Annotated in this window: 53 protein-coding genes and 1 tRNA gene (1 of these 54 cut by a window edge); 43 read left to right on the top strand and 11 right to left on the bottom strand. The window is 65.0% G+C overall.

Annotated elements, in window-relative coordinates:
• Nucleotides 1-159: the 5' end (the start) of a YggS family pyridoxal phosphate-dependent enzyme gene (locus tag ABID26_RS29725; protein ID WP_292368567.1), read on the bottom strand. Its footprint begins 507 nt before the window's first position; 159 of the gene's 666 nt are visible here — the first part of the coding sequence; its start codon is at nt 157-159; the stop codon falls past the left edge of the window.
• A 146-nt stretch (nt 160-305) separates the two neighbouring features.
• Between ABID26_RS29725 and leuS the strand changes: the two genes are divergently transcribed.
• The 4 genes from leuS to ABID26_RS29745 all read left to right on the top strand — a co-directional run bounded on the left by leuS (nt 306) and on the right by ABID26_RS29745 (nt 4,851).
• Complete coding sequence (leuS, locus tag ABID26_RS29730) at nt 306-2,933, top strand: leucine--tRNA ligase (protein ID WP_292373958.1); 2,628 nt, start codon at nt 306-308, stop codon at nt 2,931-2,933.
• Nucleotides 2,920-3,498: an LPS assembly lipoprotein LptE gene (gene lptE, locus ABID26_RS29735; RefSeq protein WP_292340480.1), complete on the top strand. Its 579-nt coding sequence runs from the start codon at nt 2,920-2,922 to the stop codon at nt 3,496-3,498. The genes leuS and lptE overlap by 14 nt, the downstream gene beginning before the upstream one ends.
• Nucleotides 3,499-4,067: 569 nt before the next feature.
• Nucleotides 4,068-4,496, top strand: coding sequence for a MerR family transcriptional regulator (locus tag ABID26_RS29740; RefSeq protein ID WP_126097288.1), 429 nt, complete (start codon nt 4,068-4,070; stop codon nt 4,494-4,496).
• Nucleotides 4,432-4,851, top strand: a complete 420-nt coding sequence (locus ABID26_RS29745) for a carboxymuconolactone decarboxylase family protein (protein ID WP_126097289.1) — start codon at nt 4,432-4,434, stop codon at nt 4,849-4,851. Before ABID26_RS29740 ends, ABID26_RS29745 begins: the two co-directional genes overlap by 65 nt.
• Before the next feature lie 161 nt (nt 4,852-5,012).
• On the opposite strand, the gene fsa is transcribed toward ABID26_RS29745, so the two are convergent.
• Nucleotides 5,013-5,669, bottom strand: coding sequence for a fructose-6-phosphate aldolase (gene fsa / locus ABID26_RS29750; protein WP_126097290.1), 657 nt, complete (start codon nt 5,667-5,669; stop codon nt 5,013-5,015).
• A 91-nt stretch (nt 5,670-5,760) separates the two neighbouring features.
• Here fsa and ABID26_RS29755 point away from each other — a divergent pair, with 91 nt between their 5' ends.
• From ABID26_RS29755 to ABID26_RS29790, 8 genes are all read left to right on the top strand, one after another.
• Complete coding sequence (locus ABID26_RS29755; RefSeq protein WP_126097291.1) at nt 5,761-7,944, top strand: primosomal protein N'; 2,184 nt, start codon at nt 5,761-5,763, stop codon at nt 7,942-7,944.
• Nucleotides 7,945-7,971: 27 nt separating this feature from the next.
• Complete coding sequence (locus ABID26_RS29760; protein ID WP_126097292.1) at nt 7,972-8,667, top strand: aspartate/glutamate racemase family protein; 696 nt, start codon at nt 7,972-7,974, stop codon at nt 8,665-8,667.
• Nucleotides 8,668-8,786: 119 nt separating this feature from the next.
• Nucleotides 8,787-9,185, top strand: a complete 399-nt coding sequence (locus ABID26_RS29765; protein WP_126097293.1) for an AGROH133_08824 family phage infection protein — start codon at nt 8,787-8,789, stop codon at nt 9,183-9,185.
• Nucleotides 9,186-9,536: 351 nt separating this feature from the next.
• The gene (locus tag ABID26_RS29770) at nt 9,537-10,097 is read left to right on the top strand and encodes a F0F1 ATP synthase subunit delta (protein WP_126097294.1); all 561 of its coding nucleotides are present in this window, start codon (nt 9,537-9,539) and stop codon (nt 10,095-10,097) included.
• Nucleotides 10,097-11,626, top strand: a complete 1,530-nt coding sequence (gene atpA, locus ABID26_RS29775) for a F0F1 ATP synthase subunit alpha (RefSeq protein WP_126097295.1) — start codon at nt 10,097-10,099, stop codon at nt 11,624-11,626. The genes ABID26_RS29770 and atpA overlap by 1 nt, the downstream gene beginning before the upstream one ends.
• Nucleotides 11,627-11,661: 35 nt before the next feature.
• A complete protein-coding gene (locus ABID26_RS29780) occupies nt 11,662-12,543 on the top strand; it encodes a F0F1 ATP synthase subunit gamma (protein ID WP_126097296.1) in 882 nt (293 codons plus the stop codon).
• Between the two features lie 77 nt (nt 12,544-12,620).
• Nucleotides 12,621-14,201 carry a F0F1 ATP synthase subunit beta gene (atpD, locus tag ABID26_RS29785; protein ID WP_126097297.1) on the top strand — a complete coding sequence of 527 codons (1,581 nt, stop codon included), beginning with the start codon at nt 12,621-12,623 and terminating at the stop codon, nt 14,199-14,201.
• A gap of 99 nt (nt 14,202-14,300) precedes the next feature.
• Entirely contained in the window at nt 14,301-14,708 is a 408-nt protein-coding gene (locus tag ABID26_RS29790) for a F0F1 ATP synthase subunit epsilon (RefSeq protein ID WP_126097298.1), read from the top strand.
• 130 nt (nt 14,709-14,838) lie between these two features.
• Here ABID26_RS29790 and ABID26_RS29795 read toward each other — a convergent pair whose 3' ends face one another.
• Complete coding sequence (locus ABID26_RS29795; protein WP_126097299.1) at nt 14,839-16,335, bottom strand: mannitol dehydrogenase family protein; 1,497 nt, start codon at nt 16,333-16,335, stop codon at nt 14,839-14,841.
• A 193-nt stretch (nt 16,336-16,528) separates the two neighbouring features.
• Here ABID26_RS29795 and uxaC point away from each other — a divergent pair, with 193 nt between their 5' ends.
• Genes uxaC through ABID26_RS29835 form a run of 8 tightly spaced genes read left to right on the top strand, consistent with a single transcriptional unit; the run spans nt 16,529 to nt 23,610 of the window.
• Nucleotides 16,529-17,932: a glucuronate isomerase gene (uxaC, locus tag ABID26_RS29800; RefSeq protein WP_126097300.1), complete on the top strand. Its 1,404-nt coding sequence runs from the start codon at nt 16,529-16,531 to the stop codon at nt 17,930-17,932.
• Between the two features lie 32 nt (nt 17,933-17,964).
• Nucleotides 17,965-18,942 carry a TRAP transporter substrate-binding protein gene (locus ABID26_RS29805; protein ID WP_126097301.1) on the top strand — a complete coding sequence of 326 codons (978 nt, stop codon included), beginning with the start codon at nt 17,965-17,967 and terminating at the stop codon, nt 18,940-18,942.
• Complete coding sequence (locus ABID26_RS29810; protein ID WP_245460173.1) at nt 18,939-19,529, top strand: TRAP transporter small permease; 591 nt, start codon at nt 18,939-18,941, stop codon at nt 19,527-19,529. Before ABID26_RS29805 ends, ABID26_RS29810 begins: the two co-directional genes overlap by 4 nt.
• Before the next feature lie 3 nt (nt 19,530-19,532).
• On the top strand, nt 19,533-20,813 hold the full coding sequence (locus tag ABID26_RS29815) for a TRAP transporter large permease (protein ID WP_126097302.1): 1,281 nt from the start codon (nt 19,533-19,535) through the stop codon (nt 20,811-20,813).
• A 28-nt stretch (nt 20,814-20,841) separates the two neighbouring features.
• On the top strand, nt 20,842-21,615 hold the full coding sequence (locus ABID26_RS29820) for a FadR/GntR family transcriptional regulator (protein WP_126097303.1): 774 nt from the start codon (nt 20,842-20,844) through the stop codon (nt 21,613-21,615).
• Between the two features lie 17 nt (nt 21,616-21,632).
• Nucleotides 21,633-22,484, top strand: coding sequence for a 5-dehydro-4-deoxy-D-glucuronate isomerase (gene kduI / locus ABID26_RS29825; protein ID WP_126097304.1), 852 nt, complete (start codon nt 21,633-21,635; stop codon nt 22,482-22,484).
• Nucleotides 22,481-23,248 (top strand): 2-dehydro-3-deoxy-D-gluconate 5-dehydrogenase KduD, encoded by a 768-nt coding sequence (gene kduD, locus ABID26_RS29830; protein WP_292302403.1) that lies wholly within the window; start codon nt 22,481-22,483, stop codon nt 23,246-23,248. The genes kduI and kduD overlap by 4 nt, the downstream gene beginning before the upstream one ends.
• 29 nt (nt 23,249-23,277) lie before the next feature.
• Complete coding sequence (locus ABID26_RS29835) at nt 23,278-23,610, top strand: cupin domain-containing protein (RefSeq protein WP_126097306.1); 333 nt, start codon at nt 23,278-23,280, stop codon at nt 23,608-23,610.
• A 269-nt stretch (nt 23,611-23,879) separates the two neighbouring features.
• Here the strand turns inward: ABID26_RS29835 and ABID26_RS29840 are convergent, their stop codons facing one another.
• Complete coding sequence (locus ABID26_RS29840; protein WP_292344797.1) at nt 23,880-24,506, bottom strand: LysE family translocator; 627 nt, start codon at nt 24,504-24,506, stop codon at nt 23,880-23,882.
• Between the two features lie 165 nt (nt 24,507-24,671).
• Here ABID26_RS29840 and recQ point away from each other — a divergent pair, with 165 nt between their 5' ends.
• Nucleotides 24,672-26,537, top strand: a complete 1,866-nt coding sequence (gene recQ, locus ABID26_RS29845) for a DNA helicase RecQ (protein ID WP_354417321.1) — start codon at nt 24,672-24,674, stop codon at nt 26,535-26,537.
• A 128-nt stretch (nt 26,538-26,665) separates the two neighbouring features.
• Here recQ and ABID26_RS29850 read toward each other — a convergent pair whose 3' ends face one another.
• Both ABID26_RS29850 and ABID26_RS29855 read right to left on the bottom strand, forming a co-directional pair.
• The gene (locus tag ABID26_RS29850; protein ID WP_126097308.1) at nt 26,666-27,118 is read right to left on the bottom strand and encodes a cupin domain-containing protein; all 453 of its coding nucleotides are present in this window, start codon (nt 27,116-27,118) and stop codon (nt 26,666-26,668) included.
• Nucleotides 27,115-27,744: a TetR/AcrR family transcriptional regulator gene (locus tag ABID26_RS29855; RefSeq protein ID WP_126097309.1), complete on the bottom strand. Its 630-nt coding sequence runs from the start codon at nt 27,742-27,744 to the stop codon at nt 27,115-27,117. Before ABID26_RS29855 ends, ABID26_RS29850 begins: the two co-directional genes overlap by 4 nt.
• 301 nt (nt 27,745-28,045) lie before the next feature.
• Between ABID26_RS29855 and ABID26_RS29860 the strand changes: the two genes are divergently transcribed.
• Complete coding sequence (locus tag ABID26_RS29860; protein WP_126097310.1) at nt 28,046-29,173, top strand: hypothetical protein; 1,128 nt, start codon at nt 28,046-28,048, stop codon at nt 29,171-29,173.
• Between the two features lie 22 nt (nt 29,174-29,195).
• Here ABID26_RS29860 and ABID26_RS29865 read toward each other — a convergent pair whose 3' ends face one another.
• Complete coding sequence (locus ABID26_RS29865; RefSeq protein WP_126097311.1) at nt 29,196-30,809, bottom strand: caspase family protein; 1,614 nt, start codon at nt 30,807-30,809, stop codon at nt 29,196-29,198.
• Nucleotides 30,810-31,098: 289 nt separating this feature from the next.
• On the opposite strand from ABID26_RS29865, the gene ABID26_RS29870 reads away from it, so the two are divergent.
• A complete protein-coding gene (locus ABID26_RS29870; RefSeq protein WP_126097312.1) occupies nt 31,099-31,821 on the top strand; it encodes a sulfotransferase family protein in 723 nt (240 codons plus the stop codon).
• Between the two features lie 117 nt (nt 31,822-31,938).
• On the opposite strand, the gene ABID26_RS29875 is transcribed toward ABID26_RS29870, so the two are convergent.
• Nucleotides 31,939-32,028: transfer RNA gene (locus ABID26_RS29875), tRNA-Ser, on the bottom strand.
• Nucleotides 32,029-32,354: 326 nt separating this feature from the next.
• Here ABID26_RS29875 and rplU point away from each other — a divergent pair.
• From rplU to ABID26_RS29890, 3 genes are all read left to right on the top strand, one after another.
• On the top strand, nt 32,355-33,065 hold the full coding sequence (gene rplU, locus ABID26_RS29880; protein ID WP_126097379.1) for a 50S ribosomal protein L21: 711 nt from the start codon (nt 32,355-32,357) through the stop codon (nt 33,063-33,065).
• Nucleotides 33,066-33,167: 102 nt separating this feature from the next.
• A complete protein-coding gene (gene rpmA / locus ABID26_RS29885; RefSeq protein WP_126097380.1) occupies nt 33,168-33,437 on the top strand; it encodes a 50S ribosomal protein L27 in 270 nt (89 codons plus the stop codon).
• Between the two features lie 123 nt (nt 33,438-33,560).
• Nucleotides 33,561-34,148 (top strand): GNAT family N-acetyltransferase, encoded by a 588-nt coding sequence (locus ABID26_RS29890; RefSeq protein WP_189521423.1) that lies wholly within the window; start codon nt 33,561-33,563, stop codon nt 34,146-34,148.
• A gap of 191 nt (nt 34,149-34,339) precedes the next feature.
• On the opposite strand, the gene ABID26_RS29895 is transcribed toward ABID26_RS29890, so the two are convergent.
• A complete protein-coding gene (locus tag ABID26_RS29895; protein ID WP_126097382.1) occupies nt 34,340-35,203 on the bottom strand; it encodes an endonuclease/exonuclease/phosphatase family protein in 864 nt (287 codons plus the stop codon).
• A 203-nt stretch (nt 35,204-35,406) separates the two neighbouring features.
• On the opposite strand from ABID26_RS29895, the gene obgE reads away from it, so the two are divergent.
• The 5 genes from obgE to ABID26_RS29920 all read left to right on the top strand — a co-directional run bounded on the left by obgE (nt 35,407) and on the right by ABID26_RS29920 (nt 41,449).
• On the top strand, nt 35,407-36,444 hold the full coding sequence (gene obgE / locus ABID26_RS29900; protein WP_126097383.1) for a GTPase ObgE: 1,038 nt from the start codon (nt 35,407-35,409) through the stop codon (nt 36,442-36,444).
• A complete protein-coding gene (gene proB / locus ABID26_RS29905) occupies nt 36,441-37,580 on the top strand; it encodes a glutamate 5-kinase (RefSeq protein ID WP_126097384.1) in 1,140 nt (379 codons plus the stop codon). Before obgE ends, proB begins: the two co-directional genes overlap by 4 nt.
• Nucleotides 37,581-37,656: 76 nt before the next feature.
• Entirely contained in the window at nt 37,657-38,943 is a 1,287-nt protein-coding gene (locus ABID26_RS29910; protein WP_126097385.1) for a glutamate-5-semialdehyde dehydrogenase, read from the top strand.
• Nucleotides 38,944-39,485: 542 nt separating this feature from the next.
• Entirely contained in the window at nt 39,486-40,073 is a 588-nt protein-coding gene (locus ABID26_RS29915; RefSeq protein WP_126097386.1) for a nicotinate-nucleotide adenylyltransferase, read from the top strand.
• Between the two features lie 95 nt (nt 40,074-40,168).
• Entirely contained in the window at nt 40,169-41,449 is a 1,281-nt protein-coding gene (locus ABID26_RS29920; RefSeq protein ID WP_126097387.1) for an MFS transporter, read from the top strand.
• A gap of 5 nt (nt 41,450-41,454) precedes the next feature.
• On the opposite strand, the gene ABID26_RS29925 is transcribed toward ABID26_RS29920, so the two are convergent.
• Nucleotides 41,455-42,306 (bottom strand): mechanosensitive ion channel family protein, encoded by an 852-nt coding sequence (locus ABID26_RS29925; protein WP_126097388.1) that lies wholly within the window; start codon nt 42,304-42,306, stop codon nt 41,455-41,457.
• A 242-nt stretch (nt 42,307-42,548) separates the two neighbouring features.
• Between ABID26_RS29925 and rsfS the strand changes: the two genes are divergently transcribed.
• From rsfS to ABID26_RS29980, 11 genes are all read left to right on the top strand, one after another.
• Nucleotides 42,549-42,926: a ribosome silencing factor gene (gene rsfS, locus ABID26_RS29930; RefSeq protein ID WP_126091382.1), complete on the top strand. Its 378-nt coding sequence runs from the start codon at nt 42,549-42,551 to the stop codon at nt 42,924-42,926.
• A 61-nt stretch (nt 42,927-42,987) separates the two neighbouring features.
• The gene (gene rlmH, locus ABID26_RS29935; RefSeq protein WP_126097389.1) at nt 42,988-43,470 is read left to right on the top strand and encodes a 23S rRNA (pseudouridine(1915)-N(3))-methyltransferase RlmH; all 483 of its coding nucleotides are present in this window, start codon (nt 42,988-42,990) and stop codon (nt 43,468-43,470) included.
• Between the two features lie 501 nt (nt 43,471-43,971).
• Nucleotides 43,972-45,306: a murein hydrolase activator EnvC family protein gene (locus ABID26_RS29940; RefSeq protein ID WP_126097390.1), complete on the top strand. Its 1,335-nt coding sequence runs from the start codon at nt 43,972-43,974 to the stop codon at nt 45,304-45,306.
• A gap of 1 nt (nt 45,307) precedes the next feature.
• Nucleotides 45,308-46,639: a S41 family peptidase gene (locus ABID26_RS29945; RefSeq protein WP_189521424.1), complete on the top strand. Its 1,332-nt coding sequence runs from the start codon at nt 45,308-45,310 to the stop codon at nt 46,637-46,639.
• A 177-nt stretch (nt 46,640-46,816) separates the two neighbouring features.
• On the top strand, nt 46,817-48,016 hold the full coding sequence (locus ABID26_RS29950) for a divergent polysaccharide deacetylase family protein (RefSeq protein ID WP_126097391.1): 1,200 nt from the start codon (nt 46,817-46,819) through the stop codon (nt 48,014-48,016).
• A 136-nt stretch (nt 48,017-48,152) separates the two neighbouring features.
• The gene (locus ABID26_RS29955; protein WP_292345057.1) at nt 48,153-48,671 is read left to right on the top strand and encodes an RNA pyrophosphohydrolase; all 519 of its coding nucleotides are present in this window, start codon (nt 48,153-48,155) and stop codon (nt 48,669-48,671) included.
• A gap of 391 nt (nt 48,672-49,062) precedes the next feature.
• A complete protein-coding gene (alr, locus tag ABID26_RS29960; RefSeq protein WP_126097393.1) occupies nt 49,063-50,205 on the top strand; it encodes an alanine racemase in 1,143 nt (380 codons plus the stop codon).
• 275 nt (nt 50,206-50,480) lie between these two features.
• Nucleotides 50,481-50,900 (top strand): nucleoside diphosphate kinase regulator, encoded by a 420-nt coding sequence (rnk, locus tag ABID26_RS29965; RefSeq protein WP_126097394.1) that lies wholly within the window; start codon nt 50,481-50,483, stop codon nt 50,898-50,900.
• Nucleotides 50,897-51,424 (top strand): nucleoside-diphosphate kinase, encoded by a 528-nt coding sequence (locus ABID26_RS29970; protein WP_126097395.1) that lies wholly within the window; start codon nt 50,897-50,899, stop codon nt 51,422-51,424. Before rnk ends, ABID26_RS29970 begins: the two co-directional genes overlap by 4 nt.
• Before the next feature lie 21 nt (nt 51,425-51,445).
• The gene (locus tag ABID26_RS29975) at nt 51,446-52,705 is read left to right on the top strand and encodes a D-amino acid dehydrogenase (protein ID WP_126097396.1); all 1,260 of its coding nucleotides are present in this window, start codon (nt 51,446-51,448) and stop codon (nt 52,703-52,705) included.
• A 129-nt stretch (nt 52,706-52,834) separates the two neighbouring features.
• Nucleotides 52,835-53,407 (top strand): hypothetical protein, encoded by a 573-nt coding sequence (locus tag ABID26_RS29980; RefSeq protein ID WP_126097397.1) that lies wholly within the window; start codon nt 52,835-52,837, stop codon nt 53,405-53,407.
• Between the two features lie 7 nt (nt 53,408-53,414).
• On the opposite strand, the gene ABID26_RS29985 is transcribed toward ABID26_RS29980, so the two are convergent.
• Complete coding sequence (locus ABID26_RS29985) at nt 53,415-54,296, bottom strand: LysR family transcriptional regulator (protein WP_126097398.1); 882 nt, start codon at nt 54,294-54,296, stop codon at nt 53,415-53,417.
• 375 nt (nt 54,297-54,671) lie between these two features.
• Here ABID26_RS29985 and ABID26_RS29990 point away from each other — a divergent pair, with 375 nt between their 5' ends.
• On the top strand, nt 54,672-56,168 hold the full coding sequence (locus ABID26_RS29990; RefSeq protein ID WP_126097399.1) for a CoA-acylating methylmalonate-semialdehyde dehydrogenase: 1,497 nt from the start codon (nt 54,672-54,674) through the stop codon (nt 56,166-56,168).
• The last annotated feature ends 4 nt before the right edge of the window (nt 56,169-56,172 follow it).

Raw genomic sequence — 56,172 nt, forward strand, 5'->3', positions numbered from 1 at the left:
GACGCGCTGACCCGCCTCGATCACAGGGCGAATATCTTCCGCCGCAAAGGTCTTCGACACCGCGACCAGCGTGACGACGCCTGGCCCGCGCTTTGCCTCGCGCTCGGCATTTGCGATCCTCGCCTTGACCGCGAGAAGCTGTTCGACGGCACTCGTCATGCCCATATCCTGCCCATAGTTTAACGCCAACGCCGGATCGCCACAGTTGACGGGTCCGGCAATCCATGGTGAACACCGCGACGACATTTTATCGGCTGCCGGCCTTGTCCGGCGCCGCGCACCCGCTTTTAAGTGAAAAACATCCGATGGCAACCGAACGATACAATCCGCGCACCTCAGAGCCCAAATGGCAGAAGGCCTGGGCCGAAAAGAAGCTGTTCGAAGCCCGGAACGACGACCCGAAGCCGAAATACTACGTGCTCGAGATGTTTCCCTATCCGTCGGGCAAGATCCATATCGGCCACACCCGCAACTACACGATGGGCGACGTCGTGGCTCGCTACAAGCGCGCCAGGGGTTTCAACGTGCTGCATCCGATGGGCTGGGACGCCTTCGGCATGCCGGCCGAGAACGCGGCAATGCAGAACAAGGTCCACCCCAAGGACTGGACTTATGAGAACATCGCCGTCATGCGCGAGCAGCTCAAGATGATGGGCCTGTCGCTCGATTGGGCGCGCGAGTTCGCCACCTGCGACGTCGACTATTACCACCGCCAGCAGATGCTGTTCCTCGACTTCGTCGAGAAGGGCCTGGTGACGCGCAAATCCTCCAAGGTCAACTGGGACCCGGAGGACATGACGGTGCTTGCCAACGAGCAGGTCATCGACGGCCGCGGCTGGCGTTCGGGCGCGCTGGTCGAGCAGCGCGAGCTGACGCAGTGGTTTTTCAAGATCACCGACTTCGCGCAGGACCTGCTGGAGTCGCTCGAGCGCCTCGACGAATGGCCTGAAAAGGTCAAGCTGATGCAGCACAACTGGATCGGCCGCTCGGACGGCTTGCTCATCCGCTGGCCGCTGGCGGCTTCGGTCGGCGACATGCATGAGCTGGAAGTCTACACGACAAGGCCGGACACGATCTTCGGCGCCTCCTTCATGGCGGTCGCCGCCGATCATCCGCTGGCGAGGAAGGCCGCCGAAAGCAATCCCGCGCTGGCCAAGTTCATCGACGAGGTCCGCCACATGGGCACCTCGGTGGCGGCGCTCGAGACGGCCGAGAAGAAGGGTTTCGACACCGGCATCCGCGTCGTCCATCCGTTCGACGAGAACTGGACGCTGCCGATCTATGTCGCCAATTTCGTGCTGATGGAATACGGCACCGGCGCGATCTTCGGCTGCCCGTCGGGCGACCAGCGCGACCTCGACTTCGCCAACAAATACGGCCTGCCGGTGATCCCGGTGGTCATGCCGGAAGGCGAAAATCAAGGAAGCTTCCAGATCATCGAGGAAGCCTATGACGGCGACGGCGTGATGATCAATTCGCGCTTCCTCGACGGCATGAAGCCCGAGCGGGCGTTCGACGAGGTGGCGAAGCTGCTCGAGCAGAAGACGATCGGCGGCCGGCCGATGGCGGAGCGCAAGGTGAATTTCCGCCTGCGCGACTGGGGCATCTCGCGCCAGCGCTACTGGGGCTGCCCGATTCCGATGATCCATTGCGAGGCCTGCGGGGTGGTGCCGGTGCCGAAGGCCGACCTGCCGGTCCGGCTGCCCGACGACATCGAGTTCGACCGTCCGGGCAATCCGCTCGACCGCCATCCGACTTGGCGGCATGTGAGGTGCCCGCAATGCGGCCGCGACGCGCGGCGCGAGACCGACACGATGGACACCTTCGTCGACTCGTCCTGGTATTTCGCCCGCTTCACCGCGCCCTGGGCCAACGAGCCGACCGAGCCGAAGGCGGCCGACGAATGGCTGGCGGTCGACCAGTATATCGGCGGCATCGAGCATGCGATCCTGCATTTGCTCTATTCGCGCTTCTTCACCCGCGCCATGCGCGAGACCGGCCATCTCAATCTCGCCGAGCCGTTCAAGGGCCTGTTCACGCAAGGCATGGTGGTGCACGAGACCTACCGGGTCGGCGGCCCGTCGACCAACGGGCGCTGGCTGTCGCCGGGCGAGGTCAGGATCGAGGATGCGGGCGGCAAGCGCCGGGCCATAGAGATCGCCACCGGCGAAGAGGCGACGATCGGCGCGCTCGAGAAAATGTCGAAGTCGAAGAAGAACACGGTGAGCCCGGAAGAGATCACCGACGGCTACGGCGCCGACACCGCGCGCTGGTTCATGCTGTCGGACTCGCCGCCCGAACGCGACGTCGAATGGACGGACGAGGGTGCTGCCGGCGCGCATCGCTTCGTCCAGCGCGTCTGGCGCCTGGTGCAGATCGCGGCCGAGCAGCTTACCGGCGTCAACCCGGCTGCGGCGAAGGAAGGCGATGCCGGAGCCGTCTCCAAGGCCGCGCACAAGATCCTGAAGGCGATCGGCGAGGACATCGAGAAGCTCGGCTTCAACCGGGCGATCGCGCGCATCTACGAGCTTGCCAATGCGCTGACCGCGCCGCTCAACGATGTCGCCGAAGGCAAGGCGGACGCGGCGCTGAAGGGCGCCTGCCGCGAGGCCGTCGAGATCCTGGTGCATGTGATCGCGCCGGTGATGCCGCATCTGGCCGAGGAATGCTGGCAGGAGCTGGGCGGCACCGAGATGGTCGCGGAACGGCCGTGGCCGGTCTACGATCCGGCGCTCGTCGTCGACAACGAGATCGTGCTGCCGGTGCAGGTCAACGGCAAGAAGCGCGGGGATTTGACAATTGCCCGCGACGCGGATCAAGGTGCCGTCGAAAAAGCGGTGCTGGCCCTCGACTTCGTGCAAAAAGCGCTCGATGGTAAGGCTCCCCGCAAGGTGATCATCGTCCCGCAGAGGATCGTCAATGTCGTTGCCTGATCCGGAAAAGTCACAGGCGGCGCATTTGCTGCGCCGCGCGGCTGTCTTCGGGCTGGTCGCCTCGCTGGCGCTGGTCTCGGCCTGCACGGTGCGGCCGCTCTATTCCAGCCAGCCGCTGACAGCCGGCTCGCAGGTCGGCGCCGCCGCCGAGCTGGCATCGATCTCGATCAAGCCGGTCGGCACGCGCTACGGCCAGCAGGTGCGCAACAATCTGATCTTCGCTTTCGGCCAGGGCTCGGGCGAACCGGCCTCGCCGGCCTACACGCTCGACCTCGGCGTCAGCGAGCTGGTCGAATCGGCGGCCATCGTCCAGGTGCAGACCGAAGAGGACGAGCCGACGGCCGGCACCGTGACGCTTACCGCCAATTATGTGCTGCGGGATGCGACCGGCGCGGTGGTAGCGGTCGGCAAGCGGTCGATCCCATCGTCCTTCGACCGGCCGCGCCAGGAGTTCGCGGCCTACCGGGCGCAGATCGACGCCGAGAACCGCGCCGCCCGCGAGCTTGCCGATATGCTGCGCCTGGCGATCGCCCAGGATCTGGCCAAGCACGGCAAGAAGGCCTGAGGTGTGTTGAGATTCAGGTGAGGCCGGCCTGCGAAGGGCGGCTTCCTGCGCTTCCGGCCTTCGCCGACCGAAGCGCTCATGAATGGCGTGGCAGTTAAATTAAGGCTAGGGCCGGCGTGGGCCAGCCTTCGCCGACCGAAGCGCTCATAAGTGTGTCCGTCCTATGAAGGCTACGGCCGGTTCCCGGAAACCGTCCAGTTTAGTCGCTTCGCGCCCGTCTTCGACTCCGGCTCGGCCTGACCAGATTGTCGGATGCAGAAGCTCCAACCGATCCAGTCATGAATGGTGGTTGCTCTCCGGCGTTCAGGCATCATCTCGCAAGCGGAAGCGGCGAACCTTTATGGCTCTCATGTCATGGAACAGGTCGCTACCGTGTAGGAGCCGGAGTTGCGCGACTAGACCGTGATGGCGTTTCGTTGAATCGCCATCCCGATCTAACTCTTTGCTGGAGCATGATCTTTCTCCGAAAACCGGTTCCCACTTTTCGGGATCATGCTCTAGTTACCCCTTGACTTAGAGCGCACTCTAACCGGTAGCTTCCCGTGCGTCGTGACGAAAGAAGGGCGTTCATGAAGATTGGTGAACTGGCGAAGCGTTCGGGATTATCGACCCACACCATCCGTTACTATGAGCGGATCGGGCTGCTTCCCTATGCCGACAGGGACCAATCGGGCCAACGTGACTACGACGCATCAATCCTCAGCTGGATAGAATTTCTCGACCGTCTCAAAGCGACCGGGATGCCTATCCGGGAAATGCTGCGCTACGAGGCCTTGCGGGAACGTGGCGTCGGCACGGAAGCGGAGCGCGGCGCGTTGCTTGAACGGCACCGCGAGCGTGTCCGAGCGCATGTGGCCGAATTGCAAGCCTGCCTTCTCGTCCTCGACACCAAGATTGCCGGATATGCAGGCAAAGAACAGAGGATGAAAGAATATGACGCAACAATCCCCGAACGCCGGCGAAAGCCGGCTGGAACGCGGCAAGCGGGCGCTCGCTGAAATCGACGGCGAAGCCGGCCACAATGTCATTGCCGCTCTGGCGGACATTGCCCCCGACTTCGCAAACTACGTGTTCGAGTTCTCGTTTGGCGACATTTACAGCCGCCCCGGCCTCGATCTGCGCGCTCGAGAAATCGCCACCGTCGCGGCGCTGACCGCGATGGGGACAGCGACTCCGCAATTGAAGGTTCACATCGAGGCAGGCCTGAATGTCGGGCTGACCAAGGACGAAATCGTCGAGATCATCATGCAGATGGCGGTCTATGCGGGCTTTCCTGCCGCGCTCAACGGCCTGTTCGCAGCCAAGGAAGTATTCGCCCGATTTCCCGTCCAGAAGGGGGAAGCGACCGTGTAGGAGCCCGGTTCACGGCGAGGGACCACGAGATGGCGCAGGTGGCTTAGGAGCCTTCCGATCCCGGGTTTCGTGCGTCACGCGGCCAAAGGCCATTACCTTCGCGCGCCGCTTGTATCTAAAAAAGGCCGGTTGCCCGGCCTCTTTTTGTCTGATCTCCAGCCTCAGCCGATCTTCTGGCCGGTCTTGGCCCAGTCGGCGAGGAAGGCGGCAAGGCCCTTGTCGGTCAGCGGATGGTTGACCAGCGCCCTCAGCGTTGCCGGCGGCGCGGTCACGATATCGGCGCCGATCAACGCGGCCTGCTTGACGTGGTTCACCGTGCGTACCGAAGCGGTCAGGATCTCGGTCTTGAAGTCGTAATTGTCGTAGATGGTGCGGATTTCCGAGATCACTTCCATGCCGTCAGAGCCGGTGTCGTCGATGCGGCCGACGAAGGGCGAGATGAAGGAGGCGCCGGCCTTGGCGGCGAGCAGCGCCTGGTTGGCCGAGAAGCAGAGCGTCACGTTGACCATGCGGTTCATCTGGGTGCGGATCGTCTTGCAGGCCTTCAGCCCATCCAGCGTCAGCGGTACCTTGATGGCGACATTGGGCGCGATCCTGGCCAGCACCTCGGCTTCGGCCATCATGTCCTTGAACTCGGTCGCGACAACCTCGGCCGAGACCGGGCCTTCGACGATGTCGCAGATCTGCTTCGTGACCTCGGAGATCTTGCCGCCCGATTTCAGGATCAGCGAGGGGTTGGTGGTGACGCCATCGAGCAGCCCCAAATCGTTCAGTTCCTTGATCTCTTTGATGTCGGCAGTATCGACAAAAAACTTCATGGCAGTCTCCTTGGGGATTTCCGGGTGCCGGTCAGGCACGTTCGAGGGTCACTCTTTGATCTAGAGCAAAGTCGGGGCAAGGTCACGCCTGATGATCGAAGATTCGCCCTTTGTCGCGGCCGCACCGGTGCTGGTGCCGATGCCGGCCGAACGGCCCTACACCTACGCCGTGCCGCCGGGCATGCGCGTGGTGCCGGGCTCGATCGTGCGCGTGCCGCTAGGCCCCCGGCAGGTCGCCGGCATCGTGTGGGACGGCGTCGTCGAATCCGTCGATCCGAAGAAGCTGCGGCCGATCGAGGAGGTCTTCGACTGTCCGCCGATCGACAAGGCGATGCGCCGCTTCGTCGACTGGATCGCGCAATACACGCTGTCGGCCCCCGGCATGGTGGCGCGCATGCTGCTCCGAGCCCCGGAAGCGTTCGACCCCGAGCCGTGGATCGAAGGGCTGCAGCGCACCCTTGCCGAGCCGGACCGGTTGACCGACGCGCGGCGCCGCGTGCTGGAAACGGCCGAGGGTGGGCTTGCCTGGACGCGCTCGGGGCTCGCCCATGCGGCGGGCGTGTCCTCGACCGTCATCGACGGACTGAGAGCACAGGGCGTGTTCGAGACGGTGATGATCCCGCCAAGGCCCGTGGTGGCGGCGCCCGATCCCGGCCATGCCGTGCCGGAATTGATGCCGGACCAGAAGGCGGCGGCCGAGAAGCTGCGCGGAGCTGTCGCTGCCGACGCCTTCAACGTCACCCTGCTCGACGGTGTTACCGGATCGGGCAAGACCGAGGTCTATTTCGAGGCGGTGGCGGCGGCGCTCGACAAAGGCAAGCAGGTGCTGATCCTGCTGCCGGAAATCGCGCTCACCCATGCCTTCCTCGAACGCTTCCAGGACAGGTTCGGCGCTAAGCCGGCGGAGTGGCATTCCGACTTGCCGCCGAGGATGCGCGAACGTGTCTGGCGGCAGATCGCGGAAGGCGGCGTGCGCGTCGTCGCCGGCGCGCGCTCGGCGCTGTTCCTGCCGTTCAAGGACCTCGGCCTGATCGTCGTCGACGAGGAGCATGATCCTGCCTACAAGCAGGAGGACCGCGTCTTCTACAATGCCCGCGACATGGCGGTGGTGCGCGGCCACATCGGCGCCTTTCCGGTCGTGCTCGCCTCGGCGACGCCCTCGGTCGAGAGCCGGGTCAATGCAAGCCAGGGCCGCTACGCCAGAGCGGTCCTGTCGTCGCGCTTCGCCGAGGCGGCGCTTCCGGACTTGAAGTCGATCGACATGCGGCGCGCCCCGCCGGCGCGCGGCGGCTTCCTGTCGCCTCTCCTTCTGGAGCAGATGCAGCGCACGCTGGAGAGACAAGAGCAGTCGCTGCTCTTCCTCAACCGGCGCGGCTATGCGCCGCTGACGCTCTGCCGCGTGTGCGGCCATCGCTTCGGCTGCCCGGTCTGCTCGGCCTGGCTGGTCGAGCATCGCTTTCGCGGCCAGCTCGTGTGCCATCATTGCGGCCACAACGAGCGACGGCCGGAAGCCTGCCCGGAATGCGGCACGCTCGATCATCTGGTGGCCTGCGGGCCGGGCGTCGAGCGCATTGCCGAGGAGGTGGTGGCGCATTTCCCGGACGCGCGTACCATCGTGCTGTCGTCCGACCTTCTGGGCGGCGTGCGCCGGCTGCGGCTCGAGCTCGAGGCCGTCGCCAATGGCGAGGCCGACATCGTCATCGGCACACAGCTCGTCGCCAAGGGCCACAATTTTCCCGGCATGACGCTGGTCGGCGTGGTCGACGCCGATCTCGGTCTCGCCAATGGCGACCCGCGTGCGGCCGAGCGCACCTTCCAGCTGCTCAGCCAGGTGACGGGGCGCGCCGGCCGCACCGGCAAGAAGAGCCTCGGCCTGTTGCAGACCTACCAGCCGGACCATCCGGTGATGCGGGCGATCGTCTCCGGCGATTCGGAAGCTTTTTATGAGCGCGAGATTACGGAGCGCGAGCGGGCGGCACTCCCTCCCTTTGGCCGGCTCGCCGGCATTATCGTAAGCGCGGCGACACGAGGCGAGGCCGAGGGTCATGCGCGGGGCCTGCGGCGTGCCGCGCCCAATGCGTCCGATCTCTTCGTGCTCGGGCCGGCGGAGGCGCCGCTGTCGCTGATCGGCGGCCGCCACCGTTTCCGCCTGCTGGTGCAGGGCGAGCGGCGCGCCGACATGCAGGGCTTCATCCGTGCCATGCTGGCCGACGGACCGAAGCTGAGGGGCTCGGTGCGCGTGCAGGTCGACATCGACCCGCAAAGTTTTCTGTGAGACCAATCCTGCAGCGGAGTGTCTGTCATGAAAACCCTTGGCCTGCTCGGCGGCATGAGCTGGGAATCGACGGCGATCTATTATCGTCTCCTCAACGAGATCGTGCGCGAGCGACTGGGCGGCCTGCGTTCGGCAAAGCTGTTGCTCTGGTCATTTGATTTCGCCGAGATCGCCGAACGCCAGCACGCGGGCGACTGGGAAGGCGCCGGCGCTCTTCTCGTCGAAGCGGCGCGCGGATTGGAGGCTGCCGGCGCGCAAGGCTTGGTGATCTGCACCAACACCATGCACAAGCTGGCCAACGAGGTGCAGGCGGCGGTATCGATCCCGCTCATCCACATTGCCGACGCCACGGCGCGCGCCGTCGCCGATGCAGGCGTGAAGCGCCCGGCGCTGCTCGCGACGCGCTTCACCATGGAGCAGGATTTCTACAAGGGGCGACTCGCCGACAAATTCGGTTTGCAGCCGGTGGTGCCAGACCTGGCGGGCCGCGACATGGTGCACCGGATTATCTATGACGAGCTCTGCCAGGGCGTCGTCGGCGAATCATCGAAAGCGGCCTATATCGAAGAGGTCGGCCGCATGCGGCGCGATGAACAAATCGACGGCGTCATCATGGGCTGCACCGAGATCACCATGCTGATCGGGCAGGGCGATTTCGACATCCCGGTGTTCGACACCACGCGCATCCATGCCGAGGCGGCGGTCGACTTCGCGTTGTCCTGATCGGGCGCTCTTCCGACGCGTCTTTTCCTGCGCCTTTTCTAATGTGCCGGCCGCCATCTGGCGCGCGGCTTTTCCTCAGCTAGAATGCGCCAATTCAAATAAGCATTTACGAGGGGAAGATGGGATACGCATTTCCTTGGCCGACGAGTCAGGGCGAATGGCTGGCATGGTCGAGCGCTGTCGTCACGCTGCTCATGGGCTTGCTGCTGTTCCTGGCGCCGGGGCTCGCCTTCCGCATCCTGCGCCTGCAGGTGAAGCCCGAGAAAGCCGCGGCGATCGCCGAGGGGCGCGGCCGCATGGCTGGGTTCTATCTCGGCGTCAGCCTCTGTTGCCTTTTGCTTGGACCTCAGCTCTTTCTCTACATGGCGCTTGGCTTCTCCTGGCTGTTCACCGCTTTCGGCCGGCTTTTGTCGATGATGTCGGACGGCGCCAACACCCCTTTCAACTGGGCCTCCATCGTGGTTGAATTGGCGCTGGCGGCGCTGCCGCTGGCCTTCGCCTTCGGCTTCGTGCTGTGAATTCGCGACTAAAGCGCGTCGCGCTGAAATGGATTCAAGCGACGCGCTTTAGGTCCTTGTTTCGATGCATGTCGTTTTCCCAAAACCGCTGCACACTTTTGGGCGACATGCATTAATCCGGCGCTTGAGCTTGGCCTTCGCCGCCTGATGCGACAAAAGTGCCTGAAAACCATGCCGGACGATGCATTGCGGTCTTAAAAGGCCTGTGCTAGACGGCAATCGACTTTCGGCCGGGGATAGCGGAAGCCATCCCTCCGTGCTTGGAAAAATCGCAGTAAGGTCAAAGATTTAGCCAGAGTTTTTGCTCGCGCCAACAATCTGCGGCCTGTCAGACAAGAGAAAAGACGGTCCGTGGCCCAATCGTCATCGCCAATCTCAGCTGTCGCAGAACGCTATGCAGGCTCGCTGTTCGAACTCGCGCTGCAGGAAAATTCGGTCGCCAAGGTCGAGGCCGACCTCACTGATTTCGAGGCGATGCTCAACGGCAGCGCCGACCTTGCCCGGCTGATCAACAGCCCGGTGTTCTCCAGCGAGGACCAGGCCAAGGCCATCGGCGCGATCATAAGCAAGGCCAAGATAACCGGCCTCGTCGGCAACTTCCTGCGCGTCGTCGCCAAGAACCGTCGGCTGTTCGCCGTGCCCGGCATGATCAAGGCGTTCCGCCAGATCGCCGCCGACCATCGCGGCGAGGCTTCCGCCGAGGTCACCTCGGCGCATGCGCTGACGGCCGCGCAGCAGACCGAGCTCAAGGCGACGCTGAAGAGCCTCGCCGGCAAGGACGTGGCCATCGCCATGACCGTCGACCCGTCGCTGCTCGGCGGCCTGATCGTCAAGATGGGCTCGCGCCAGATCGATACGTCGCTCAAAACCAAACTCAATTCGCTCAAGCTTGCACTGAAAGAGGTCGGCTGATGGACATCCGCGCCGCGGAAATTTCCGCAATTCTGAAAGACCAGATCAAGAATTTCGGCAAGGAGGCCGAGGTCTCCGAAGTCGGCCAGGTTCTGTCCGTCGGTGACGGCATCGCCCGCGTCTACGGCCTCGACAATGTCCAGGCCGGCGAGATGGTCGAATTCCCGGGCGGCATCCGCGGCATGGCGCTGAATCTCGAAGCCGACAATGTCGGCGTCGTCATCTTCGGCAACGACCGCGACATCAAGGAAGGCGACACCGTCAAGCGCACCGGCGCCATCGTCGACGTTCCGGTCGGCCCCGGCCTGCTCGGCCGCGTCGTCGACGCGCTCGGCAACCCGATCGACGGCAAGGGCCCGATCAAGGCGACCGAACGCAAGCGCGTCGACGTCAAGGCGCCCGGCATCATTCCGCGCAAGTCGGTGCATGAGCCGATGTCGACAGGCCTCAAGGCCATCGATGCGCTGATCCCGGTCGGCCGCGGCCAGCGCGAGCTGGTCATCGGCGACCGCCAGACCGGCAAGACCGCCATCATCCTCGACACGATGCTGAACCAGAAGTCGGTGCACGACAACGGCCCGGAGAAGGAGAAGCTCTACTGCGTCTACGTCGCCGTCGGCCAGAAGCGCTCGACCGTCGCGCAGTTCGTGAAGGTGCTGGAGGAGCGCGGCGCGCTCGACTACTCCATCATCATCGCCGCCACCGCGTCCGACCCGGCGCCGATGCAGTTCCTGGCGCCATTCGCCGGCTGCACGATGGGCGAGTATTTCCGCGACAACGGCATGCATGCCTTGATCAGCTATGACGACCTGTCGAAGCAGGCCGTCGCCTATCGCCAGATGTCGCTCTTGCTGCGCCGCCCGCCGGGCCGCGAAGCCTATCCGGGCGACGTCTTCTATCTGCATTCGCGCCTTCTCGAGCGCGCCGCCAAGCTCAACGACGACAACGGCAACGGTTCGCTGACCGCGCTGCCGATCATCGAGACGCAGGCCAACGACGTGTCGGCCTATATCCCGACCAACGTGATCTCGATCACCGACGGCCAGATCTTCCTCGAGACCAACCTGTTCTTCCAGGGCATCCGCCCGGCGGTGAACGTCGGCCTGTCGGTGTCGCGCGTCGGCTCCTCGGCGCAGGTCAAGGCGATGAAGCAGGTCGCCGGCTCGATCAAGGGCGAGCTCGCGCAGTACCGCGAAATGGCGGCCTTTGCGCAGTTCGGCTCCGACCTCGACGCCGCCACGCAGCGCCTCTTGAACCGCGGTTCGCGCCTGACGGAGCTGTTGAAGCAGCCGCAGTTCTCGCCGCTCAAGACCGAAGAGCAGGTCGCGGTGATCTTCGCCGGCGTCAACGGCTATCTCGACAAGCTGGCGCTCAACCAGGTGGGCAAGTTCGAGCATGGCCTGCTCAGCCACATGCGCTCGGCCGGCAAGGACGTGCTCGACGGGATCAGTAAGGAGAAGGCGCTGTCGGACGACCTGCGCGCGAAGCTCAAGGCCGAGATCGACGCCTTCGCCAAGACCTTCGCGTGAAGAAGCAGCCGGACGCACGGGATCGGGTTTGAGGCATGGCTTCGTTAAAAGACCTTCGTAATCGTATCGCCTCGGTCAAGGCGACGCAGAAGATCACCAAGGCGATGCAGATGGTCGCCGCGGCGAAGCTGCGTCGCGCGCAGGAAGCGGCGGAAGCCGCTCGTCCCTATTCCGAGCGGATGGGCGCGGTGCTGGCCAACATCACCCAGGCGATCGGCGGCGGCGGCGACGCCCCCGCGCTGATGAGGGGCACCGGCAGGGACGATGTGCAACTGCTCATCGTCTGCACCGCCGAGCGCGGCCTTTGCGGCGGCTTCAACTCGCAGATCGCGCGCCTTGCCCGCGATCATATCCGCCGGCTCCTCGCCGACGGCAAGCAGGTCAAGATCATCTGCGTCGGCAAGAAGGGTTTCGACATCCTGCGCCGCGAATACGGCTCGCTGATCCTCGAACGGGTCGATCTGCGCGAGGTCAAGACGCTCGGCTTCGGCAATGCCGACGCGATCGCCCGCAAGGTCATCAATCTGTTCAACCAGAACGGCTTCGACGTCTGCACGCTGTTCTATTCGCAGTTCAAGTCGGTGATCAGCCAGATCCCGACGGCGCAGCAGATCATCCCGGCGGCCCAGGCTTCGCCTGACGCAGAGTCCGCCGCCGGCGCGGCTGTCTACGAATACGAGCCGGAGCCGGGCGAAATCCTCTCCGACCTCATCCCGCGCAACATCGCGGTGCAGATCTTCCGCGCGCTGCTCGAAAACGCGGCCGGCGAGATGGGCGCCAAGATGAGCGCGATGGACAATGCGACGCGCAATGCCGGCGACATGATCAACAGGCTGTCGATCACCTACAACCGCCAGCGGCAGGCGCAGATCACCAAGGAACTGATCGAAATCATTTCGGGCGCCGAGGCGCTCTAGGCGCGCCCTGCCGGCGAGGTCCATCGACCTCGCTGCGGACGGCGTGAACAACGGATAGACGAAAAAGGGCAAAGACGATGGCGAAAGCAGCTACCCCGAAGACCGCCGCCAAGGCGGCACCGGCCCCCAAGGCGGCAAAGGCTCCGGCAGCAGCCGCGAAGGCCGCTCCGGCCAAGAAGGCGGCCGCTCCGGCCAAGGCAGCGGCCCCCGCCAAGGCGGCGAGCGTTGCGGCGAAAAGGGTCGGCGCTGCCGGCAAGGTCCGCCAGGTCATCGGCGCCGTCGTCGACGTGCAGTTCGAAGACCATCTGCCGGCCATTCTGAACGCGCTGGAAACCAACAATGTCGGCAACCGCCTGGTGCTCGAGGTCGCTCAGCATCTCGGCGAGAACACCGTGCGCTGCATCGCCATGGACTCGACCGAAGGCCTGGTCCGCGGCCAGGACGTCTTCGACACCGGCGGGCCGATCTCGGTTCCGGTCGGCCCGGGCATGCTCGGCCGCATCATCAACGTCATCGGCGAGCCGGTCGACGAAGCCGGCCCGGTCGACGCCGTCGAACTGCGCGCCATCCACCAGCCGGCTCCGGCCTATGTCGACCAGTCGACGGAAGCGCAGATCCTGGTCACCGGCATCAAGGTTCTCGACCTGCTCGCCCCTTACGCCCGCGGCGGCAAGATCGGCCTATTCGGCGGCGCCGGCGTCGGCAAGACCGTGCTGATCCAGGAGCTGATCAACAACGTCGCCAAGGCCCACGGCGGCTTCTCGGTGTTCGCCGGCGTCGGCGAGCGTACCCGCGAAGGCAACGACCTCTATCACGAGTTCATCGAATCGGGCGTCAACAAGAAGGGCGGCGGCCAGGGCTCGAAGGCAGCGCTGGTCTACGGCCAGATGAACGAGCCGCCGGGCGCGCGCGCCCGCGTCGGCCTCACCGGTCTGACGGTCGCCGAGTATTTCCGCGACCAGGGCCAGGACGTGCTGTTCTTCGTCGACAACATCTTCCGCTTCACGCAGGCGGGCTCGGAAGTGTCGGCGCTGCTCGGCCGCATTCCCTCGGCCGTGGGTTACCAGCCGACGCTGGCCACCGACATGGGCGCCCTGCAGGAGCGCATCACGACGACGACCAAGGGCTCGATCACCTCGGTGCAGGCCATCTACGTGCCGGCCGACGACTTGACCGACCCGGCGCCGGCGACCTCGTTCGCCCACCTCGACGCCACGACCGTGCTCAACCGCGCCATCTCGGAAAAGGGCATCTACCCGGCCGTCGATCCGCTGGACTCGACTTCCCGCATGCTCGACCCGATGGTCGTCGGCGAGGAACACTACCAGGTCGCGCGCCAGGTGCAGTCGATCCTGCAGCGCTACAAGTCGCTGCAGGACATCATCGCCATCCTGGGCATGGACGAGCTGTCGGAAGAGGACAAGCAGACGGTGGCCCGCGCCCGCAAGATCGAGCGCTTCCTGTCGCAGCCGTTCTTCGTCGCCGAAGTGTTCACCGGCTCGCCGGGCAAGCTGGTCGACCTCGCCGACACCATCAAGGGCTTCAAGGGCCTCTGCGCCGGCGACTACGACCACCTGCCGGAAGCCGCCTTCTACATGGTCGGCGGCATCGAGGAAGCGGTCGAGAAGGCGCAGCGCCTGGCGGCTGAAGCGGCGTAAAGAAGCGAATAGCGAATAGGGAGTAGCGAATAGGGATCAGTGGGCCGGCCGAGTTTCTTCTCTACTCGCTACTCGCTATTCCCTACTCGCTAGATTGGCATGGCTGAAGCTTTCAAGTTCGAACTGGTCTCGCCGGAGCGACTGCTCGTTTCCGAGCAGGTCGAGTTCGTCGTCATCCCGGGCGCCGAAGGTGAGATGACCGTCCTGGCGCAGCACGCGCCGGTCATGACCACGATCAAGCCGGGCGTCGTCACCGTGAAGGCCGCGTCCGGCAAGGAAGACCGCTATGTCGTGTTCGGCGGCTTCGCCGACATCCTGCCCTCCGGCTGCACGCTGCTCGCCGAATCGGCGACGCATGTGAACGACATCGACCGCGCCGACATTACCCGCCGCATCCAGGAGGCCAGGGAAGACGCCGCCGACGCCAAGGACGACGAGAGCCGCGCCAAGGCCGAGCAGTTCCTCAGCCAGCTCACCACGCTGGAAGGCGCGTTGCTGCCGGCCTGACGACGTCTCCTAACAATGGATTGAAAAGGCGGGGCTTGCCCCGCTTTTTTTGTTTGATGGACAGTCCGCCTGCTTGTCAGCAAGGTGGTCGATGTCCAGCGAAGATATGCCGTTCACCCGGCAGGCCGAATCAACGGTCGCCAATGCCGAGCGCGGCGAGTGCCAGTGCCGGACCATCCTGCTTGAAATGCACGAGGTGGGTGGCAACGAACTCTATCAATGTCTGACGCTCGGGATGGCCCTTGGCAAAGCCCGTGAGATCGAACACGGCCGTCGTCATCTCCGCCGTCGGTAGATGCCGAGCGAAAAGATCTTTGAGAGCGTAGTCGAGCGGGTCGGTGAAATGCCCTTCCGGCAAGGTCTTGCCGCGCTCGGCGCATGCGACGATCCATGCGGCGACAACCAGGGAAAGGTGCTCGGGAAGCAATTTCGCTTCCAACCTGGCAAGCGCTGAAGCGACGATGCGCTGCGGCAGCTTCTGGCTGCCGTCATTGGCGATCTGCGCCGTGCGGTGGGCCAGCGCCGTGTTGGAAAAGCGCGCGGCGAGCTCGGCCGTGTAGGCAGTCGTGTCGAGCCCGGCGTCGTCCGGCAAGGTCGGGATGGCTTCGGCCCACAACGCATCGACGAATTGACGGATCGCCGGATCGGCAAACGCGCGATCGACGGTGGCATGGCCGCTCAGCAGCCCAAGATAGGCTATGCCCGAATGGGCGCCGTTGAGCAGCCTGAGCTTCATATCCTCGAAGGGGCCGACGTCCTCGACCATGGTGACGCCGAATCTCTCCCAGGCCGGCCGTCCGGCTGGGAAACGATCCTCGATCACCCATTGGCGGAACGGCTCGGTCATCACCGGCCAGGCATCCTCGAGGCCGAGTTCGCCGGCGATGCGGGCGCGGTCGGCGTCGGTGGTCGCCGGCACGATGCGGTCGACCATGCTCGACGGAAAGGCCACTTCGTCGGCGACATAGCCGGCTAACGGCCGATGGCCGGCGCTGGCACGGGCGTCGCGCAGCTTCGCAAACTCGACCAGCAGCCGGTGCAGCGTGGCGCCGTTGGCCGGAAGATTGTCACAGCAGAGCACGGTGAAGGGGGGCGTGCCGGCGGCGCGGCGGCGCGCGAGCGCCTCGGCCAAGAAACCATGCGCCGTCTTTGGCGATCCGGGATTCGCCAGATCATGGACGATGTCGGGATGGGCTTCGTCCAGAGCGCCATCGGCGGCTCGAAGATATGCCTTTTCGGTGATGGTCAGCGTGACGATGCGGATGCGCGGGTCGGTCAGCGCGGCAAGCACCGCGCCAGGGTCCTCCGGCGCCACCAGCAGCGACAGGATCGAGCCGACGACCTGCAGCTTTTCGCCGGCACTGTCCCGCACCGCCAGCGTGTAGAGCCCGTCCTGCGGCGACAGCGCATCGCGCGTGTCGGGGCTGCGTAGCGAGACGCCGACGATGCCCCAATCCGCCTCGCCATCCGCCAGGCAGGCGTCGACATAAGCCGCCTGGTGAGCGCGGTGGAAAGCGCCGACGCCGAGATGGACGATACCGGGTGTCACGGCGCCGCGATCGTAGCGCGGTATGGCAATTGCGCCGGGCAGTTCGGCGATCGTGGCGTTGGAAAGACGGCTGTTCATTGGTGCTTGAGGTCTCCGGTCGGCGCGTCGAGCCGCTCGCACGGCAGCAATGGCGACGGCTGCGGCGTAGCACTCGCCGCCGCCCCGTACAATGGCAGCTGCTTATGCAAAAGTCATCATATAACCTGATGATTTTTGTATGTTGACATTATCTCCGGCCGATCTACCAATAAGCCAGCCTGGGAGGAGCCGAGTGGCAGCACTGAGCGATCCGGACCTGCTGTTCGCGCCGGAAACGCGGACGCTGGCTCGCGCCCTTTATGCCGCGGTGAAGGACCTGCCGATCGTCAGTCCGCACGGTCATACGGATCCGCGCTGGTATGCGCTCAACGAGCCGTTTCCCGACCCGGCGCAATTGCTGATCGTGCCGGACCATTACATTTTCCGCATGCTGTTCAGCCAGGGCGTGCGGCTGGAAGAGCTCGGCGTGCCGAGGCTCGACGGCTCCCAGGTCGAAACCGACGGTCGGGTGATCTGGCGGCGCTTCGCGGAGCATTATTATCTGTTCCGCGGCACGCCGACCCGGCTCTGGCTCGACCATGTGTTCGAGCATCTGTTCGGCATCGACGAGCCGCTTAGCGCAAGCACCGCCGACCGCCACTATGAGACGATCGCGGCGCTGCTCAGCCAAGACGACTATCGGCCGCGGGCGCTGTTCGAGCGCTTCAACATCGAGGTCATCGCGACGACCGAAGGCGCGCTCGACGACCTCAAATGGCACCGGATGATCCGCGACAGCGGCTGGAAGGGCCGCGTCGTCACCGCCTACCGGCCGGACGCCGTGGTCGATCCCGACTTCGAAGGGTTTTTGGCCAATCTCGATCGGCTCGGCGAGATCACCGGCTGCGATACCGCCACATGGGCCGGCTATCTCGACGCGCACCGCCGGCGCCGCGCCCATTTCAGGGAGTTCGGCGCCACCTCGTCGGATCACGGCCATCCGACGGCCGAGACCGCCAATCTCTCCGACGCCGCGGCGCAGCAGCTGTTCAACCGAATCCGCCGCGGCTCGGAAGATGAGCGCGAGCGAAAACTGTTCCGCGCCCAGATGCTGACCGAAATGGCCAAGATGAGCCGTGACGATGGCCTGGTGCTGCAGATCCATCCCGGATCATGGCGCAATCATTCGCCGGCTGTTTTCCAGGAATTCGGCCGCGACAAGGGCTTCGATATCCCGACGAGGACCGACTATGTGGCGGCGCTGAAGCCGCTGCTCGATTGCGTCGGGCTGGAGCGCGACCTGACGATCATTCTGTTCACCCTGGACGAGACGAGCTATGCGCGCGAGCTGGCGCCGCTCGCCGGCGTCTATCCGGCGCTGAAGCTCGGGCCGGCCTGGTGGTTCCACGACAGCCCGGAAGGCATGCGCCGCTTCCGCGAGATGACCACCGAGACGGCGGGCTTCTACAACACCGTCGGCTTCAACGACGACACGCGCGCCTTTCCGTCGATACCGGCGCGCCACGACGTCGCCCGCCGCGTCGACTGCGCCTTCCTGGCGCGGCTGGTCGCCGAGCATCGGTTGCGCGAGGAGGAGGCGCATGAGCTGGCGCGCGAGCTTGCCTACACGCTTGCCAAGAAGGCGTACCGGCTCTGAGCCGGCCGCCAGGGTTTCAAAGGGAGGAAGTCATGTCGCATTTTTCGAAATTGACGGCGGCCACATTGGCCTTCGGCTCGCTGCTGATCGGCATCGCCAACGCCGAGACGGTGCTGCGGTCGTCGGACACGCATCCGGACGGCTATCCGACCGTCGAGGCGGTCAAATATATGGGCGAGCTGATCAAGCAGCGGACCAACGGCCGCTATTCGATCGAAGTCTACCACTCGGCACAGCTCGGCGAGGAGAAGGACACGATCGAGCAGACACAATCGGGCGTCATCGACCTCGACCGCGTGTCGATGGGGCCGTTCAACGGCATCGTTCCGGAAACCGCGGTGCCGTCGCTGCCCTACATGTTCCGCTCGGTCGAGCATATGCGCCACGTCATGGACGGGCCGGTCGGCGACCAGATCCTGAAGGCTTTCGAGGCGCATGACCTCGTCGGCCTCGCCTTCTACGATTCCGGCGCACGCTCCTTCTACAACACAAAAAAGGACATCGCCTCGATCGCCGACCTGAAGGGCATGAAGTTCCGCGTCATCCAGTCGGACGTGTTCGTCGACATGGTCAACGCGCTCGGCGCCAACGCCACGCCGATGGCCTATGGCGAGGTCTATTCCGCCCTGCAGACTGGCGTCATCGACGGCGCGGAGAACAACTGGCCGAGCTTCGAATCCGCCAAGCACTACGAGGTCGCCAAGCATTACACGCTGGATCAGCACCAGATCGTGCCGGAAGTGCTGGTGATGTCGAAGGCGAGCTGGGACAAGCTGTCGCCGGAAGACCAGACGATCGTCAGGCAGGCGGCCAAGGACAGCGTCGTCAAGATGCGCGAGCTGTGGGACGCGCAGGAAAAGAAGTCGCGCGACATCGTCGAGAAGGCCGGCGTCAAGGTCAGCGAGATCGACAAGCAGCCGCTGATCGACGCCATGAAGCCGGTCTATGACAAGTACCTTTCGACGCCGGAGCTGAAAGATCTGGCCGCCCGCATCCAGGCGGCGAAATGACCAGCACCGACGATAGGCCCAGCGGCGCGGATGCTTCCGCGCCGCCGTTGGCGCGACCAGGCGGCACGGCATTCTGGCTGCGTGCCGAGCGATTGCTGTCGGGCTTGGCAACGCTGGCGCTGTGGATCAGCGGCGCCGGGCTGACCTTGATGACGATCATCATCACCTGGCAGGTCTTCTCGCGCTATGTGCTCAACCGCTCGCCAAGCTGGACCGAGGCCTCCTCGGTGCTGCTGATGGGCTGGTTCATCTTTCTCGGGGCTGCGGTCGGCGTGCGCGAACGCACGCATCTCGGTTTCGACGTGCTGCTCTATTTCCTGCCGGCTTCGGCAAAGGCGGTGCTGCGCACCATCTCCGACATCGTCGTGCTGGCGTTCGGCGGCGGCATGATCGTCTACGGCATCCAGCTTGCCAGGCTGACCTGGGGCACGGTCATGCCGTCGCTCGCCCTGCCTGGAGGCGTCGGCTTCCTGCCGGTGATTTTCGGAGGCGCGCTGGTCTGCCTGTTCTCGCTCGAGCGGCTGGCGGGGCGCTTCGCCGGGCTGCCCGTCGATGTCGACATCCATGCCACCGGCGAGGAGATGTGAGCCATGGCCTTGACCGTGCTTTTCGGCACCTTCGTCTTCCTGCTGATCATCGGCACGCCGATCGCGTTCTGCCTCGGAGTGGCGAGCTTCGCGACGATCATCGTGCTCGGCCTGCCGCCGGTGGTGGTTTTCCAGCGATTGAACTCCGGCGTCAGCGTCTTTTCGTTGATGGCCATTCCGTTCTTCATCTTCGCCGGCGACCTGATGGTGCGCGGCGGCATCGCCGCTCGCCTGGTGGCGCTGGCCGGCTCGGTTGTCGGGCATCTGCGCGGCGGCTTGGGCCAAGTCAACATCGCCGCCTCGACGATGTTCGGCGGCATCTCCGGCTCGGCGGTGGCCGACGCATCGGCCGTCGGCGGGCTGATGATCCCGCAGATGAAAGCGCGCGGCTACGGCATCGACTATGCCGTCAACATCACCTCCGTCGGCGCCATCATTGCCTTGCTGATCCCGCCGTCGCACAACATGATCATCTACTCCATCTCGGCCGGCGGCCGCATCTCGATCGCCGATCTGTTCACCGCTGGCGTCATACCGGGCCTGCTTCTGGCGCTGTCGCTGATGATCACGGCCTATCTGGTCGCAAGCCGGCGCGGCTATCCGACCGAGCCTTTCGCCGGTTTCGGCCGGGCGCTCCAGCTGCTCTTCGGCGCCATTCCGGGCCTCATCCTGATCGGCATCATCTTCGGCGGCGTCCGATCCGGCATTTTCACGGCGACCGAAAGCTCCTGCATCGCCATCGTCTATGCCTTCCTGGTGACGCTCATCATCTACCGCTCGATGAGCTGGAGCGACTTCGTCGCCGCCACCACCGCGGCGGTGCGCACGACGGCGATGGTCTTGATGATCATCGGCTGCGCCGCCGCCTTCGGCTGGCTGCTCGCCTATCTGCGCGTGCCGGCGGCGCTGGTCGCCTTCCTGCAGGAGATCTCCAGCGACAAGCTGGTCATCCTGCTGTTGATCAACGTCGTGCTTTTGATCCTCGGCACCTTCATGGACATGTCGCCGCTGATCATCATCACCACGCCGATCTTCCTGCCGGTGGTCATGGCTTACGGCGTCGATCCGGTGCATTTCGGCGTCATCCTCATCCTCAATCTCGGCATCGGGCTCTGCACGCCGCCGGTCGGAGCCGTGCTCTTCGTCAGCTGCGCCATAGGCCGCATTCCGATCTGGACGGCGATGCGGTCGATCTGGCCCTTCTACGGCGCGGCCTTCGCGGTGTTGATGCTTGTCACCTATGTGCCGGCGATATCATTGTGGCTGCCCAATCTTTTCCACTAAGGGGCCTTTTCCATTAGGAGTGATCGAGGTGGCCGATAGCACAACGGATCTCAGGGTCGAACGGAAGCCGAAACTGTCGGAAACGGTGGTCGCGGCGATCCGCAAGCAGCTCCTGGCGGGCGAGATGCCGCCTGGCCACAAGCTGCCGACCGAGGGCCAGCTGACGGAGACCTTCGGCGTCAGCCGCACCGTTATCCGCGAGGCGCTGGCCAAGCTCGCCGCCGACGGCCTTGTCGAGGCGCGGCAGGGCGCCGGCGTCTTCGTCACCGAGCACATCTCCACCACGCTCGGCGTTCTGGCCGCCGATATGGGGGCCAAGGATTCGATCGCGCTCAACGTGCTCGAGGTGCGGCTGGCGATCGAGATCGAATCGGCCGGCCTTGCCGCCATCCGCCGCAACGCGGCGCAGGAGGCGGCGATCCAGGAGGCCTTCTTCGAGTTCGAGCGGCTGCTGCTCGACAGCCAACCGACCGGCCCGGCCGACCTCGCCTTCCATCGGGCGATCGCCAGCGCCACCAACAATCCGTTCTATGTCGAGATGCTCGACGTGCTCGGCCGCCGCGCCATCCCTTGCGACGTCACCTCGCCCTGGTCGACGGAGCTCGTCCAGTCCGACGACTACCAGCGCGGCCTGCAGCGCGAGCATCTGGTGATCCTCAACGCGATCTCGGCGGGCGATGCGAACGCCGCGCGCGAGGCGATGCGGGCGCATCTCACCGCCAGCCAGCAGCGCTACCGCGAGCGCCTGCAGGCGCGGCAGGCCTATTACGCGAAGTCGGTGGCGGCGGCATCGACCGGATGATCATTCGAGCAGGATAGATGGACCAGAAACACACCGAATTCTCCGCGCGCTTCGCCATCGACCCCATTGCCGCGGCGGCGATGGGAACCGACGAGCTGCGGCACAATTTTCACATCGAGGGGCTTTTCCAGCCCGGTCTCGTCAGCCTGACCTACACGCATTATGACCGCATGATCGTCGGCGGCGCCATGCCGGTCGATAAGGTCCTGCCGCTGGAAGCGATCAAGCCGACCGGCACAAAGGCATTCCTCGACCGCCGCGAGCTGATCGCAGTCAACATCGGCGGCGCCGGCACCGTGACGGCGGATGGCCCGCCTTATGAGATGGCGGCGCGCGACATGGTCTATCTCGGCATGGGCACTGAGCAGGTGTCGTTCGCTTCGGCCGATCCGGAGAAGCCGGCCAAGTTCTATCTGCTGAGCGCGCCGGCGCATCAGGTCTATCCAAGCCAGCTGATCCGCATCGGCGACGCCAGGCGGCTCGACCTCGGCAGCCAGGCGACCAGCAACGAGCGCTCGATCTTCCAGTTCATCCATGCCGACGGCGTGAAGACCTGCCAGCTCGTCGTCGGCATGACCCAACTCGCGCCCGGATCGGTCTGGAACACCATGCCTTGCCATGTGCATGATAGGCGCATGGAAGCCTATCTCTATTTCGACCTGGCCGAGGACGCGCGCGTCTTCCATTTCATGGGCGAGCCGGACGAGACGCGCCACATCGTCATGCGCAACGAGGAGGCGGTGCTGTCGCCGGGCTGGTCGATCCACTCGGGCGCCGGCACCTCGAACTATGCCTTCATCTGGGCCATGGCCGGCGACAATGTCGACTATACCGACGTCGATCCGGTTACGCTGGACCAGCTCAGGTGAGCGATCTTTCGGCTTTCAGCCTCGCCGGCAGGCGCATCCTCGTCACCGGCGCCAACACCGGCATCGGCCAGGGCATCGCCGTGTCGGTGGCGCGCGCCGGCGGCGCCGTCGTCGGCGTCGGCCGCTCGGCGATGGATGAGACGGCGGAGAAAGTCGCAGCCGTAGGGGGACGTTTCGAAGCGGTGGCCGCCGATCTCGGCGACCCGGCCAAGGCGGCCGCCACGCTCGACCGGATCTGGGACGAGAGCGGACCACTCGATGGGTTGGTCAACAATGCCGGCATCATCCGGCGCGCCGATGCAGTCGACCTGACCGACGCCGACTGGGACGAGGTGATGGACATCAATCTGAAGACGGTGTTTCGGCTCTGCCAGAGTTTTGCCAGGCGCGTGCTGGCGGAGCCCGGGCGGCGCGGCAAGATCGTCAACATCGCCTCGGTGCTTAGCTTCCAGGGCGGCATCCGCGTCGCCTCCTACACGGCCTCGAAACATGGCGTGCTCGGCCTCACCCGGCTGCTCGCCTGCGAATGGGCGCCGAAGGGCGTCAACGTCAACGGCATCGCGCCGGGTTATATCGAGACCAACAACACCGAGGCCTTGCGCGCCGATCCCGACCGAAGTGCCGCCATCCTCGGGCGCATTCCCGCGGCGCGCTGGGGCCAGCCCGAGGACATCGGCGACGCGGCCGTGTTCCTGCTCGCGCCGGCGTCGGACTACATGCATGGCGCGGTGATGCCGGTCGACGGCGGCTGGCTGGCGCGCTGACCATTTCAATTTGCGAACGGAAGCCTGCAATGACCGACATTTTCTCCCATGCGGACGAGAAAACCTGGACGCCGACGCCGGATGGCAACCGGCGACGCGTGCTGGTGCACACGGACGAACTGATGATGGTCGAGTTCGCCTTCGACAAGGGCGGCGTCGGCGCGTTTCATTCGCATCCGCATGTGCAGGCAAGCTACGTCGCCGAAGGCCGCTTCGAAGTCACCGTCGACGGCCGGTCGGAGATCCTGGAAGCGGGAAGCAGCTTCATCGTGCCGTCCAACCTGGTGCACGGCGTCACGGCGCTGGAAGCGGGGCGGCTGGTCGACAGTTTTGCGCCTTACCGGGCAGACTTCCTCGCCTGAGAAGGCCGCTTCGCCAAGGAAAACCCGCGCCTTGAAGGGCGCGGGTTTGTTGCCTGGGGCGCCCGTGGCGCCGCCGCGGTACTCAAACATCGCCGCAGGATGATTACGGTGCCGCAATATGGTGAAGATAGGTTTAACGCGGCCGGCAAAATGACAGCAGCGGCTGTTTAAAGCGCGTCGCGATCCTTCGGATTCGCTCCATGAGCTTTAAACTCTTGATTTGAGCATGTCTTTGTCCCGAAACCGGTCCCACTCTCGGGAGACATGCTTTAGCGCTGCTGCAGCGCCAGTCGCAGGCCCAGCGCGCAATAGATGCCGCCGACCACCTTGCCCTGCCATTTCAACACGGCCGGGTTGCGGCGCAGGAACGAGCCCAGACCTCCGGCGGAGACGGCGAAGACCACCGTGCTGAGGAGACCGAGAAGGACAAAGACGGCGCCAAGGATCATCAGCTGAAGCACGACCGATCCATTTTCAGGCCGCACGAACTGCGGCAGGAAAGCGAGGAAGAACAGCGCCGTCTTCGGGTTCAGCACCTCGGTCAATATGGCTTGGCGGAACGCCTTGCCCGCCGGTATGGGCAAGGCGCTGCCGGCGAGATCGGCCGGCGCCTTCTCGAGGATGGCGCGGATGCCGAGATAAACGAGATAGGCCGCGCCGAGATATTTGATGATGCCGAATAGCATCGCGGAAGCGGCGATGATGGCCGAGATGCCGAAGATCGCCATGACGGTGTGGACGACGTCGCCCGCCGCGACGCCGGCGCCCGTGGCGATGCCGACCTTGGTTCCCGAGCTCGTTGCCCGAGCCACGGTGAGCAACGTGGCAGGCCCCGGGATGAAGACGAAGCCGAGCACGATCGCGACATAGGTCGTCAATGTGGCCAGGTCGATCATTGCCGGTTCCTCCGCTGCAGGCCGGGACAGCAAGCCATCCTTTGCGCGCAAAGGCAATGCGGTATCGATGCGCCCGCAAAACGACGCGTGGCACGGGTTCGGATAGCATTTGGGCGATCTTCTCCTTAAGAAGGTTGCCTCAGCCGAATCCGGGAATCACACTCAATGCAGGCATCGATGGCGGGGCGGACATCGACGGCAGGTCTCTTTGCCGAGGGACGCGATCCGAAACGGACCGTGCTGAAGGACGTTTTCGGCTTCGACGATTTTCGCCCCGGCCAGGCCGACGTGATGGAAGCGCTGCTCTGCGGACGCCACGTGCTGGCGGTCATGCCGACGGGCGCCGGCAAGTCGCTCTGCTACCAGGTTCCGGCGCTGGTCCTTGGCGGGCTCACCATCGTCGTCTCGCCGCTGGTGGCGCTGATGCAGGACCAGGTCGCGGCGCTGCGGCTCGCCGGCGTCGCCGCCGACACGATCAACTCCTCGCTCGACCGCGATGCCAATGTCGCGGCATGGCGCCGCGTCGCGTCGGGCCAGACCCGTCTGCTTTATCTCGCACCGGAGCGGCTGATGACCGAGCGGATGCTCGACGCGCTCGCCAGGCTCGACATCCGCCTGATCGCCGTCGACGAGGCGCATTGCATCTCGCAATGGGGGCCGGCCTTCCGGCGCGAATATGAGGACCTTGCGCGGCTGCGCGACATCTTTCCGAAGGCGCCGATCATCGCGCTGACGGCGACCGCGGACGAGACGACGCGCACGGACATCTCGGCGCGGCTGTTTGCCGATCGCGTCGACACGCTGGTGCTGGGCTTCGACAGGCCGAACATCAGCCTTGCCATCGAGCCGAAGCAGGACAGCAAGCGCCAGCTGCTGCGCTTCGTCGAGCGCCATAAGGGGCAGAGCGGCATCGTCTACTGCCTGTCGCGCCGGAAGACGGAGGCAATGGCCGCCTTCCTCGAGCAGAACGGCATCACCGCGCTCGCCTATCATGCCGGCATGAGCAAGGATGCGCGGGAGGCCAATCAGAACGCCTTCATGACCTTGTCCGGCGTCGTCATGGTGGCGACGATCGCCTTCGGCATGGGCATCGACAAGCCGGACGTCGCCTATGTCTTCCACACCGACCTTCCGGCGAGCCTCGATGCCTACTACCAGGAGATCGGCCGCGCCGGCCGCGACGGGCGGTCGGCCGAGGCGCATATGCTGTACGGCCTCGGCGATATCCGCACGCGCCGCCTGTTCATCGACGACGAAGATGCCTCGCCCGAGCACAAGCGGCGCTCGCACGGCCGGCTGGACACCTTGATCGGCTATTGCGAGACGGCGCAGTGCCGCCGCCAGGTGCTGCTCAGCTATTTCGGCGAAAGCGCTTCGCCCTGCGGCAATTGCGACAATTGCCGCAACCAGACGCCGCGCGCGGACGGCAGCGCCGAGGCGCGCATCATCCTTTCGGTCATCGCGCAGACCGGCGAACGGTTCGGCGCCGCCCATGTCATCGACGTGCTTCTCGGCCACGAGACCGAGAAGGTGCTGGCCAGAGGCCATCAAAACCTTGCCAGCTTCGGCACCGGCGCGGCGCACAAGAGACCTGCCTGGCTGTCGCTGATCCGCCAGCTCGTCGCGGGTGGGTTCCTGATGCCGGACCCGGACGGCTATGGCGGCCTTGCCATTTCCGAAAGCGGCCGTGCGCTCGGCCGCGGCGAGACTGCCTTCGAGTACCGTGTCGAGACGCGGCACCGTTCCCTGCGCAACAAGGCGCGTTCAGCCCAGGGTGCGGCGGCGGCGGGAACGGAAGACTTGGACGCCGCGCTGCTCGCCGCGCTCAAGGCGCTGCGGCTGCGCCTGGCGAAAGAACGCCAGGTGCCGGCCTATGTCGTCTTCTCCGACCGCACGCTGATCGACATGGCCGAGCGCCGCCCGCGCGACCTCGATGCCTTTGCAGAAGTGAACGGCGTCGGCGAGGCCAAGCTCAGGGAGTTCGGCGAGATTTTCTTGAGCGCGATTGCCGCGTATGAGGCCGGAGCCTAGCGCTTTCGATCCGCGACGGAGGAGGTGCAGCCCCGCACGTGAGCGCGTTGCCGCCAACAAGGAAGCACTTTGCTCTCCCTGCCGGCGGCATCCTGTTGCATCGGTCAGCGCCGTCGTCGCGTGGCAGTTCAGGCCGCCACCAGCAGCGCCTCGATACCGTGGCGCTGCATGGCGGCGCCAATCCGGGCAAAGTCGGGCTGCGCCTGCTGCTCGACGGTGCCGATGTCGCGGAAGAAAGCGATCATGGACGGCTCGACGAGCACCAGCATCCGCACCGGCCGGCCGCTGTCGTTAGAGTAATTGTGCGGGGCCCTCGGGCCGATGCGCACCGAAGTACCGGCACCCGCGACGGTCACTTCGGGCGGGCCGCCCGCGCCAAAGTGACGGACGGTGAGCGCGCCTTCCAGCACATAGAACAACTCGGGCGAAGCGTGGCTGTGCGGCGGAGTGCCGGAACCTGGCGGAACCTCGACCTCGATAAGTTCAAGGCTGGAATCGGCGATGCCGCCGAGCAGGCGGATGCGGTCGGCGACGACCCAGAGCGTCTGGGCGGCCTCGGGAGTGGTGACGTTGAAGTTCATTGCTTGTCTCTTTGGTTTGTAACTTCCGCCGGTGAATGACCCGGGGTGACCGCGGACAGGATCACCTCGAGTGCCCAGGATGCGGTCTCGCCGGCCTGGGCGCCGGTGAGACCGCCATAGTCCTTCAGGATCTCCCATGCGGAGGCCGAGAAGAGCAGATGAGCCAGCGCCTCGACCTTCTCGGCTTCGGCGGGCTGAAGAGAGGAAATGGCGGGAGCCAGCGCCCGCCTGAAATTGGCGCGGCGGCCTGCCACGGTGCCCATGCGCATCTCACGGCCAGTCCGCGAATGGAGCGACGAGCGAATCGCTGCGTCGTGCATATCGAACCGGGGGAAGGCCTGCCGGGGGCCGTCGACGATATCCTTGGGGGTCCTCGGGGTCGTAGAGGCTCCTATCCGGGCATTCAGCCAGGGCCAGAAGGCAGCCAGAAGGTCGTCCTTGGTGGCGAAGTGGCGGAACACGGTCCGCCGTTGCACCCCTGCCTTCCGAGCGATCGCCTCCATGCTGATCTCGTCCGCGGCGCTGGCCGAATCCATGAGCTCAAACAGGGCGCAAAGAATCGCTTCATGCGTTTCACGCGCTTTCTCTTCGCGCATGGGGCTGTTGTAGGTGCGGACTTGCGACACGCGGTTGCTCCTAATTGGTGACACTATCTGTGTCATTAAAATCGGCGACTGTCAATTGGTGTCACTTTTGGTGTCGTCAATCGAAATTGAAGAGCGACGCTTCTGCCGCCGCGCGACCTTGGTGCGTTCGCGTCGGCGACTCCAAGCTCAGGGAGTTTGGCAAGATATTGTTGAGCGCGATAGCGGCGCACGCCGAGGCCTTCTTGAAGCCCCAGGTTCCTGTCCGAGATCCGGATGTAAGCCTTGCAGAAGCCCTGCGAATCCGTGAAACCGGTGCCTCCTGCATCCGATCCGGGCGGCGATGAGCGAATATCAGTATTACGAATTCCAGGCGATCGATCGACCACTCAGCGACGCGGATCGCCGGGCTCTGCGCGATCTGTCGTCAAGGGCGCGGATCACGGCCACCAGCTTCACCAATTCCTACGAGTGGGGTGACTTCAAGGGCGATCCGAACGAACTCATGGAGCGCTGGTTCGATCTTCACCTCTACCTGGCGAATTGGGGCTCACGCCGCCTGATGATGAGGCTGCCGACCCGGCTGGTCGACCGGGATCGTCTTGGCACCTTCCTCAGGAACGACGAACATTCCATGTTCAGGATCGCCGGCGAGAATGTCATCTTGAGCATCTGGCGCGACGAGTTGGAGCCCGGGGACTGGGATGACGGCGAGAGTTGGCTGGCGATCCTGTCGCCGCTTCGGGCCGACGTGCTCGCGGGCGACCTCAGGCTGTTTTACCTGATTTGGCTCATGGACGTCGAAATCGAAGCGGTCGAGCCGGACGAACCGGAGCCGACGCCTGGATTAGGACCGTTGACCGACGCGCTCGAAGCCTTCGCCGAATTCTTCTGCATCGACCGGGATCTCCTCCGGGCAGCGGCGGAGCAAAGCTCGGCCCCAGACGGGTTGCTGCCGGAGATGGCCGGGCGAATAGTCGCTGCGATGAGCGATGCGGAGAAAACCAGCCTGCTCGTGCGGATTTTCAATGGCGAGCCGCATGTGCCGGCAGAGTTGCGAGCCTGGGTGCGGGCGCGCTCGGAACTCCAGACGGCAACCTCGCCTGGCGCACTACGCACGGCTGCCGATCTGCTGACCCGCGCCCGTGAGATCCGCCTTGCCCGCGAGCGCGCCGAGGCGGAACACGCGGAAGCGCAGCGGCGACTGGAGGCGGAGTTGGCCGAGAAGGCACGCGAGGTGCGGCTTGAGGTCATTCGCCGCCGGGGCGAAAGCGTCTGGAGCGACGTCGAGGATGAAATCGGGCGACGCAATCCCGCCGGATATGACAAGGCAGCAGCCCTTCTTTCCGATCTCCTGGCGCTCGCAGAAAAACAGGACAGTGTCGAGGAATTCCGCCTCCGGCTTCAATCGATCCGGGAGCGCCATGCCGGCAAGGGCCGTTTCATCGAACGTCTAGCGACGCTGGGATAGGTCCGCGCGGGCCGCCCTCCATTCAATAATGCGCGTAGCCGCTCAACGGGCACCTCTGGGACGCGGGGACCTCAAAGGTACCGTCGATGCCGCTGCAAGTGCGGAACCCGGACTTCCGTCCCGTCGCCTTTGATCTCGGCGCCGGTCGCGGATTGGCTGCTTCGCGCTGCCGTTCACGTCTCGGCTTCGCACGGACGACGGGCTGCGGTTTCTCGGTCTTCTGCGGGGTTGCGCTTTCCTGCTTGGCTACTTCCGCTTCCGAGGCGCGCTGGGCGCGGTAGCTCTTCAGGGCGTCGTCCGTGTCGAGTTTGAGGCGGGCATATTGCTTTGGGGTTAGATAGGTGGTCGGGGGCAACCGGTTTTCTTCCTGCCACCGGCCGATGGCGCGGCGGGTCTTGATGCCGAGGTCGCCGTCGGCCTCGTCCAGGTCGTAACCGGTCGCCAGCAGCCTTTCCTGCAGATCGATCTTTGCCTGGCGATCGAGGCCGATCGCACTTTCCGTCAGCTCGGTCCCAACGTCGGTTTCCGGGTTGGCGGCCGCCGCCGGAGGTTCCGCCGCCGTGGCCGACCGCGACGCGTCGCTCTCGGTGTCGGCGACGACGGGCGGTGTATTGCCGACGACGACCGGCGATTTCTTGAGCTGATCGATGTTGAGGCGGGCGAGGTCGGCGAACGCTCCCTTGGGAAATTGCTGCAGATAGGCTTCGTAGTGCGCGAGCGTGTTGCGCTTCGAGGCTTCGTCCCACACGCGCTGCTCGATTTCCCATCCGCGCGCGTCCGTGCTCGCGGCCGGAGTCTCCGTGGCGGATGGCTGCGCAGCCGGGGCGGCCGGCGGCGGGGCCTCCGGACCGATAAAGACTTCCCGGCCGAGCGAGGCATTGTGCCAGGGCCGCTGGCGCCCGTCGGTTTCGGCCGTCACTTCACCGCGAACCCGGGTCAGCGCGCTCTGGATCTCGACGCCCGGCTCGGCGAGATGCCTGGCCAACGACACCGTGTAGGGACTGTTGGCGCCATTGCCGTCGTAGGACACGGCTCCGGGATCGGTCGCAAAGGCGATCAGCACGCCGCCGCTGCCGACGTCCGCTGAGCTGACATCGATGGGCGCAAGGCCCGGCGCGGTGGTCGAGCGGCTCTTCGGCAATGACGCCGCCAGCGTCCTCGCCAGCGGATTGTCGCGGCAGGCGTCGAGAATGACGATGCCGACGGCCGGGTCCGGCGGAAGGGCCGCAAGCAGCTCGTCGATCTGGATGGTGCGGGTCTTGAGATGCGCCGGAGCCGTAAGCTCGGCGTCGACGGGGATCAGGTAATTCTTGCCGTTCACCTGCATGCCATGGCCGGCGTAGTAGATCAGCGCCGTGTCGGCGTCATACGAGGCCTCGGTGAACTTGTTCAGCCGGTCACGCATTCCGGCATAGTCGAGATCGACGCCTTCGATGACGTTGAACCCCGCCTTGCGCAAAACTTCGGCCATCAGGCGCGCATCGCCGGCGGGATTGGCAAGAGCCGGCGCGTAGACATACTTGCTGTTGCCGATGACCAGCGCGACCCGATTGTTGCCGGCGGCAAGGGCGCTTGCCTGCAGCAGACCGGCTGCGGCCAGGAAAAACAAACCAACAATGGCGGCCCAGAACCTCATCGCGCGCACTTTCAAGTTGCGGCTTTGCCTGCTCGTTCCAGTCGCAATTTCACGTAGGGGATGCCCCTTCCATGAAATTCATAACACATCAGCGCCGTCGAATACGCTTCGCATTGCGCCGTAGGAAAATTCCTGGAGGCAGCGAACTCGCCAAATGAAGCCCGGCACGGCAGGCCAACTGCCGTCCCAGGCGCCACGGCGGTGGGTCGCAGTCCCTGTGGAAACATTCCCTATTGCAATCCGCGAAAGAAGAGGGTTCGATCAAGTGTCCGGGGGAGGACACAAATAAATGAACAGGGGAGTGGTGCGGCTTATTCCAAAGCCGAAAGTTTCCATATTTATCTGTGGTTGTGGCCATACCGGCTCGACCTTGCTTGCCCGGATATTGGCCGCCCATCCCGATGTCTTCAGCGTTCCGCGCGAGACAAGCGCTTTTGTCTCGGAAAAAGGCGCCAGATGGACCAAGCTAAGCTTGCTTTTGCTTGAGGCGGCCATTTCGCGCCGGAACGTTTGGGTCGAAAAGACACCCGGCCATATTCACTATACCCGTCAGATACTCGAGACGATCCCGGGCGCCCGTTTCATCGTCGTCACGCGCGACGGCCGGGATGTCGTGACATCGCTCGGGCAGCGCTACGAGGGCGATTTCGACCGAGCCTTCCAAAGGTGGGTTGCCGACAGCAAGGCCTCGATGCTCTGTGTCGAGCGAGGCGGGGGCATGCTGTGGCGCTACGAGGACTTCATCGAGTCGCCAGCGCTCTCCATCGAACGGCTATGCCGCTTCATGGGCGTGGCTTTCGATCCGGCCATCCTGGACTATCACCAGCATCCCGTCGTCTGGGGACGGGAAAGGAAAGTTCGCACGCCGCATTCCGCCCGCCGTTTGGCGCAGGTCAACCAGCCGATCACCGACTACAGGGGCGGCTGGAGATCGAAGCTGCCCGCGGACGTCGCCTCGCGTTTCGAGGCGGGTGAAGCCCAGGAGCTGATGGCCTATTTCGGATATTGCTGAGGGCGGGTCATCGGGGAGGCGTCGGCCCTCCTTCGCCGAGGCTTCGGAGGACATACTGCTTCGCGCTGAGAAGAATTCGCCGGACTTGTCCTGCGAAGCTCGAAGAGCGAAGCAGGATGGCGGAGAGGGAGGGATTCGAACCCCCGATACCCTTGCGAGTATGCCGCATTTCGAGTGCGGTGCATTCGACCACTCTGCCACCTCTCCGCGAGGTCATGGTCGGCCGTTGCCGGCGCGGCGCACTAGATAACGGCTGACCGCAGGAGTTACAAGGCCCTATTCGACCGATTTCCCGCTTCCGCGAAAAGCGACAGCGCCGCGACAGGCCGAGCTTTGCCGGCAACGTCGCTCAGGGTATCTCAAGGTATGGTCGGCTTGCCTTGACTTCCGCGCAACCTTCGGTTAGGGACAGCCCGCATTCGGCGTGGGGGCTTCTCCGCGCCGCTTGTTTTTTGAACCCGCAGACTGACAAAAAGACGGCCGGACCGCCTGAGGCGGTTCATCGAGGCCGACCGAACAGCGAAAGGCAAAAAATGTTCGCAGTCATCAAAACGGGCGGCAAGCAATATCGCGTCGCCGCCAACGATCTCTTGAAGATCGAAAAACTCGAAGCCAAGGTCGGCGAGATCGTCGAGATCGGCCAGGTACTCGCGCATGGCGAGGGCGAGAACGTCACCTTCGGCGCGCCGTTCGTCGATGGCGCTTTGGTCACGGCGGAAGTCGTTGAGCAGGGCAAGAACCGCACCGTCATCGCTTTCAAGAAGCGCCGCCGCCAGAATTCGCGCCGCAAGATCGGCCACCGCCAGCTGCTGACCACCGTCAGGATCTCCGAGATCCTGCTGGGTGGCGCCAAGCCGTCGAAGAAGGCCGCCGCCAAGCCGGAAGCCAGGGCTGAGGCCAAGGCGCCCGAAGCCAAGGCGGAAGTCGCCGCCGAGGCGAAGGCCGAAGCCGCGCCGAAAGAGACCAAGGCCAAGAAGGAAGCCAAGGCTGAGGCTGCGCCGAAGGAAGAGGCCAAGGCCGCGCCGCTGTTCAAGGCGCCGAAGGGCGAGCCGGACGACCTCACCGTGATCAAGGGCATCGGCCCGGTCGCGGCGAAGGACCTCGCCGAGCAGGGCATCGTCACCTTCGCGCAGCTGGCCAAGCTCACCGACAAGGATGTCGCCAAGATCGACGAGTACATGCCGTTCAGCGCCGACCAGATCAAGGACTGGCGCGAGCAGGCCAAGGAGCTGGCGAAGAAGTAAGGCAGATCCGGCGCAAACGTCGCCGGATCGGACTTGAAACGGAACGCGAACGCGTTCATAAGACCTTTCAAACGCCCTTCGAGGCGTATCGGAGTTAGTTAGATGGCACACAAGAAAGCTGGCGGTTCGTCGCGCAACGGTCGCGACTCGCACTCCAAGCGGCTCGGCGTGAAGAAGTTCGGCGGCGAAGCCGTCATCGCCGGCAACATCATCATCCGTCAACGCGGCACGCAATGGCATCCGGGCACCAACGTTGGCATGGGCACGGACCACACCCTCTTTGCGCTCGAAGCCGGCGCAGTCGCCTTCAACAAGAAAGCCAACGGCCGAACCTACGTGTCGGTAAACCCGATTACCAAAGCAGCGGAGTAGCCGGTTCCGCACCATAACACCGGCGCCCATCTCGGGAACCGGTGTCTGGCCAGGCCAGGAAAAGGATCAGGAGAGATGGGCTTCCATCTCTCCTTTTTCATTTTTCTTTCCTGGAGGACTAAAATGGTTGCCGAAGCGGAAGACACCGACGACGAAAGTTACGCGATCGATTGCCCTGTGCTCGCCACCGAGCGTCTGGTCATGCGCGCTCCGCGCGAGAGCGATCTCGAGCAACTGGTGGCTCTGGCCGACAACCGTCACGTCGCCGAAATGCTGGCCCGCATGCCGCATCCTTACGGCGAAGCCGAGGCCCGCGCCTTCCTCGCCATGGCCTCATCGCGCCGCGCCGGCATCGTCTATGCGCTGACGCTCGCCGGCACCGGCACCTTCGTCGGCTGCGCGGGGTTGAACACCACCGATCGCGGGCTGGAGCTGGGCTACTGGATCGGCGAGCCCTACTGGAAGCGCGGCTATGCGACGGAAGCCGCGCATGCGCTGGTCGACCTTGCCTTCCAGAAGACCTCGATCCAGGTGCTGCATGCCTCGACCAGGGTCATCAATCCGGCCTCGCGCCGCGTCATCCACAAGTGCGGCTTCCAGTATGCCGGCCAGGGCATGCTGAACTCGATCGTCGCCGGCCAGGTGCCGGTCGAGCGCTACCGCTTGGACAGGAAGACCTGGAACAGCCTGCGGAACTGGGTGCATTTTTGATGATTGGTTCAGAAGGCTGAGCAAGCGCCCCCTCACGCGGATTGCCAGCCGAATTGCGAAAAGCAATTCGGGGCAATCCGACCTCTCCCCAAGGAGAGAGGAGTTTGAGGCGCCGGCGCCAGCCTCTTCTCCCCTCGGGGAGAAGGTGGCCGCGAAGCGGCCGGATGAGGGGCGCTCTGCGCGGGTTGAGCTCAGCTCAACTCGGCCCAGACCGGCAGGTGATCCGACCCACGCGCCTGCCGGTCGACCCACAGGCGCCTCAGCGAGCCGGCGAGCGAAGCGCTGGTGAAGACATAGTCGATGCGTTTGTGTCGGTCGGCATCATCGGGGCGCTTGGGGTCGACCCAGGTGAACAGGCCGGAAACGTCGAGGCGCTGGGCGACGTCGACTGCGAGATCGGCGGTCAGCGGCATGCCGAACTCATGGTCCGGACGTCCGGCGAGTTCGACATATTCGGGCGATCCGGGCAGCATGTTGAAGTCGCCCATGACGATAAAGGCCTCCGGGTAGGGCAGGTCCGGCAGACCGATCTCGGGAATGCCGGAAAGGCCCCCGCCTTCCAGCGCATAGTTCAAGAGGCGCTGGCGCAGGAAACGGATCTGGCCCTGGCGCTCGACGGGGCTGCGGTGGTCGAGATGGGTGGAATAGAAGCGGATGAAACCGAGCGGCGTCTCGATCAGCGCCTCGAGCGCGCCGCGCTGGAAGTTCATCCTTTCCAGACTGCGGCTGCGCGGCAGAAGGAGATTGCGCGACAGATGAATGGGCGTCTTCGACAACACCATGTTGCCGAGCTGGAAGGTCCTGGTGACGGCGCGGCCGGCATCCAGGCGCGAGCCGATGTTGACCTCGAAATTGCTGCCATAGGCGGCAAAATAGTCAGGCAGCGCCTCGCCGATCTCGGCCACCATGTCGTGGTCGCCGTTGCGCGGGTTGTTGCGGGTCACCTCCTGCAAGGCGATGACATCGGCGCCGCGCACGGCGTCGGTAATGCGGCCGACATCGTACTGGCCGTCGAGGCCGATGCCGTACTGGATGTTGTAGGTGACGAGCTTCATTCCGGTACTCCAACACCAACGCAGAACCGCGAGAACCGGAAACGATCGTCGCGCGGGATCATTCGCAATCGGCCGGTGCCGGCGTGTTTCCCGCGTGCGCAAAAGCGTGTGCCAGCGCTTTCGTCGCAAAACAGCCTCGCCCTTGGCCCCGCCTTGGTTTAGAGCAATCGCGCAAAGCAATCAGCAGAAACCTCGAAAATCCGATGAAATTCCTCGACCAGGCCAAAGTTTACATCCGTTCCGGCGACGGCGGCGCCGGTTCGGTGTCGTTCCGACGCGAGAAGTTCATCGAATTCGGCGGGCCGGACGGCGGCGATGGCGGCCGCGGCGGCGATGTCTGGGCGGAAGCGGTCGACGGGCTGAACACGCTGATCGACTACCGCTACCAGCAGCATTTCAAGGCCAAGACCGGCATGCACGGCATGGGCCGCAACATGACCGGCGGCAAGGGCGCCGACATCACGCTGAAAGTGCCGGCCGGCACCCAGGTCTTTGCCGAGGACAATGAGACGCTGATCTGCGATTTGACCGTCGTCGGCCAGCGCTTCCTGCTCGCCAAAGGCGGCAATGGCGGCTTCGGCAACCAGCATTTCAAGACCTCGACCAACCAGGCGCCGCGCCGCGCCAATCCCGGACTGCCTGGCGAGGAGCTGAGCATCTGGCTCAGGCTCAAGCTGATCGCCGACGCCGGCCTTGTCGGCATGCCCAATGCAGGCAAGTCTACCTTCCTTGCCGCCGTCACCGCGGCGAAACCGAAGATCGCCGATTATCCGTTCACCACGCTCCATCCGGGCCTCGGCGTCGCCCGCATCGACGGTCGCGAATTCGTGCTGGCCGATATTCCCGGCCTGATCGAGGGCGCGCATGAGGGCGTCGGCATCGGCGACCGCTTCCTTGGCCATGTCGAGCGCACGCGCGTGCTCTTGCACCTGGTTTCGGCGCTGGAGGAGAATCCCGGCAAGGCCTACAAGACCGTGCGCGCCGAGCTCGAAGCCTATGGCCATGGGCTGGCCGAGAAGACCGAGATCGTCGCGCTTTCCCAAGTCGACATCCTCGACGCGGAGGCCCGCAAGAAGAAGGCGGCGTCGCTGAAGCGCGCAGCCGGCCGCGCGCCGATGTTGTTGTCAGCGGTCACCGGCGAAGGCGTCGAGGCTGTTCAGCGCGCGCTGATGGCGGTGGTCGCCGAAGCGCGCGACGCCGTTCCCGCTCCCGTCGACACGCGCTGGCAGCAAAGCCCATGAAATCGCTGAAGTCATACCGGCGCATCACGGTGAAGATCGGCTCGGCGCTGCTGGTCGACCGCGCCAGCGGCCTGAAGCGCGACTGGCTGACCTCTTTAGCCGACGACATCGCGGTGCTTGCCAATGCCGGTGCAGAGGTGATGGTCGTTTCGTCCGGCGCGATCGCGCTCGGCCGCACCATCCTCGGGCTCGGCAAGCGCGCGCTGAAGCTCGAGGAGAGCCAGGCCTCGGCCGCCGTCGGCCAGATCGCGCTTGCCGGGGCCTGGTCGGACGCGCTCGGCAAGGGCGGGCTGAAATCGGGTCAGATCCTCTTGACCCTCGGCGACACCGAGGAACGGCGCCGCTACCTCAATGCGCGCGCCACGATCTCGACGCTGCTCAAGATGAAGGCGGTGCCGGTCATCAACGAGAACGACACGGTGGCGACCTCCGAAATCCGCTATGGCGACAACGACCGGCTCGCCGCGCGGGTGGCGACCATGATGGGCGCCGATCTGCTGGTGCTGCTCTCCGATATCGACGGGCTTTACACTGCTCCCCCGGCCAAGGATCCGGGGGCAAAATTCATTCCGGTGGTCGACCGCATCACCCCCGACATCGAGGCAATGGCGGGGGCGGCGGCATCCGAATTGTCGCGCGGCGGCATGCGGACAAAGCTCGACGCCGGCAAGATCGCCAACGCCGCCGGCACGGCGATGATCATCACCGCTGGCACGCGGCTGTCGCCGCTGATGGCGATCGAGCGCGGCGAGCGCGCGACTTTCTTCAAGCCGAGCGCCAGTCCGGTGAAGGGCTATAAAACCTGGATCGCCGGGCAGCTCGAGCCGGCCGGCCGGCTGACCGTCGACGCCGGCGCCGTCGGCGCGCTGAAGTCGGGCAAGTCGCTGCTGCCGGCCGGCGTCAAGCTCGTCAGCGGCAACTTCTCGCGCGGCGACACGGTGGCGATCCTGTCGCCCGAGGGCCGCGAGATCGCGCGCGGCCTGGTTGCCTATGATGCCGCCGATGCCGTAAGGATCGCGGGCTTGAAGACGGCCGAGATCGAAAATGTGCTCGGCTATGAGGCACGCTCGGCGATGATCCATCGCGACGACCTTGTGGTGAGCCTTGCCGGCGACCACGTATTGGCCGACGACTAGAGCAATTCCAGGAAAAGTGTGACGCGGTTTTCCGTCCGGAATTGCGAAAAAACGAAGAGTGAGCGGAGGATGAAACATGCTGAAGCTGCATGAAAAATCCGGGGAAGATACGATAGCGCTGATGACCGATATCGGCCGCCGCGCCCGCGCCGCTGCCCGACCGTTGGCCGTCGCCGCGACCGCGGCCAAGAATGATGCTTTGGCCGCCATGGCCGACGCCATCCTCCGCAACGAGCAGGCGATCCTCGAGGCCAACGCCATCGACATGTCGAACGGTTCCGAGGCGGGGCTTTCGGCGTCCTTCATGGACCGGCTGAAGCTGACGCCGTCGCGCATCAAGGCGATGGCCGACGGCATCCGCGAGATCGCCGCGCTCGAGGACCCGGTCGGCGACGTCATTGCCGAATGGGATCGCCCGAACGGCCTTCATATCGAACGCGTGCGCACGCCGCTCGGCGTCATCGGCGTCATCTATGAAAGCCGGCCCAACGTGACGGCCGATGCCGGCGCGCTTTGCCTGAAAGCGGGAAATCCGGTGATCCTGCGCGGCGGCTCGGATTCGATCAATTCGTCGTCGGCGATCCATGCCTGCATGGCCGAGGGATTGAAGGCGGCGGGCCTCCCCGAGGATGCCATCCAGCTGGTGCCGACGACCGACCGCGCCGCCGTCGGCGAGATGCTCAAAGGCTTGAGCGGCAATCTCGACGTCATCATCCCGCGCGGGGGAAAAAGCCTCGTCGGGCGCGTGCAGAACGAGGCACGGGTGCCGGTCTTCGCCCATCTCGAAGGCGTCTGCCATCTCTATGTCGACCGCTCGGCGAAGCTCGACATGGCGGTCAAAATTGCGGTCAACGCCAAGATGCGGCGCACCGGGGTCTGCGGCGCGGCCGAGACGCTGCTGGTCGACCGCGCGGTCGCGTCCACCCATTTGGTGCCGATCCTCGAGGCGCTGCGCGCGGCCGGCTGCGAAGTTCATGCCGACAGCGAGGTGATGCAGGCTTTCTCGGACGCTAGCCCGGCGACCGATGCCGACTGGGTGACGGAATATCTCGACGCCATCATCGCGGTGAAGCTGGTCGACGGCGTCGCCGGCGCGATAGAGCATATCGAAACCTTCTCCTCGCACCATACCGAGGCGATCATCGCCGAGGATCAGCAAGCGGTCGAAAAATTCTTCAACGAGATCGATTCTGCGATCCTGCTGCACAACGCCTCGACGCAGTTCGCCGATGGCGGCGAGTTCGGCATGGGCGCCGAAATCGGCATAGCCACCGGCAAGATGCACGCGCGCGGGCCGGTCGGCGTCGAGCAGCTGACCTCGTTCAAATACCGCGTGCGCGGGTCGGGACAGGTGCGGCCTTGAAGCCGTTTGCCCCAAGGGCTTGAAGCTTGCGCCCAGGCACCCCCCTCTGTCCTGCCCGTCCTCCGCAGCAGCTGCGCTGCAGCTACGGAGGGTGGACCGGACATCTCCCCCACAAGGGCAGGGCAATCGCATATGGCGGTGCCAGCCCCCCACTCCGGCCGCTGCGCGGCCACCTCTCCCCCATGTCCATGGGGGAGAGGAAATCCGAGCCTTTCAAAGGCCGCGACCTTCGCGGTTGGCGTTTCCTCTCCCCCACGAATGTGGGGGAGAGGTGGCTCGGCGAAGCCGAGACGGAGTGGGGGAACGCCATATGCGATTGTCCTGCCCTCAGGGGGGGAGATCAGCTGGCATTTAGGGCTTCGCCAATCGCCGACGCTGCAAGATTTGCGCCTGCGAACGAACTCTCTCCCCTTGAGTGGGAGATGCCCGGTCTACCCTCCGTAGCTGCAGCGCAGCTGCTGCGGAGGACGGGCAGGGCAGAGGGGGGTGCCTAGCACATGCTTTCCCAGCCCGAGCTGCCCGTCCCCGCCCGATACCTCAAAATGCCGCATGCCGGGAAGGGCCTTGCCGTCGGCCTGTTCGGCGGCTCGTTCAATCCGCCGCATGCCGGCCATGCGCTGGTCGCCGAGATCGCGTTGAGAAGGCTGGCGCTCGATCAGCTCTGGTGGATCGTGACGCCCGGCAATCCGCTGAAGAGTGCCCGCGAGCTGGCGCCGCTTGCCGAGCGCATCGCGCTGTCGGAAAAGATCGCCCGCAATCCGAAGATCAAGGTCACCGCCTTCGAGGCGACGCATCACGTCCGCTACACTGCAGACACGCTGGCGATGGTCAAGGCCCGCAATCCCGGCGTCGACTTCGTCTGGATCATGGGCGCGGATAGTTTGCGCGATTTCCATCACTGGCAGCGCTGGCGCGAGATCGTGCTGACCTTCCCGATCGCGGTCATCGACCGCCCGGGCGCCACGCTCTCCTTCCTGTCGTCGGTCGTCGCGAAGACCTTCGATTATGCCCGCGTCGACGAGGGTGACGCGCCGCGGCTTGCCCGCATGCGGGCGCCGGCCTGGACCTTCATCCACGGCCCGCGCTCGTCGCTCTCTTCCACCGCGATCCGCAACGCGGCGAAGGGGTAGAGCTACCCCTTCTTCCACAAGGGGAGAAGGAGAAGGCGCGCCATGTCGCTTTTACAGCGGCCTTTCATTCGCCGATCAGCCAAGCTGGAGCCAGCATGCTCCAGCAGAACCAAGCCACGACCGATCCGGGCGCGCAATCGGCGCCGCTGATCGCCATTGCCAGCGTCATCGTGTCGATGGCGCTGATCGCGATCGGCAACGGGCTGATGTTCGCCTTCATTCCCGTGCGGCTCGGCGCCGACGGCTTCGATCCGACCTGGGCCGGACTGATCGTCACCGGCCTTTCGGCCGGCGGGCTTGCCGGCTGCATCCTGACCGGGCCTCTCGTCAAGAGAGTTGGCCATGCCCGCGCGTTCATGGTGCTTTCGGCGCTGATCGCGCTCTCCAACGTGGCGATCGGCGCCGGGCCGATGCCGCTGCTGTGGATCGCGGCGCGGGCGCTCTACGGCTTTGCCATCTGCGGCCTCTTCATCGTCGCGCAGAGCTGGCTCAACGACGCCTTGCCGAACGCCGTACGCGGCCGGGTGATGGCCGTGTTCTACGTCGCCTATATCGGCGGATTGGGCGTCGGCTATGCGACGCTCGCCGCAGTCGACATCCATACGGCGGCGGTGCCGCTGATCGGCATCGCCTTCACCGCGCTCTCGATCCTGCCGGTGGGCATGACGCGGCTTGCCCAGCCGCCCGCGCCGCAGGCGGCTTCAGTGGCGCTCGGTCAGGCCTGGAAGATCTCGCCGGTCGGCGTCGTCGGCATGCTGGCGGTGGGCGGGCTGTCGATGATCATTTCCGGTTTCGCGCCAATCCACGCCACGGCCAAGGGCTACAGCCAGGCGGATGTGGCGCTGCTTCTGTCGGCGATGCCGGTCGGCACGCTGATCCTGCAGATACCGCTCGGCTGGCTCTCGGACCGCACCGACCGGCGCTATGTGCTGGCGGGCGCGGCGGCGCTCGCGGTGATGGCGAGCCTGCTCGCCATCGCCTTCGACGGCGGCGCGCTGATGGCGCTGGTGGTGATCTATCTGATCTGGGACGGAGCCTCGGAATCGATCTATTCGCTGTCCAGCGCGCATGCCGCCGACCGCGCCAGGAAGGAAGAGCTGCTGGCGCTCTCGAGCTCGCTGCTCTTTGCCTGGTCGCTGTCCGGCTTCATCGTGCCCGGCATCGTGACGGTGCTTTCGGCCGTCTTCGGCACCGAAACCTTCATCTATGTCGGCATCACAATCGCTTCGGCGTTCTGCCTGTTCGTGCTGTGGCGCGTGTTTGCCGCGCGGCCAACGCCCGCCGCGGCCACCGGCAGCTTCGCGCCGATGTCGGCACAGACGCCGCTGCCGGTGGAGCTCGCTTTTGGGCCGGATGAACAGTCCCAAGAGAATTGAACCGGCTATTGCTTGCGGGCTCCCGGCGGCGGCGCCTCGGGCGGCGGCAGCGGGATCGAGATGCCCTCGCTGTCGAAGGCCTGCTTGGCGCGCTTGGTCATGTCGATCTGGGTGGCGAAGTAGTCCGCCGCCGACGTCCAGTAGCGCAAGGTCAGGGAAACCGTTGCTTCACCCAGGCTCGCCACGAAGGCGATCGGCGCGGGCTCTCGCCGGATGCGCCTCTCGGCACTGGCGGCGGCAAGCAGCGTCTTCTGTCCGCGGTCGATATCGTTCCACGACCCGATGCTGAGCGTGATGTCGGTGCGGCGGACACCATTGCGGGTGAAGTTGCGCACCGGCTGATTCCATAAAGTCGAATTGGGCGCCAGGATGTAGACGCCTTCGACGGTGCGCAGCTTGGTCGCGAACAGGCCGATCTCCTCGACCGTGCCGGCGACCGAGCCGACCTCGACGGATTCGCCGATGCGGAACGGCCGCAGCGCCAGGAGCATGATGCCGGCGGCGATGTTCTGCAGCGTGCCCTGCAGCGCCAGCCCGATGGCCAGACCGACGGCGCCGATGGCGGCGATGATGGAAGCGGTCTGCACGCCGAACTGGCCGAGCACCATGATGACGACGAGGATCAGGATGGCGTAGCGGACGATCTTCGAGAAGAAATGGCGAAGCGTCGCGTCGAAGCCGTGGATGTGGCCGAGGCCGGCGAAGATCGAGCGCTCGGCAAGGCCGGCGACGAAATAGCCGGCAATCAGAAGGATGACGGCGCCGACTGCCGAGAAGGAATAGGAAACGATGAGCGTAGAGAGCTGCGCAAGCCCGGCCTGGACGATGAGAAGTGCGTCTTGCGGGTCTGTCGGCATGGTGAAGTCCCCTTTGTCCGGTGAGCCGATAACCCGTGCGGCGGCCAGGAGTTCCGATCTTTCCAGCCTTCCTTGAGCAGGCGAGCGCCGATGCGCGACTTCCCCTGAAAGGACGCCCGTCTTGAAACTGCAATGGAACTCTGCCTATCTAAGTGGTGTCACCTGATTTGCGGGGTGATTTGGTTGTTCTTATTGGGAAAGGAAACACACTGAGAACAGCACTGCGGAAGAAGGCCGACATCGTGCCTTCGCCGGCCGGGATCAGCGGAAGCGATGCTGCCTCCCTCGCCATCAAGACAGTCCTTGCCAGTCTGGAAGACTCCAAGGCCGAAAACATCGTCTCAATCGACATCCAGGGTAAATCGAGCCTCGGCGACTATATGGTGATCGCGTCGGGCCGATCGCACCGTCATGTCTCGGCTGTCGCCGATCATCTCCTCAAGGCGCTCAAGGATGCCGGTCTCGGCATGGCGCGCGTCGAGGGGCTGGCCAGCGCCGACTGGGTTCTGATCGATTCGGGCGACATCATCGTCCATGTCTTCCGTCCCGAAGTCCGCGAATTCTACAATCTCGAAAAGATGTGGCAGGCGCCGGACCTCGAGGAAGAGACCTTGCACTGAGCCGTATCGCATGCCGTGACCGTTCCGGTCCGGTAGCGATCGACGGCTCGCCGAGGCGAGGATGAAGATTACCGTTCATGCCGTGGGCCGGATGAAGACCGGCCCCGAGAGAGAACTGGCCGGCCGCTATTTCGAGCGCTTCGCCAAAAGCGGGCCCGCGGTCGGGCTGGAATTTGCCGGCATCGTCGAGACCCCCGAGAGCCGCGGCCAGAGCGCCGACGAACGCCGCCGCGAGGAGGGCCAGAAGCTTGAGGCCCAGCTGCAGCAGGGCACCGTGCTCATCTTGCTCGACGAACGCGGCAAGTCGCTGTCCTCCGAGGATCTGGCGGCACGAATCGGCCAGTTGCGCGACGGCGGCCGCAAAGCGCTGGTCATCGCGATCGGCGGCGCCGACGGCCATGACAAATCCTTGCGCGAGGAGGCCGATCTGGTGCTGTCGTTCGGAGCGCTGACCTGGCCGCATCAGCTGGTTCGCGTCATGCTCGGCGAGCAGCTCTATCGCATCGCGACCATCCTGGCGGGGCATCCGTATCATCGATCGTGATACGGCGCCCGCACGAGGGCGGCTCCCAGGCTCTGTTTGCGTTGGCAGGTGGCCATGCATTGGAGATTGGCCGAAACGCCTATCCCTCGTCATTCTAGGGCGGAGCGGGAAGCGAAGCGTACCGCGCAGACCCTAGAATCCATTCCGTTACCTTCGCCAAGGAGTGCAACGGAGCAGAATTCTGCACCGCAGCAACGCTTTGAAGTCACGGAATGGATTCTATGGTCTGCGCGCGTCGCTTCGCTCCTTGCTCCGCCATAGAATGACGACGTTGGGGCGGCTTCAACCAATCCCCGCCGTTTGTGCTGATTTCACGAAAATGAACGGAAAATCTTGCACCAAGACAAACGGCAACCTTTCAAAATCCCTGTGTCGGGGAACTAGGAGACACGTATTCTCCGGATTTCCGCCCCAATGGCACTCCACATCATCCCAATGGTTGGGGCTCCTCCAACATGGTTGATGGTTCGTTAACGAAGCGGCGATTAGAGTCGAGGCCTGATGTCTGAAGGCTGGAATTCGAGAATGCGTGCCTGGCGCAGCCGCTGCGGCTTGACACTTGTCGCCGCGCTGATTGCGCTCGGGCCGGCCCAGGCGGTGGAAAACACGCTCGATCGCGCGCCCGATCCCGACCAGAGCCGGGCCGAATACGAGCAGGTTTCCAAGGAAATCACCTTGTCGTCCGAGCGGCTTGCCAAGCTTGCCGCCGACGTCGCGACGGTCAAGAAGGACCATGCCTCGATCAGCGCGGCGCTCATCCAGTCGGCCATGACCGCGCAGAAGCTCGGCCAGGACATCGAGGACATCGGCGCCAAGCTGGAAGGGCTGAAGGCGGAGGAAGAGAAGCTGCACGCCTCGCTCGTCGCGCGCCGCGACGTGCTCGCCGAAGTGCTTGGCGCTTTGCAGCGCATGGGGCTCAACCCGCCGCCGGCGATCCTGGTCAAGCCGGAGGACGCGCTGTCGTCGGTGCGCAGCGCCATCCTGCTCGGCGCCGTGGTGCCGGAATTGCGCCAGCAGACCGACAGGCTGCTCGCCGATCTCAAGGAACAGACCCGGGTGACCGCCTCGATCGAGGCCGAACGGGGGCGGCTCACCGCTGCCGTCACCGAGCAGACGGCGGAGAAGAAGCGGTTGACCATGCTGCTCGAGGCTAAGCGGAAGCTGCAGGCCGATACCGAAGCGGCACTCGCGGCCGAGCAGCAGCGCTCGCAGCAGCTGGCGGCCAAGGCCAGCAGCCTGAAGGACCTCATCGCCTCGCTCGAGGCCGACAAGGCGCGCAAGGCGGCCGAGCAGGCCAGCGCGGCCGAGCGGAAATCGGCGGATGGCGACAGAACGGCCTCCATGACCGAACCGGCCGCGCTGCCGGTGCCGGAGGGCAACCGTTTGACCGCTTCCGCCCCGTTCGCGGCGCTGCAGGGCCAGATCGCGCTGCCGGTCATCGGCAAGATCAAAAGGCGGTTCGGAACGGACGACGGCAATGGCGCCATGATGCAGGGTGACATGGTTGCGACACAATCGGGGGCCATCGTCACCGCGCCGGCGGACGGAAACGTGCTTTATGCGGGGCCGTTTCGCTCCTATGGTCAACTCTTGATCCTCAATGCCGGCGACGGGTATCATGTCGTCCTGGCGGGGATGAGCAGAATCAGCGTCGCGACCGGACAGTCGGTGCTCGCAGGAGAACCGGTCGGCGCGATGGGAGAGGCCCGGGTGGCGAGCACTTCGGCCTCGCAGAATGGAAATGCGACGCCGGAACTCTATGTTGAGTTCCGCAAGGATGGAAAACCCGTCGATCCGGCACCCTGGTGGGCGGACCGATTTTCTGGAAGGACGTGAAATGATGCGGAAATTGTCGCTTCTGTTTGCCGGCGCGCTGATGGGCGCATCGGCAATGAGCCTGGTCTACGGCGCACCCGGCTCGGCGGCGAATGCTGCGGGCTCCGAGACCTACAAGCAGCTGGCGATCTTCGGTGACATCTTCGAGCGCGTGCGCGCGCAATATGTGACGCCGCCGGACGACAAGTCGCTGGTCGAGAACGCCATCAACGGCATGCTCGCCTCGCTCGATCCGCACTCCTCCTACATGAACGCCGAGCAGGCGCAGGATATGCGCGTGCAGACCAAGGGCGAGTTCGGCGGCCTCGGCATCGAGGTCACCATGGAGAACGACCTGGTCAAGGTGATCACGCCGATCGACGACACGCCGGCCGCCAAGGCGGGCGTGCTTGCCGGCGACTATATCGCCAAGATCGACGGCGAAGAGGTGCGCGGCCTCACCCTCAACGACGCGGTCGAGAAGATGCGCGGCCCGGTCAACACGCCGATCAAGCTCACCATCCTGCGCCAGGGCGCCGACAAGCCGATCGAGCTGACGGTCGTGCGCGACATCATCAAGGTCAAGGCGGTCAAGTTCCGGGTCGAGAACGACGTCGGCTACATGAAGATCACCTCCTTCACCGAGAAGACCTACGACGATCTCGAGAACGCCATCGAGAACATCAAGAAGCAGGTGCCGAACGACAAGCTGAAGGGCTATGTGCTCGACCTGCGCCTCAATCCGGGCGGCCTGCTCGACCAGGCGGTCAGCGTGTCGGACGCCTTCCTGAAGCGCGGCGAGATCGTTTCGACCCGCGGCCGCGACCCGAAGGACGTCACCCGCTTCGACGCCAAGCCGAAGCAGAACGACGACATCGGCGGCAAGCCGCTGATCGTGCTGGTCAATGGCGGCTCGGCGAGCGCGTCCGAGATCGTCGCCGGCGCGCTGCAGGATCTGCGCCGCGCCACGGTGGTGGGCTCGCAGTCCTTCGGCAAGGGCTCGGTGCAGACCATCATCCCGCTCGGCGAGAATGGCGCGCTCAGGCTCACCACGGCGCTCTATTACACGCCGTCGGGCAAGTCGATCCAGGGCAAGGGCATCACGCCCGACATCAAGGTCGAGCAGCCGCTGCCGCCGGACCTGCAGGGCAGGGACCTGACCCGCGGCGAATCCGACCTCAAGGGCCACATCAAGGGTGCCGACGAGGGTGCAACCGGCTCGGGCTCGGCCGCCTATGTGCCGCCGGAGCCGAAGGACGACCTGCAGCTGATCTATGCCGAACAGCTGCTGCGTGGCCAAAAGACCGATCCGGCCTTCCCGCCGAACCCGGACAAGGCTGTGCTGAACCAGTAAAGGCGGGATTGACCGGAGCATATCGCTCTGGCCGACCGACCGAAGCGATGCGATGCTGCCGGGACCGCGAGGTTCCGGCAGTTTGATTCGGGGATGAGGCGCCGGGGCGCCGAGGGTTGAATTCGCTCGTGAGCGCTGACAATGCGGTCAGCCGCGCCACGGGCTTGGGGATGCGGCTTGGCTGACATCGGCAAGGATATCGAACGCCCGCTCGGACAGACGCTCCGGCCTCAGCGCCTTGCTTGGCGCGGCATCAGCGCCGGCACGCTTGGCGCGGCGGTCGCCATCCTCGCCGTGGTCGGCATTTCCGGTGCGATCGCATTGCGTGAAAAACCTTTCCGCAAGCCGGAAGAGATGGCCGTTTCGACGCCGAAGGTGACCGTGGCGCCAGCGCCAGCTCCGGCGCCGGCGCCGGCATCAGCATCGGCTGAAACGGCGCGGGCGAATCCCAATGCGAGCACGCCGATGAAGAGCGGCGGCCCGCAGATCATCCATGTCCAGACCGAAGACGGCGACGGTCCACCCAAAGCCGGGATCGTCATCCGCGACCCCTCCGCGCTCGGGCAGAATCTGAAGGTCGCGCATCTTCCGGACAGGGCGCTGATCGAGGCCAGCGAGGGCGGTCCGCTGCCGGTCCGCTCCGCCGACGGCAGGCGGCCGTTCGACGTCTATGCCCGGCCATGGTCGGGCGCGCGCGGCGCGCGCGTGGCGATCGTCATCGGCGGGCTCTCCGTCTCGCAGACCGGGACGCAGGCGGCGATCGCCAAACTGCCGCCCGAGGTGACGCTGGCGTTTGCCCCGCAGGGCAACAGCATCGACCGCTGGATGAAGGTGGCGCGGCAGAGCGGGCATGAGATCGTCATGCAGGTACCGCTTGAGCCGTTCGACTATCCGAACGTCAATCCGGGGCGCAACACGCTGACGGTCTCGGCAAGCCCGGACGAGAATCTGAAGAGCCTGCACTGGGCGCTGTCCAGGACGACCAATTATACCGGCGTCATGAACTATATGGGCGCGCGCTTCTCGGCCGACGCAAACGCGATGGGTCCGTTCATGGCCGAGCTCGGCAAGCGAGGGCTTGCCTATGTCGACGACGGCTCGTCCGCGCGAAGCCTGGCGCCCGAACTCGCGCTGAAGGACGGCGTGCCGTTCGTCGCCGGCGACATGGCGATCGACGCGGTGCAGGATCGCGGCGAAATCCTCAAGAAGCTGGACAGTCTGGAAGCCACGGCGCGGGCCAAGGGCAGTGCCGTCGGCATCGGCTCGGCTTTCGACATCACCGTCGACACGGTCACGTCCTGGGTCGCCGAGGCGAAGAAGCGCGGCATCGAGATCGTGCCGATTTCCGCTGTCGCCATCGACCCGCAGAAAGGCTAGAGCGGTTCACCGTTTCATGGAAACGAAGAACCGCTCTATCTGTTTGTTTTCAACGCAATTCCGGACGGAAAACCGTTTCGCACTTTTCCTGGAATTGCTCTAATCATCGGTCTCTCGCCGATACCGCAATCCAGGAATGTCCAAGAAAATGATCGATCCCGAGACGCTGCCCTATCGCCCCTGCGTCGGACTGATGATCTTGAACAGCGCCGGCCTGGTCTGGGTCGGACACCGCATCGCCGAGCCGGACAGCGAGTTTTCCGGCACCACGAAACTCTGGCAGATGCCGCAGGGCGGCATCGACAAGGGCGAGGAGCCGCTTAACGCGGCGGAGCGGGAGCTTTACGAGGAAACCGGCATGCGCAGCGTGTCGCTGCTTGCCGAGGCGCCGCACTGGATCAACTACGACCTGCCGCCGCATCTGGTCGGCGTCGCCTTCAAGGGGCGCTATCGCGGCCAGACGCAAAAATGGTTCGCCTATCGCTTCGAGGGCGACGAGAGCGAGATTGAGATCAACCCGCCGCCGGGCGGCCACAAGGCCGAATTCGATCAATGGGCGTGGCGGCCGATGCAGGAGCTGCCGGACCTCATCGTGCCGTTCAAGCGCAAGGTCTACGAACAGGTGGTGGCGGCCTTTCGGCATCTGGTTGGCTAGAAGCGTGGGCAGGCGTGCTTCCAACCAAATTCGGATAGCGAAGAGGTTGGCACCATAGTCGAGATCATGCTTTGTTGAGATGTGCCGCAGCCAAAGAGGCAAACATGAACGACGCGCGGCAAGCGCAGTTTAGCGGAGCGTCGGCGCTGCCCCTCATCGCCCTGCCGGGCACTTCTCCCAGTATAGTGACGGGGAGAAGGGGCTGGCCGCAGCCTCGGCGCCGTTCTTGCGACGTTGGTGACTGGCGAAATCGGCATCGACAGCGCCCCTCTCCCCGTCACTATACGGGCAGAGGATGCCGGCAGGCAGGTAAGGGGCAGCGCTGGGGTCGGCAAGCACGCGTCTCCGCAACAAGTGCAAAACAGTCTTCTTTTCCGGCGCGATTGCCTCGATGAGCGACGCCAGAGCCCCTTTGCCGCAAACGCCTGCCGCCGGTAGCTCGATGCCTAGCGAGGCAGCCGCCGGCGCGATCCTGACCATCGATCTCGGCGCCATCCGCGAGAATTACCGGCGGCTCAAAGCAAGGCTGGCGGGTGTGCGCTGCGCCGGCGTGCTCAAGGCCGACGGCTATGGTCTCGGCGCCGCGCAAGCGGCCTCGGCGCTGATCAAGGAAGGTTGCGACGTCTTCTTCGTCGCGCTGCTCGGCGAGGGCATCGCGCTGCGCAAGGTGCTTGGGCCAGGGCCTGACATCTTTGTCCTCAACGGGCTGCCGCCGGGCTCGGAATCGGAAGCGCTCGCGGCCGGGCTTCATCCCGTCATCAACAGCGCGGCTCAGCTGAAAGCGTGGCGCGAAGCGGCGCGAGCCGCCGGTCGAACGCTGCCGGCCGCCATCCAGGTCGACAGCGGCATGTCGCGGCTCGGCATGCCGCCGGCCGAAGTCGAGGCGCTCGCGAAGGATGCCTTCGACGGCATCGACATTAGGTTCGTGATGAGCCATCTCGCCTGCGCCGACGAGCCGCGCAATCCCGCCAACGAAGTGCAGCGGCTGGCGTTCGAACGGCTGCGCGCAATGCTGCCCGAGGCCCCGGCGTCGCTCGCCAATTCGTCGGGCATCTTTCTCGGATCGTCCTACCACTATGATCTCGCCCGGCCGGGCGCCGCGCTCTACGGCATCAATCCGACGCCGGGCGAGGCCAACCCCATGCTGCCGGTGGTACGGCTGCAGGCGAAGGTGGCGCAGACGCGAGAGGTCGAAGACGGCGCCGGCATCGGCTACGGCCATACCTATCATGCGCGGGGACCGCTCAGGCTGGCGACGATCTCGTTCGGCTATGCCGATGGCTGGCACCGGCGCGCCGCCTCGGCCGCCTGGTTCGAGGGCGTGCGCCTGCCTTTCGTCGGGCGGATATCGATGGATTCGATCATCCTCGACATTTCAGCGCTTCCGGCCGGCGGGCTGGGCGAGGGCGATCTCGTCGAGCTCATCGGCCCGTCGCAAAGCCTCGACGACGTGGCCGGCCATGCCGGCACCATCGGCTACGAGGTGCTTACCAGCCTGGGTGCGCGCTTTCACCGCCGCTATGTCGGGATCTGAGAGCTACTGCCTTGCTTGACAAGCCGGTGCTTCTCGGCAAGGCTCGGAACATGAGCAACCTCGCCCATAGCAGAACCTTCTTCAGGGTTTGCCCCATCGCGGGAGCGTAGCCCCGGCGCGGCCGCTTTGGCGGCCGCCGAGCCGGGGGCATTTGAATTCCTGACATCGTCATCGAGCCAGCCAGCCCCCTTGCGGCTACCGGCTCTTGTCCGCCGCCTTTGAACGGCGGCCGTCCGCGCATTCGTTCGTCGATGCGCCAGTCCATGAGGTTCGCCATGCATGCAACAACCCAATCGCGCCCCGGAAACCAGATCGTCGTCAGCGATGCGGATCACGACCGTTTGAGCGGCCTTGCCAGAGCCTTTCTCGAGCGCGCGCCTGAGATGGCCGAGGACCTGCTCGCCGAAATGGATCGCGCCAGGATCGCCGCCGAATCCGCCATGCCCGCCGACGTGGTGCGGATGGGCTCGACGGTGACGCTTCACGACGACGAAGGAAGCGTCCAGTGCGTCACCCTGGTCTACCCCGCCGAGGCCGACATCGCCGAGAAACGCATCTCGGTGCTGACGCCGCTCGGAACGGCGCTGATCGGCGCCCGTACCGGCCGGACGGTCTCCTGGCGAAGCCGCGACAGCCGGGTCCTTTCGGCAACCATTCATGCCGTCGAGCAAACGTCGTCGCGGAGAGCGCCATGACCCGGACCATGTATTGTCTCACAGCGAAGGATTTCGCGGTTCTCGAAGCGATGCTGATGCGCCGGCGCGCCTTTGCCGACGCGAGCGTGCCGATGCTCGAACGCAAGCTCGCCGAGAGCAGCATTGTCCCGGTCGGCATGATCGAGCCCGACGTGGCCACGCTGAACAGCCGGGTGATCTTCCGCGTCGATAATGGTCCAGTGGAGACGCGGACACTGGTGCTGGGCGACGCATCCGCTCCCGTCGGATCCAGCCTGCCGGTCGGCACCTGGCGCGGTCTCTGCCTGCTTGGCATGAGGACAGGTCAGTCGGCACTGATAAAGCGCCCCGACGGCAGCGGTGAGAGCATCCTTCTCGAGGATGTGGCCTACCAGCCGGAAGCCGCTCGGCGTGCAGCGCGGAACGTGGCGGCCGGACGGCGACCCCATGGCCTCAGGCTGGTCCACAGCGCCACAAGGCCCCTTGGCGGGGCCGGCAAAATCCGGCAGACAGAAGGCGACGATCCAGGCCCCTCGGCGGCATGATCGGCTTTGAGGGAGCATTAAATGAAAGTCCTGGTGCTGGGCGGCGGCGTGATCGGGATCACCACCGCCTACTTCCTTGCCGAGGCCGGCCATGAAGTCACGGTGATCGACCGGCAGCAAGGTGCTGCGCTGGAGACCAGCTTCGCCAATGCCGGCGAAGTGTCGCCGGGCTACGCCTCGCCATGGGCCGGGCCCGGTATCCCGGTGAAAGCCGTCAAATGGCTCTTGATGAAATACGGTCCGCTGGTGGTGCGCCCCGCCTTCGATCCGCATATGTGGACGTGGCTCATCAAGATGCTGCGCAACTGCACGGCCGAGCGCTATGCGCTGAACAAGTCGCGCATGGTGCCGGTCGCCGAATACAGCCGCGACACGCTGAAGGCGCTGCGTGCCGCGACAGGCATCACCTATGACGAGCGGTCCAAGGGCACGCTGCAGCTCTTCCGCAAGCAGAAGCAGCTCGACGGCACGGGCGGCGACGTCGAGGTGCTGAAGAAGTACGGCGTTCCCTACGAGATCCTCGATCGGGACGGCTGCATCGCGGCGGAGCCGGCGCTTGCCGGCGTGCGCGAAAAATTTGTCGGCGGCCTGAGACTCCCCGGCGACGAGACCGGCGACTGCAAGATGTTCACCGAGAAGCTCGCCGAGCTTTGCGCGGCGCGCGGCGTCACTTTCGAATACGGCACGACCATCCGGCGCGTCGTCAGGAACCGCAACCGCGTCGTCAATGTCGGCACCGACAAGGGCTGGCGGACGGCGGACGCCTATGTGATGGCGCTGGGCAGCTATTCGGCGCCTTTCATGCGCAAGCTGAAGCGGCCGATCCCGGTCTATCCGGTCAAGGGATATTCCATTACCGTGCCGATCACGAATGCCGAGGCGGCGCCGGTGTCGACCGTCATGGACGAGACCTACAAGGTGGCGATCACCAGGCTCGGCGATCGCATCCGCGTCGGCGGCACCGCTGAGATTTCGGGCTTCGATCTCCGCCTGCATGAATCGCGCCGCCGCACGCTCGAGCATTCCGTCGGCGACCTTTATCCGGGCGGCGGCGACCTCAAGGCGGCGACCTTCTGGTGCGGCTTGCGGCCGATGACGCCGGACGGGCCGCCGCTGGTCGGCCAGAGCGAATTGTCCAATCTCTATCTCAACACCGGCCACGGCACGCTGGGCTGGACCATGGCCTGCGGCTCGGCCAAGGTGCTTTCCGACATCATGTCCAACCGGGTGCCGGAGATCAACGCGCTCGATCTCAGCCCCGACCGGTATGTCAAGGCTTGACCTAGAAGGCCGATGCGGCCGACGACATCGATCCTGACGCTGGTGCCACACTCGCCGACTTTGTGGCAAGCGCAAGGCGGCATTGCACGCCGGTTGTGCTATCGTCGGCGCGGTGGGAAGGGTAGTGCGATGCGCGCTTTTGTTTTGGCTGGGGCGGCCGGATATTTGATCTGCGCCCCGGCACTTTCGGCGGACAAGACGGTTCACGACAAGGAGCACGGTTTTTCGCTGACCTATCCGGAGGAATGGACGAGCGAAACCACGTCCGGCGATACCATGCGGCTCAAGGTCAAATCCGGCGAAAAAGGACTGACCTGCCGGGTGTCGGAAAATCTCTACGATCCGACCGCCCCCGACAATCCGCCCGATCCCAGGGTCTTTGTCGAGAAGGACTGGTCGCCGGACAGCTGGCAGACGCTGATCGGCGCGGCCTTCGGCTCGGCCAATTTCAGCAATGACAGGCTGGCGCGATTCCCGGACGGCTATCCGGTGCGGATGGCCGACATGGATTTCCGGCTGGGCGACGGCAATGCCGGGTTCTATGGGCACGCCAAGATCGCGATTTCGATCCGCAGCGACCGCTACGGCTTCGTCACCTGCGGGCTCATGGGCAACAGCGCCGAGGAAACCGCCCAGATGTGGGCGCCGCTCGCCGACGAGGCCGAGAAGGTCGTGACTTCATTCGTGCTCGATCCGCCTTGAAGCGGATCTACACGAACAACCCCTTTTCCCGCTCCACCGCCTTGGTGATGAAATTGGCGACGAGCTGGACCCGGCGCAGCGGCCTCACCGATTCGTGATAGACCAGCCAGTAGGCGCGGCGGATGGGCGCCACGATGTCGACAGGCACGAGCTCGGGCATCGAGCGGGCGACGAAGGTGTGCAGGATGCCGATGCCGGCGCCTGAGCGCACCGCTTCCGCCTGGCCGAGCGCCGAGGAGATGGCGAAGCTCGAACGCCAGTCCGGGCTGAACTCGGCGGCATAGTCGAGCGAGGGGCTGACGATGAGATCGGGCACATAGCCGATCAGCGTATGCCGGCCGAGCTCGGCCGCCGTCCTGGGCAGGCCGTTGGCATCGGCATAGGCGCGGGAGGCGAATAGGCCGAGCGTGTAGTCGACCAGCTTTCCCGCCACCAATCGCCCCTCGGTCGGCCGCTCGACGGTTATCGCGATGTCGGCCTCGCGCCGCGACAGCGAGAAGGAGCGCGGCACCGGCACCAGCTGGATGGTCAACTCGCGGTGAAGCGCGGTCAGCTCGCCGAGCCGCTTGGCCAGGAAAGCGACGCCAAAACCGTCGGGCGCGCCGATGCGCACCGTGCCGGAGACGTCGTCGCCTTCGCCGGCGATGGTCGAGCGCGCGGCGATCATGTCGCTTTCCATGCGCTCGGCGATGTCGAGGAAGCGCTCGCCGGCGGGCGTCAGCTCGCTGCCGGTGGTCAGGCGGCGGAAAAGCTTCGTGCGCAGCGCTTCCTCGAGCGCCGCGATGCGGCGCGAGACGGTGGCATGGTTGAGCTCCAGGCGCTTGGCCGCGCCGAGGATCTGTCCGGCGCGCGCCACGGCAAGGAAGATGCGCACGTCATCCCAGTTCATGGGGATGGTCCGGATTAATGGCGGGCGCCGCGTTCCCGCCCACCCCCCTCTGGCCTGCCGGCCATCTCCCCCGCAAGGGGGGAGATTGGACGTCACGGCGGCTTTCGCCAATCGCCAACGTTCGAGGAGATGCGCCATCAAAGAAACTGCTAATCTCCCTCCTTGCGGGGGAGATGGCCGGCAGGCCAGAGGGGGGTGTGAAGGAATGCAACGTTCAATCCCTGTAGTGTGGAAGTCGCACCCTATCATTTGCGGCAATTAATGCACGCCCAATCGCCGCTATCTATTTTTTGCACAACGGTTGCGTTTTGGCTCGCGTTGCCATCGCCGCCGCAAAGGCGGACAATGCCTCATCACCAGAAAGGGAGAGAAACCATGATCGAATACGGTCATTTCATCGGCGGCAAGCATGTCGCCGGCACCAGCGGCCGCAAGCAGGACGTCATGCAGCCGATGGACGGCTCCGTGCGCGCCACGGTGGCGCTGGCCTCGGCGCAGGAATTGCGCGCCGCGGTCGAGAACGCCAAGGCCGCGCAGCTCAAATGGGGAGCCACCAACCCGCAGCGCCGCGTGCGCGTGCTGATGAAGTTCCTCGAACTGGTCCAGCGCGACTATGAAGAACTGGCCGACATCCTGGCGCGAGAGCACGGCAAGACGATTGCCGACGCGCGCGGCGACATCCAGCGCGGCCTCGAAGTCGTCGAGGTCTGCATCGGCGCGCCGCATATGATGAAGGGCGAGTTCACCGACGGCGCCGGCCCCGGCATCGACACCTATTCGATGCGCCAGCCGCTCGGCGTCGTCGCCGGCATCACGCCGTTCAACTTCCCGGCCATGATCCCGCTTTGGAAGATCGCGCCGGCGCTCGCCTGCGGCAACGCCTTCATACTGAAGCCGTCGGAGCGCGATCCGGGCGTGCCGCTGCGCATCGCGGAGCTGTTCATCGAGGCCGGCCTGCCGGAAGGCGTGCTGAACGTCGTCAACGGCGACAAGGAAGTGGTCGACGCAATCCTCGACGATCCGGACATCAAGGCCGTAGGCTTCGTCGGCTCGACGCCGATCGCGCAGTACATCTATGCGCGCGGCTGCGCGTCCGGCAAGCGCGTGCAGTGCTTCGGCGGCGCCAAGAACCACATGATCATCATGCCCGATGCCGACATGGACCAGACGGTCGACGCCCTGATCGGCGCCGGCTACGGCTCGGCCGGCGAGCGCTGCATGGCGATCTCGGTCGCCGTGCCGGTCGGCAACGACACCGCCAACCGGCTGATGGAAAAGCTGGTGCCGCGCGTCGAAAGCTTGAAGGTCGGTCCGTCGACGGATTCTTCCGCCGATTTCGGCCCGCTGGTGACGCGCCAAGCGCTGGAGCGCGTCAAAGGCTATGTCGATCTCGGCATCAAGGAAGGCGCCAAGCTGGTCGTCGACGGCCGCGGCTTCACGATGCAGGGCTATGAGGACGGCTACTATATGGGTGGCTGCCTGTTCGACAACGTGACCGCCGACATGCGCATCTACAAGGAAGAGATTTTTGGGCCGGTGCTCTCGGTGGTGCGCGCGCCGCGTTACGAGGATGCGATCAAGCTCGCCAACGACCATGAGATGGGCAACGGCGTCGCCATCTTCACCCGCGACGGCGACGCCGCGCGCGACTTCGCCTCGCGCGTCCAGGTCGGCATGGTCGGCGTCAACGTGCCGATCCCGGTTCCGATCGCCTACTACACCTTCGGCGGCTGGAAGGCGTCGTCCTTCGGCGATCTCAACCAGCACGGCCCGGATGCGTTCCGCTTCTACACCAAGACCAAGACGGTCACCTCGCGCTGGCCGTCCGGCATCAAGGACGGCGCCGAGTTCGTCATTCCGACGATGAACTGACCAG

The sequence above is a fragment of the Mesorhizobium shonense genome (assembly GCF_040545255.1).
Lineage (GTDB): Bacteria > Pseudomonadota > Alphaproteobacteria > Rhizobiales > Rhizobiaceae > Mesorhizobium > Mesorhizobium shonense.

Coding starts and splice junctions, on each gene's coding strand:
- leuS (WP_292373958.1), top strand. CDS start 306: ATGGCAACCGAACGATACAATCCGCGCACCTCAGAGCCCAAATGGCAG.
- lptE (WP_292340480.1), top strand. CDS start 2,920: ATGTCGTTGCCTGATCCGGAAAAGTCACAGGCGGCGCATTTGCTGCGC.
- ABID26_RS29740 (WP_126097288.1), top strand. CDS start 4,068: ATGAAGATTGGTGAACTGGCGAAGCGTTCGGGATTATCGACCCACACC.
- ABID26_RS29745 (WP_126097289.1), top strand. CDS start 4,432: ATGACGCAACAATCCCCGAACGCCGGCGAAAGCCGGCTGGAACGCGGC.
- fsa (WP_126097290.1), bottom strand. CDS start 5,669: ATGAAGTTTTTTGTCGATACTGCCGACATCAAAGAGATCAAGGAACTG.
- ABID26_RS29755 (WP_126097291.1), top strand. CDS start 5,761: ATGATCGAAGATTCGCCCTTTGTCGCGGCCGCACCGGTGCTGGTGCCG.
- ABID26_RS29760 (WP_126097292.1), top strand. CDS start 7,972: ATGAAAACCCTTGGCCTGCTCGGCGGCATGAGCTGGGAATCGACGGCG.
- ABID26_RS29765 (WP_126097293.1), top strand. CDS start 8,787: ATGGGATACGCATTTCCTTGGCCGACGAGTCAGGGCGAATGGCTGGCA.
- atpA (WP_126097295.1), top strand. CDS start 10,097: ATGGACATCCGCGCCGCGGAAATTTCCGCAATTCTGAAAGACCAGATC.
- ABID26_RS29780 (WP_126097296.1), top strand. CDS start 11,662: ATGGCTTCGTTAAAAGACCTTCGTAATCGTATCGCCTCGGTCAAGGCG.
- atpD (WP_126097297.1), top strand. CDS start 12,621: ATGGCGAAAGCAGCTACCCCGAAGACCGCCGCCAAGGCGGCACCGGCC.
- ABID26_RS29790 (WP_126097298.1), top strand. CDS start 14,301: ATGGCTGAAGCTTTCAAGTTCGAACTGGTCTCGCCGGAGCGACTGCTC.
- ABID26_RS29795 (WP_126097299.1), bottom strand. CDS start 16,335: ATGAACAGCCGTCTTTCCAACGCCACGATCGCCGAACTGCCCGGCGCA.
- ABID26_RS29805 (WP_126097301.1), top strand. CDS start 17,965: ATGTCGCATTTTTCGAAATTGACGGCGGCCACATTGGCCTTCGGCTCG.
- ABID26_RS29810 (WP_245460173.1), top strand. CDS start 18,939: ATGACCAGCACCGACGATAGGCCCAGCGGCGCGGATGCTTCCGCGCCG.
- ABID26_RS29815 (WP_126097302.1), top strand. CDS start 19,533: ATGGCCTTGACCGTGCTTTTCGGCACCTTCGTCTTCCTGCTGATCATC.
- kduI (WP_126097304.1), top strand. CDS start 21,633: ATGGACCAGAAACACACCGAATTCTCCGCGCGCTTCGCCATCGACCCC.
- ABID26_RS29835 (WP_126097306.1), top strand. CDS start 23,278: ATGACCGACATTTTCTCCCATGCGGACGAGAAAACCTGGACGCCGACG.
- ABID26_RS29840 (WP_292344797.1), bottom strand. CDS start 24,506: ATGATCGACCTGGCCACATTGACGACCTATGTCGCGATCGTGCTCGGC.
- recQ (WP_354417321.1), top strand. CDS start 24,672: ATGCAGGCATCGATGGCGGGGCGGACATCGACGGCAGGTCTCTTTGCC.
- ABID26_RS29850 (WP_126097308.1), bottom strand. CDS start 27,118: ATGAACTTCAACGTCACCACTCCCGAGGCCGCCCAGACGCTCTGGGTC.
- ABID26_RS29860 (WP_126097310.1), top strand. CDS start 28,046: ATGAGCGAATATCAGTATTACGAATTCCAGGCGATCGATCGACCACTC.
- ABID26_RS29865 (WP_126097311.1), bottom strand. CDS start 30,809: ATGAGGTTCTGGGCCGCCATTGTTGGTTTGTTTTTCCTGGCCGCAGCC.
- ABID26_RS29870 (WP_126097312.1), top strand. CDS start 31,099: ATGAACAGGGGAGTGGTGCGGCTTATTCCAAAGCCGAAAGTTTCCATA.
- rplU (WP_126097379.1), top strand. CDS start 32,355: ATGTTCGCAGTCATCAAAACGGGCGGCAAGCAATATCGCGTCGCCGCC.
- rpmA (WP_126097380.1), top strand. CDS start 33,168: ATGGCACACAAGAAAGCTGGCGGTTCGTCGCGCAACGGTCGCGACTCG.
- ABID26_RS29890 (WP_189521423.1), top strand. CDS start 33,561: ATGGTTGCCGAAGCGGAAGACACCGACGACGAAAGTTACGCGATCGAT.
- ABID26_RS29895 (WP_126097382.1), bottom strand. CDS start 35,203: ATGAAGCTCGTCACCTACAACATCCAGTACGGCATCGGCCTCGACGGC.
- obgE (WP_126097383.1), top strand. CDS start 35,407: ATGAAATTCCTCGACCAGGCCAAAGTTTACATCCGTTCCGGCGACGGC.
- proB (WP_126097384.1), top strand. CDS start 36,441: ATGAAATCGCTGAAGTCATACCGGCGCATCACGGTGAAGATCGGCTCG.
- ABID26_RS29910 (WP_126097385.1), top strand. CDS start 37,657: ATGCTGAAGCTGCATGAAAAATCCGGGGAAGATACGATAGCGCTGATG.
- ABID26_RS29915 (WP_126097386.1), top strand. CDS start 39,486: ATGCCGCATGCCGGGAAGGGCCTTGCCGTCGGCCTGTTCGGCGGCTCG.
- ABID26_RS29920 (WP_126097387.1), top strand. CDS start 40,169: ATGCTCCAGCAGAACCAAGCCACGACCGATCCGGGCGCGCAATCGGCG.
- ABID26_RS29925 (WP_126097388.1), bottom strand. CDS start 42,306: ATGCCGACAGACCCGCAAGACGCACTTCTCATCGTCCAGGCCGGGCTT.
- rlmH (WP_126097389.1), top strand. CDS start 42,988: ATGAAGATTACCGTTCATGCCGTGGGCCGGATGAAGACCGGCCCCGAG.
- ABID26_RS29940 (WP_126097390.1), top strand. CDS start 43,972: ATGTCTGAAGGCTGGAATTCGAGAATGCGTGCCTGGCGCAGCCGCTGC.
- ABID26_RS29945 (WP_189521424.1), top strand. CDS start 45,308: ATGATGCGGAAATTGTCGCTTCTGTTTGCCGGCGCGCTGATGGGCGCA.
- ABID26_RS29955 (WP_292345057.1), top strand. CDS start 48,153: ATGTCCAAGAAAATGATCGATCCCGAGACGCTGCCCTATCGCCCCTGC.
- alr (WP_126097393.1), top strand. CDS start 49,063: ATGAGCGACGCCAGAGCCCCTTTGCCGCAAACGCCTGCCGCCGGTAGC.
- rnk (WP_126097394.1), top strand. CDS start 50,481: ATGCATGCAACAACCCAATCGCGCCCCGGAAACCAGATCGTCGTCAGC.
- ABID26_RS29970 (WP_126097395.1), top strand. CDS start 50,897: ATGACCCGGACCATGTATTGTCTCACAGCGAAGGATTTCGCGGTTCTC.
- ABID26_RS29975 (WP_126097396.1), top strand. CDS start 51,446: ATGAAAGTCCTGGTGCTGGGCGGCGGCGTGATCGGGATCACCACCGCC.
- ABID26_RS29980 (WP_126097397.1), top strand. CDS start 52,835: ATGCGCGCTTTTGTTTTGGCTGGGGCGGCCGGATATTTGATCTGCGCC.
- ABID26_RS29985 (WP_126097398.1), bottom strand. CDS start 54,296: ATGAACTGGGATGACGTGCGCATCTTCCTTGCCGTGGCGCGCGCCGGA.
- ABID26_RS29990 (WP_126097399.1), top strand. CDS start 54,672: ATGATCGAATACGGTCATTTCATCGGCGGCAAGCATGTCGCCGGCACC.